At 60.7% G+C, this 56,166-nt stretch carries 56 protein-coding genes (2 of these 56 cut by a window edge); 27 read left to right on the plus strand and 29 right to left on the minus strand.

Annotation, left to right across the window (positions count from 1 at the left end):
• The 4 genes from C4J93_RS00265 to C4J93_RS00280 all read left to right on the plus strand — a co-directional run.
• Positions 1–380, plus strand: the end of a protein-coding gene (locus C4J93_RS00265) for a cytochrome c (protein ID WP_124428277.1). It extends 919 nt beyond the left edge of the window; the window shows 380 of its 1,299 coding nt (coding positions 920–1,299); its start codon lies beyond the left edge, outside the window; the stop codon is at positions 378–380.
• Positions 381–450: 70 nt separating this feature from the next.
• Positions 451–1,509, plus strand: a complete 1,059-nt coding sequence (locus C4J93_RS00270; protein WP_124428278.1) for a PA0069 family radical SAM protein — start codon at positions 451–453, stop codon at positions 1,507–1,509.
• 230 nt (positions 1,510–1,739) lie between these two features.
• A complete protein-coding gene (locus tag C4J93_RS00275; RefSeq protein ID WP_124428279.1) occupies positions 1,740–2,468 on the plus strand; it encodes a carbonic anhydrase in 729 nt (242 codons plus the stop codon).
• 85 nt (positions 2,469–2,553) lie between these two features.
• Positions 2,554–4,101 carry a SulP family inorganic anion transporter gene (locus C4J93_RS00280; protein WP_124428280.1) on the plus strand — a complete coding sequence of 516 codons (1,548 nt, stop codon included), beginning with the start codon at positions 2,554–2,556 and terminating at the stop codon, positions 4,099–4,101.
• A 128-nt stretch (positions 4,102–4,229) separates the two neighbouring features.
• Here C4J93_RS00280 and C4J93_RS00285 read toward each other — a convergent pair whose 3' ends face one another.
• Complete coding sequence (locus C4J93_RS00285; protein ID WP_124369075.1) at positions 4,230–4,877, minus strand: hypothetical protein; 648 nt, start codon at positions 4,875–4,877, stop codon at positions 4,230–4,232.
• Positions 4,878–5,242: 365 nt separating this feature from the next.
• Between C4J93_RS00285 and coxB the strand changes: the two genes are divergently transcribed.
• The 4 genes from coxB to C4J93_RS00305 all read left to right on the plus strand — a co-directional run bounded on the left by coxB (position 5,243) and on the right by C4J93_RS00305 (position 9,628).
• Positions 5,243–6,370 carry a cytochrome c oxidase subunit II gene (coxB, locus tag C4J93_RS00290; RefSeq protein WP_124428281.1) on the plus strand — a complete coding sequence of 376 codons (1,128 nt, stop codon included), beginning with the start codon at positions 5,243–5,245 and terminating at the stop codon, positions 6,368–6,370.
• A gap of 58 nt (positions 6,371–6,428) precedes the next feature.
• Positions 6,429–8,015, plus strand: a complete 1,587-nt coding sequence (ctaD, locus tag C4J93_RS00295; RefSeq protein ID WP_124360624.1) for a cytochrome c oxidase subunit I — start codon at positions 6,429–6,431, stop codon at positions 8,013–8,015.
• A 138-nt stretch (positions 8,016–8,153) separates the two neighbouring features.
• Complete coding sequence (locus tag C4J93_RS00300; RefSeq protein ID WP_124428282.1) at positions 8,154–8,705, plus strand: cytochrome c oxidase assembly protein; 552 nt, start codon at positions 8,154–8,156, stop codon at positions 8,703–8,705.
• 35 nt (positions 8,706–8,740) lie between these two features.
• A complete protein-coding gene (locus C4J93_RS00305) occupies positions 8,741–9,628 on the plus strand; it encodes a cytochrome c oxidase subunit 3 (protein ID WP_124413438.1) in 888 nt (295 codons plus the stop codon).
• 6 nt (positions 9,629–9,634) lie between these two features.
• Here C4J93_RS00305 and C4J93_RS00310 read toward each other — a convergent pair whose 3' ends face one another.
• Entirely contained in the window at positions 9,635–9,838 is a 204-nt protein-coding gene (locus tag C4J93_RS00310; RefSeq protein ID WP_124365282.1) for a twin transmembrane helix small protein, read from the minus strand.
• A 31-nt stretch (positions 9,839–9,869) separates the two neighbouring features.
• Between C4J93_RS00310 and C4J93_RS00315 the strand changes: the two genes are divergently transcribed.
• From C4J93_RS00315 to C4J93_RS00335, 5 genes are read left to right on the plus strand one after another with little or no spacing between them, the layout of a single operon-like run.
• On the plus strand, positions 9,870–10,634 hold the full coding sequence (locus tag C4J93_RS00315) for an SURF1 family protein (RefSeq protein ID WP_124428283.1): 765 nt from the start codon (positions 9,870–9,872) through the stop codon (positions 10,632–10,634).
• On the plus strand, positions 10,600–11,184 hold the full coding sequence (locus C4J93_RS00320; protein ID WP_124428284.1) for a hypothetical protein: 585 nt from the start codon (positions 10,600–10,602) through the stop codon (positions 11,182–11,184). Before C4J93_RS00315 ends, C4J93_RS00320 begins: the two co-directional genes overlap by 35 nt.
• 10 nt (positions 11,185–11,194) lie before the next feature.
• A complete protein-coding gene (locus tag C4J93_RS00325; protein ID WP_124428285.1) occupies positions 11,195–12,274 on the plus strand; it encodes a heme A synthase in 1,080 nt (359 codons plus the stop codon).
• Positions 12,262–13,161 carry a heme o synthase gene (gene cyoE / locus C4J93_RS00330; protein WP_124360631.1) on the plus strand — a complete coding sequence of 300 codons (900 nt, stop codon included), beginning with the start codon at positions 12,262–12,264 and terminating at the stop codon, positions 13,159–13,161. The genes C4J93_RS00325 and cyoE overlap by 13 nt, the downstream gene beginning before the upstream one ends.
• On the plus strand, positions 13,158–13,793 hold the full coding sequence (locus C4J93_RS00335) for an SCO family protein (protein ID WP_124428286.1): 636 nt from the start codon (positions 13,158–13,160) through the stop codon (positions 13,791–13,793). Before cyoE ends, C4J93_RS00335 begins: the two co-directional genes overlap by 4 nt.
• Positions 13,794–13,923: 130 nt before the next feature.
• On the opposite strand, the gene C4J93_RS00340 is transcribed toward C4J93_RS00335, so the two are convergent.
• Genes C4J93_RS00340 through C4J93_RS00350 form a run of 3 tightly spaced genes read right to left on the minus strand, consistent with a single transcriptional unit; the run spans position 13,924 to position 16,427 of the window.
• The gene (locus C4J93_RS00340; protein ID WP_124428287.1) at positions 13,924–14,694 is read right to left on the minus strand and encodes a MetQ/NlpA family ABC transporter substrate-binding protein; all 771 of its coding nucleotides are present in this window, start codon (positions 14,692–14,694) and stop codon (positions 13,924–13,926) included.
• Between the two features lie 51 nt (positions 14,695–14,745).
• On the minus strand, positions 14,746–15,420 hold the full coding sequence (locus C4J93_RS00345; protein WP_124402595.1) for a methionine ABC transporter permease: 675 nt from the start codon (positions 15,418–15,420) through the stop codon (positions 14,746–14,748).
• Positions 15,420–16,427, minus strand: coding sequence for a methionine ABC transporter ATP-binding protein (locus C4J93_RS00350; protein ID WP_124428288.1), 1,008 nt, complete (start codon positions 16,425–16,427; stop codon positions 15,420–15,422). The genes C4J93_RS00345 and C4J93_RS00350 overlap by 1 nt, the downstream gene beginning before the upstream one ends.
• 265 nt (positions 16,428–16,692) lie before the next feature.
• Between C4J93_RS00350 and katE the strand changes: the two genes are divergently transcribed.
• Complete coding sequence (gene katE, locus C4J93_RS00355; RefSeq protein WP_124428289.1) at positions 16,693–18,825, plus strand: catalase HPII; 2,133 nt, start codon at positions 16,693–16,695, stop codon at positions 18,823–18,825.
• Positions 18,826–18,927: 102 nt separating this feature from the next.
• On the opposite strand, the gene C4J93_RS00360 is transcribed toward katE, so the two are convergent.
• Genes C4J93_RS00360 through zur form a run of 4 tightly spaced genes read right to left on the minus strand, consistent with a single transcriptional unit; the run spans position 18,928 to position 21,733 of the window.
• Entirely contained in the window at positions 18,928–19,647 is a 720-nt protein-coding gene (locus C4J93_RS00360; protein WP_124428290.1) for a PA5502 family lipoprotein, read from the minus strand.
• Between the two features lie 37 nt (positions 19,648–19,684).
• The gene (gene znuB, locus C4J93_RS00365; protein ID WP_124360638.1) at positions 19,685–20,473 is read right to left on the minus strand and encodes a zinc ABC transporter permease subunit ZnuB; all 789 of its coding nucleotides are present in this window, start codon (positions 20,471–20,473) and stop codon (positions 19,685–19,687) included.
• Positions 20,466–21,251: a zinc ABC transporter ATP-binding protein ZnuC gene (gene znuC, locus C4J93_RS00370; protein ID WP_124360639.1), complete on the minus strand. Its 786-nt coding sequence runs from the start codon at positions 21,249–21,251 to the stop codon at positions 20,466–20,468. The genes znuB and znuC overlap by 8 nt, the downstream gene beginning before the upstream one ends.
• The gene (gene zur / locus C4J93_RS00375) at positions 21,251–21,733 is read right to left on the minus strand and encodes a zinc uptake transcriptional repressor Zur (RefSeq protein ID WP_124428291.1); all 483 of its coding nucleotides are present in this window, start codon (positions 21,731–21,733) and stop codon (positions 21,251–21,253) included. The genes znuC and zur overlap by 1 nt, the downstream gene beginning before the upstream one ends.
• A gap of 58 nt (positions 21,734–21,791) precedes the next feature.
• On the opposite strand from zur, the gene C4J93_RS00380 reads away from it, so the two are divergent.
• Positions 21,792–22,721: a zinc ABC transporter substrate-binding protein gene (locus C4J93_RS00380; RefSeq protein WP_124428292.1), complete on the plus strand. Its 930-nt coding sequence runs from the start codon at positions 21,792–21,794 to the stop codon at positions 22,719–22,721.
• A gap of 111 nt (positions 22,722–22,832) precedes the next feature.
• Here C4J93_RS00380 and C4J93_RS00385 read toward each other — a convergent pair whose 3' ends face one another.
• Together C4J93_RS00385 and C4J93_RS00390 are read right to left on the minus strand one after the other, a co-directional pair.
• The gene (locus C4J93_RS00385; protein ID WP_124428293.1) at positions 22,833–23,786 is read right to left on the minus strand and encodes a homoserine kinase; all 954 of its coding nucleotides are present in this window, start codon (positions 23,784–23,786) and stop codon (positions 22,833–22,835) included.
• Positions 23,787–23,841: 55 nt separating this feature from the next.
• Positions 23,842–24,132, minus strand: a complete 291-nt coding sequence (locus C4J93_RS00390) for a DUF2782 domain-containing protein (RefSeq protein WP_124360643.1) — start codon at positions 24,130–24,132, stop codon at positions 23,842–23,844.
• 74 nt (positions 24,133–24,206) lie between these two features.
• On the opposite strand from C4J93_RS00390, the gene polA reads away from it, so the two are divergent.
• On the plus strand, positions 24,207–27,002 hold the full coding sequence (gene polA, locus C4J93_RS00395; RefSeq protein WP_124428294.1) for a DNA polymerase I: 2,796 nt from the start codon (positions 24,207–24,209) through the stop codon (positions 27,000–27,002).
• Positions 27,003–27,268: 266 nt separating this feature from the next.
• On the opposite strand, the gene yihA is transcribed toward polA, so the two are convergent.
• On the minus strand, positions 27,269–27,910 hold the full coding sequence (gene yihA, locus C4J93_RS00400) for a ribosome biogenesis GTP-binding protein YihA/YsxC (protein ID WP_124360645.1): 642 nt from the start codon (positions 27,908–27,910) through the stop codon (positions 27,269–27,271).
• Between the two features lie 266 nt (positions 27,911–28,176).
• Between yihA and C4J93_RS27245 the strand changes: the two genes are divergently transcribed.
• From C4J93_RS27245 to C4J93_RS00430, 6 genes are all read left to right on the plus strand, one after another.
• Entirely contained in the window at positions 28,177–28,323 is a 147-nt protein-coding gene (locus C4J93_RS27245; RefSeq protein ID WP_372238188.1) for a cytochrome C, read from the plus strand.
• A gap of 33 nt (positions 28,324–28,356) precedes the next feature.
• A complete protein-coding gene (locus C4J93_RS00410; RefSeq protein ID WP_124428295.1) occupies positions 28,357–28,968 on the plus strand; it encodes a cytochrome c4 in 612 nt (203 codons plus the stop codon).
• Positions 28,969–29,136: 168 nt separating this feature from the next.
• Positions 29,137–29,772, plus strand: coding sequence for a thiol:disulfide interchange protein DsbA (dsbA, locus tag C4J93_RS00415; protein WP_124428296.1), 636 nt, complete (start codon positions 29,137–29,139; stop codon positions 29,770–29,772).
• Between the two features lie 10 nt (positions 29,773–29,782).
• Positions 29,783–30,661 (plus strand): endonuclease/exonuclease/phosphatase family protein, encoded by an 879-nt coding sequence (locus tag C4J93_RS00420; protein ID WP_124428297.1) that lies wholly within the window; start codon positions 29,783–29,785, stop codon positions 30,659–30,661.
• The gene (locus C4J93_RS00425) at positions 30,658–32,703 is read left to right on the plus strand and encodes a GGDEF domain-containing protein (protein ID WP_124428298.1); all 2,046 of its coding nucleotides are present in this window, start codon (positions 30,658–30,660) and stop codon (positions 32,701–32,703) included. The genes C4J93_RS00420 and C4J93_RS00425 overlap by 4 nt, the downstream gene beginning before the upstream one ends.
• Positions 32,704–32,789: 86 nt before the next feature.
• Entirely contained in the window at positions 32,790–33,566 is a 777-nt protein-coding gene (locus tag C4J93_RS00430) for an N-acetylmuramoyl-L-alanine amidase (protein WP_124428299.1), read from the plus strand.
• A 57-nt stretch (positions 33,567–33,623) separates the two neighbouring features.
• Here the strand turns inward: C4J93_RS00430 and C4J93_RS00435 are convergent, their stop codons facing one another.
• Complete coding sequence (locus C4J93_RS00435) at positions 33,624–35,411, minus strand: KinB sensor domain-containing domain (RefSeq protein WP_124408730.1); 1,788 nt, start codon at positions 35,409–35,411, stop codon at positions 33,624–33,626.
• A 10-nt stretch (positions 35,412–35,421) separates the two neighbouring features.
• Positions 35,422–36,768 (minus strand): sigma-54-dependent response regulator transcription factor AlgB, encoded by a 1,347-nt coding sequence (gene algB / locus C4J93_RS00440; RefSeq protein ID WP_124405922.1) that lies wholly within the window; start codon positions 36,766–36,768, stop codon positions 35,422–35,424.
• 400 nt (positions 36,769–37,168) lie between these two features.
• On the opposite strand from algB, the gene C4J93_RS00445 reads away from it, so the two are divergent.
• The 5 genes from C4J93_RS00445 to C4J93_RS00465 all read left to right on the plus strand — a co-directional run bounded on the left by C4J93_RS00445 (position 37,169) and on the right by C4J93_RS00465 (position 41,540).
• Positions 37,169–37,453 carry a hypothetical protein gene (locus tag C4J93_RS00445; protein ID WP_124360653.1) on the plus strand — a complete coding sequence of 95 codons (285 nt, stop codon included), beginning with the start codon at positions 37,169–37,171 and terminating at the stop codon, positions 37,451–37,453.
• Positions 37,454–37,530: 77 nt separating this feature from the next.
• On the plus strand, positions 37,531–37,695 hold the full coding sequence (locus tag C4J93_RS00450; protein ID WP_003170804.1) for a DUF1328 domain-containing protein: 165 nt from the start codon (positions 37,531–37,533) through the stop codon (positions 37,693–37,695).
• Between the two features lie 2 nt (positions 37,696–37,697).
• Positions 37,698–38,165, plus strand: coding sequence for an inhibitor of vertebrate lysozyme family protein (locus tag C4J93_RS00455; protein WP_124428300.1), 468 nt, complete (start codon positions 37,698–37,700; stop codon positions 38,163–38,165).
• A 715-nt stretch (positions 38,166–38,880) separates the two neighbouring features.
• The gene (gene gltP, locus C4J93_RS00460) at positions 38,881–40,212 is read left to right on the plus strand and encodes a glutamate/aspartate:proton symporter GltP (protein WP_124360655.1); all 1,332 of its coding nucleotides are present in this window, start codon (positions 38,881–38,883) and stop codon (positions 40,210–40,212) included.
• Between the two features lie 98 nt (positions 40,213–40,310).
• Positions 40,311–41,540 (plus strand): nucleoside recognition domain-containing protein, encoded by a 1,230-nt coding sequence (locus tag C4J93_RS00465; protein WP_124428301.1) that lies wholly within the window; start codon positions 40,311–40,313, stop codon positions 41,538–41,540.
• A 93-nt stretch (positions 41,541–41,633) separates the two neighbouring features.
• Here C4J93_RS00465 and lptE read toward each other — a convergent pair whose 3' ends face one another.
• The 15 genes from lptE to C4J93_RS00540 all read right to left on the minus strand — a co-directional run.
• Positions 41,634–42,245, minus strand: coding sequence for an LPS assembly lipoprotein LptE (gene lptE / locus C4J93_RS00470; RefSeq protein WP_124428302.1), 612 nt, complete (start codon positions 42,243–42,245; stop codon positions 41,634–41,636).
• On the minus strand, positions 42,242–43,180 hold the full coding sequence (locus tag C4J93_RS00475) for an MlaD family protein (protein WP_124428303.1): 939 nt from the start codon (positions 43,178–43,180) through the stop codon (positions 42,242–42,244). The genes lptE and C4J93_RS00475 overlap by 4 nt, the downstream gene beginning before the upstream one ends.
• A gap of 1 nt (position 43,181) precedes the next feature.
• Positions 43,182–43,985, minus strand: coding sequence for an ABC transporter ATP-binding protein (locus tag C4J93_RS00480; RefSeq protein WP_124428304.1), 804 nt, complete (start codon positions 43,983–43,985; stop codon positions 43,182–43,184).
• A complete protein-coding gene (locus tag C4J93_RS00485) occupies positions 43,982–45,130 on the minus strand; it encodes an ABC transporter permease (RefSeq protein WP_124428305.1) in 1,149 nt (382 codons plus the stop codon). The genes C4J93_RS00480 and C4J93_RS00485 overlap by 4 nt, the downstream gene beginning before the upstream one ends.
• A gap of 54 nt (positions 45,131–45,184) precedes the next feature.
• Positions 45,185–46,216, minus strand: coding sequence for a DUF5924 family protein (locus C4J93_RS00490; protein WP_124428306.1), 1,032 nt, complete (start codon positions 46,214–46,216; stop codon positions 45,185–45,187).
• Positions 46,217–46,286: 70 nt separating this feature from the next.
• A complete protein-coding gene (locus tag C4J93_RS00495) occupies positions 46,287–47,669 on the minus strand; it encodes a pitrilysin family protein (RefSeq protein ID WP_124428307.1) in 1,383 nt (460 codons plus the stop codon).
• A gap of 58 nt (positions 47,670–47,727) precedes the next feature.
• Positions 47,728–49,386, minus strand: a complete 1,659-nt coding sequence (locus C4J93_RS00500; RefSeq protein WP_124369101.1) for a Na/Pi cotransporter family protein — start codon at positions 49,384–49,386, stop codon at positions 47,728–47,730.
• Between the two features lie 251 nt (positions 49,387–49,637).
• Complete coding sequence (locus C4J93_RS00505) at positions 49,638–50,405, minus strand: TerC family protein (protein ID WP_124360663.1); 768 nt, start codon at positions 50,403–50,405, stop codon at positions 49,638–49,640.
• Positions 50,406–50,473: 68 nt separating this feature from the next.
• Positions 50,474–51,781, minus strand: a complete 1,308-nt coding sequence (locus tag C4J93_RS00510) for a CitMHS family transporter (protein WP_049710719.1) — start codon at positions 51,779–51,781, stop codon at positions 50,474–50,476.
• Between the two features lie 368 nt (positions 51,782–52,149).
• The gene (locus tag C4J93_RS00515) at positions 52,150–54,111 is read right to left on the minus strand and encodes a DUF4105 domain-containing protein (RefSeq protein ID WP_124428308.1); all 1,962 of its coding nucleotides are present in this window, start codon (positions 54,109–54,111) and stop codon (positions 52,150–52,152) included.
• A complete protein-coding gene (locus C4J93_RS00520; RefSeq protein ID WP_124365308.1) occupies positions 54,108–54,428 on the minus strand; it encodes a DUF2388 domain-containing protein in 321 nt (106 codons plus the stop codon). Before C4J93_RS00520 ends, C4J93_RS00515 begins: the two co-directional genes overlap by 4 nt.
• Before the next feature lie 38 nt (positions 54,429–54,466).
• A complete protein-coding gene (locus C4J93_RS00525) occupies positions 54,467–54,775 on the minus strand; it encodes a DUF2388 domain-containing protein (RefSeq protein WP_124360666.1) in 309 nt (102 codons plus the stop codon).
• An 81-nt stretch (positions 54,776–54,856) separates the two neighbouring features.
• The gene (locus C4J93_RS00530) at positions 54,857–55,177 is read right to left on the minus strand and encodes a DUF2388 domain-containing protein (protein WP_124428309.1); all 321 of its coding nucleotides are present in this window, start codon (positions 55,175–55,177) and stop codon (positions 54,857–54,859) included.
• 331 nt (positions 55,178–55,508) lie between these two features.
• Positions 55,509–55,724: a DUF1127 domain-containing protein gene (locus C4J93_RS00535; protein WP_003187413.1), complete on the minus strand. Its 216-nt coding sequence runs from the start codon at positions 55,722–55,724 to the stop codon at positions 55,509–55,511.
• Between the two features lie 318 nt (positions 55,725–56,042).
• Positions 56,043–56,166, minus strand: the 3' portion of a protein-coding gene (locus C4J93_RS00540; RefSeq protein ID WP_124428310.1) for an acetyl-CoA hydrolase/transferase family protein. The gene runs 1,370 nt beyond the window's last position; 124 of the gene's 1,494 nt are visible here — the last part of the coding sequence; its start codon lies beyond the right edge, outside the window — the gene reads right to left on this strand; the stop codon is at positions 56,043–56,045.

Raw genomic sequence — 56,166 nt, forward strand, 5'->3', positions numbered from 1 at the left:
ATGACAGCCAGCCGGGCGCCTCGGTGTACATCGACAACTGCGCGGCCTGCCACCGTACCGACGGGCATGGCTATACGCGGGTGTTCCCGGCGCTGGCGGGCAATCCGGTGCTGCAGACGGCGGATGCCACGTCGTTGATCAACATCGTGTTGAACGGCGGTACCTTGCCCGCCACCCACGCCGCACCGTCGACCTTCACCATGCCGGCATTCGCCTGGCGCCTGTCGGACCAGGAAGTGGCGGACGTGGTCAGTTTCATCCGTGGCAGTTGGGGCAATCAAGGCACGCCAGTGAGCGCCAGTGACGTGGCCGACCTGCGCAAGAACGATATGCGCACCACCTCGGGGGATGATTTAGGGCAGGTCACGCAAAAGCACTGACCGCCAAACGGCACTGGTCAGAACCCTTACGCCTCGATACTGTATATAAAAACAGTATCGAGGCGTTTTCATGACGACTGCACTGCCACCCCGTGGCCGGGGCACGGCCACCAACCTGCACAACCGTTTCGCGCCCACCGTCAGCGTGGCCGAGGACGACGGCTGGTTCCAGGAAGTGCCGCCCACCCAGGGCACCGAAGTGCGTATCGAAACGGCCAAGACCATCATCACCCGCAATAACTCGCCGGACTTGCCGTTCGATCGCTCGATCAACCCTTATCGTGGCTGCGAGCATGGCTGCATCTACTGCTATGCGCGGCCCAGCCACGCGTATTGGGACATGTCGCCGGGGTTGGATTTCGAAACCAGGCTGATTGCCAAGAGCAATGCCGCCGACGTGCTGGAGCAGCAGCTGTCGAAGCCGGGGTATGTGTGTGCGCCGATCAACCTGGGCTCCAACACCGACCCTTACCAGCCGATCGAGCGCGAATACAGGATCACCCGGCAAACCCTTGAAGTGCTGCTGCGCTATCGGCACCCGGTGACCATCATCACCAAAGGCTCCCTGATCCTGCGCGATCTGGACCTGCTCGCCGAACTGGCCAGCCAACGACTGGTAGCTGTGATGATCAGCCTTACCAGCCTGGACGATGAACTCAAGCGCATACTGGAGCCGCGCACGGCGGCGCCCAAGGCGCGGTTACGGGCGATAAGGGTGATGCGCGCGGCGGGTATTCCGGTCGGTGTGCTGTGTTCGCCGATGATTCCGATGATTAACGACAGCGAGTTGGAAAGCCTGCTCACCGAAGCCCATGCCGCCGGTGCGCAAAGTGCCGCGTATATGATGTTGCGCCTGCCGCTCGAGGTGGCGCCGCTGTTCGAAGAGTGGCTGGCGGCGCATTACCCGCAGCGCGCGGCGCACGTGATGAGCCTGGTGCGTCAGGTGCGCGGTGGCGCGGTGTACGACAGCCGCTTCGGCGTGCGCATGCGCGGCGAAGGGCCGTTTGCCGATTTGCTGGCGCAGCGTTTCAGCAAGGCGATCAAACGTCTAGGGCTCAATCGCCGTGAAGGCTTCGATCTGGATTGCACGGCGTTTTGTCCACCTGGCCGGCAAATGGCATTGTTGTAGACTCAAGAGGAGAAATGCGAAACATCTGTAGGAATAATCGCGTTTTGATATCACTGAAACCCGCGACCTAGAGCGGTTGATTCAGTTTGAGTTAAGTTTCGGTGGGTACCTTGTTCAGCGAGTGACTGATGAGTCGGCGCCGTGGGCTGTGGAGGTTTCCCAACTTTTTCACTGCCCGGACGTCGAACTGGCCTGGAACACTTACCCTGCATTGATCAAGAGGATGAATCATGAGTGATAAGGATAAACAGCCGTTGGCTGCGTCGGCTTCAGCCCCTCAGGCGGAAACCGCCGATGCAGCGCTGCAGCACATTGTTGACGGCTTTTTGCATTTCCATCACGACGTCTTCCCCCAGCAGGAAGAACTCTTCAAGAAACTTGCCACGGCTCAAAGTCCCCGTGCGATGTTCATCACCTGCGCCGATTCGCGCATCGTGCCGGAACTGATCACCCAAAGCTCCCCTGGCGATCTGTTCGTGACCCGTAACGTGGGTAACGTAGTGCCGCCTTATGGCCAGATGAACGGCGGCGTGTCCACGGCCATCGAGTACGCGGTACTGGCGCTGGGCGTACAACACATCATCGTGTGCGGGCACTCCGACTGCGGCGCCATGCGTGCGGTGCTCAATCCCGACAGCCTCGAGAAGATGCCAACGGTCAAGGCCTGGTTGCGCCATGCCGAAGTGGCCAAGACCATGGTCCACGACAACTGCGACTGCGCCAATGAAGGCGAGAGCATGAAGGTGCTGACCGAAGAAAACGTCATCGCCCAGTTGCAGCACTTGCGCACCCACCCTTCCGTGGCTTCGCGCATGGCCAATGGCCAATTGTTTATCCACGGCTGGATCTACAACATCGAAACCAGCGAGATCCGGGCCTACGACGCGGACCAGTCGACGTTCCGACCGTTGGGCGGTGAAGGTCCGATCCCATCCGCGACGCCTAAAGCGCGCTTCTAATACACTTCCCTGCCGGGTAATGCGGTGGCTGCCATGGATGCAGCCAGGCTTTACCGCGCCCGGCGAATGCCTCGGGAGAGTCATCATGCGTGCTGCTCAATTGAAAGCTGTTTTGCCTCGGGAGCTGCTCGCCTCCGTGGTGGTGTTTCTGGTCGCCCTGCCTTTGTGCATGGGCATCGCGATCGCATCCGGCATGCCGCCGGCCAAGGGCTTGATCACCGGGATCATCGGTGGTCTGGTGGTGGGCTGGTTGGCGGGTTCTCCGTTGCAAGTCAGTGGCCCGGCAGCGGGGTTGGCGGTGTTGGTGTTCGAGCTGGTGCGCCAGCACGGCATGCTGATGCTGGGGCCTATCCTGCTGCTGGCGGGCTTCCTGCAATTGGTAGCCGGGCGTCTGCGCCTGGGCTGCTGGTTCCGCGTGACGGCGCCGGCGGTGGTGTACGGCATGCTGGCGGGGATCGGCGTACTGATTGTGCTGTCGCAGGTCCATGTGATGCTCGACAGTGCGCCCAAACCTTCCGGGCTGGATAACCTGGCAGGCTTCCCGGCGGCATTGATCGAGGCGATACCCACCCTCGGCGGCGGGCTCGGCTGGCAGGCGGGCTTGCTCGGTGTATCGACGATGCTGGTGATGTACCTGTGGGACAAATTCCGTCCACACCAACTGCGCTTCGTGCCAGGGGCTCTACTGGGCGTAGGCCTGGCAACGGTGACCAGCCTGGTGCTGGCGTTGCAGGTCAAACGTGTGGAAGTGCCGGAAAACCTGGCCGACGCCATCGATTGGCTGCGCCCCAGCGACCTGCTCAACCTGGCTGACCCGCAGCTGCTGATCGCCGCATTTGCCGTCGCCTTTATCGCCAGTGCCGAAACGCTGCTGTCCGCCGCAGCGGTCGACCGCATGCACAGCGGCCAGCGTTCGGATTTCGATAAGGAATTGTCCGCTCAAGGCGTGGGCAACATGCTGTGCGGATTGGTCGGTGCCCTGCCGATGACCGGCGTGATTGTCCGTAGCTCGGCCAACGTCCAGGCGGGCGCCACCACGCGCTTGTCAGCGATGTTCCACGGCCTGTGGCTGCTGGGCTTCGTGTTGTTGCTGTCGAGTGTGCTGCAGAGCATCCCGGTGGCGAGCCTGGCGGGCGTGCTGGTGTATACCGGGATCAAGCTGGTGGACGTGAAGGCGTTCAAGGCATTGGGGCGTTATGGCCGCATGCCGATGTTCACCTACGCGGCCACGGCGCTGGCGATCATTTTCACCGATCTGCTGACCGGTGTACTGGTGGGCTTCGGGCTGACGCTGGTCAAGCTGGCCTTCAAGGCCTCACGGCTGAAAATCAGCCTGATCGACTTGCCTCAGGACGGCGAGATGGAGTTGCGACTGATCGGTGCCGCGACGTTCCTGAAAGTGCCGGCGTTGACCCAGGTGCTGTCGACGGTGCCGATGGGAACCACCGTGCATGTGCCGCTCAATAACCTGAGTTATATCGACCATTCCTGCCTAGAGCTGCTGGAGGAATGGGGCCGGGCCAATGCGGCCAAGGGCTCGAAACTGGTGATCGAGGCGCGTGGGTTGAAGCGCCGGTTGGAAGGCCGGATAAGGACCACCACGGGGATCGGCTCGGCGTCCTCAATCGGCTGACGGAACCGGATCAAAATGTGGGAGGGGGCTTGCTCCCGATTGGGGTGTGTCAGCCAAATAGATTTTGACTGGTCCACCGCTATCGGGGGCAAGCCCCCTCCCACATTTGTTTTGTGTCCAGTTTGGGATTAAGTCGGCTGATCCAGCGCCAACTCCACTCCAAGCTGGCGCGACAGGCACGGCCAGCGCTTCCATGCCGCTTCCGTGTCCGGGCTTTTCAACTGCTCGCGGTATGTCTCGACCGACTCCAGCGCAAAGCTCTCTTCGTTAAGCATCTCATCCACTGCCATGTGCACCGCTTCATCCAGCTGGTTGGCGAAGTCTTCACCGATCAATTGGTGGGCAATCAGGTTGGCGACCGTGGTGTCCGCCGGGATCAGCGGCTGGCCGAAATGCTTGATATACAGGTCGTTGACCTCCTCCACCAGGCGATGGGCCAGGTAGGCTTCGTCCAGCAAACCGTCCAGGCCTTCGTGCCCCGCCAGAATTGCTGGCGGCTGCAGGAAGAAATGCTCGGCAATTTTCAGCACAGGCTTGATCTGGCTTTCGATTCCGGCTTCGCGCGCTACGTCGTTGGCGGCTTCGAGCAAATCCGGGACGAGGTCGATGTACGCGGTGACAAAGCGGGTCATGACAATGTTGCGATCACCGTCAACCAGGGAAATGGCCGAATGCAGGTGCGGCAATTGCTTTTCCAATTGCTGGGCAAGCTGGCCCGTGGTTGCTTCGTGTTGATGGGCACGGGAAATCTGCTCGCGCAATGCGGCGGTGTTCATGAAGGCTCCGGTCAGGCGTAGGAAAAGAGAGAGGATAAGGTAGCTCGCTTATACGAGCACCTAAGACGCATTTGTCATAATTATTTCATGGTTATACGCACACGTTATATCGAATTGCCATCGCTCGTCGGATAAACGATTCCGCCGCCCGTTTTATTGGGCCCGTCTGTCTGTTTTCACTCATTTGCCCCTACACATTGCGGGGTCGCTGCGGCTGTCTATACTCGGATTTGTAGGCAATTGGCTGATGACGCCCGACTGCATGACGCAGCAAGGCTTGGCGGTGGTAAGCAGTTTGGAAGCCGCTCCCTTCGCCGCAGGTGCAAACCGGCGGGATAACAAGAAACATAAAAGGGGAACCCGCAATGACGCGACATCCACACGTTTGGATGGGCTTAGTGTTGTCGTCGGTATTCGGCCAGGCCCATGCCGCCTGGACAACGAATATGGCGCCAGGTGCTACTGAAGTCAGTCACGCTGTGTTTGACCTGCACATGACCATTTTCTGGATTTGTGTAGTGATCGGCATCGTCGTGTTTGGCGCGATGTTCTGGTCGATGATCCTGCATCGCCGCTCCACGGGCCAGGTAGCGGCCAAGTTCCACGAAAGCACCACGGTGGAAATTCTCTGGACCGTGGTGCCGTTGCTGATCCTGGTGGCCATGGCCATTCCGGCGACCAAGACGCTGATCAACATCTACGACAGCAGTGAATCGGATATCGATATCCAGGTCACCGGCTATCAGTGGAAGTGGCATTACAAATACCTGGGCCAGGACGTGGAGTTCTTCAGCAACCTGGCCACACCCGCCGAGCAAATCCATAACCAGGCCACCAAGGGCGAGCACTACCTTCTCGAAGTCGACCAGCCGCTGGTGCTGCCAGTTAGGGCGAAAGTGCGCTTTCTGGTGACCGCCGCCGACGTGATTCACTCCTGGTGGGTGCCGGCCTTTGCGGTCAAGCGTGACGCCATTCCCGGCTTCGTCAATGAAGCCTGGACCCGAGTCGAGAAACCCGGCATCTATCGCGGCCAGTGCGCCGAGCTATGCGGCAAGGACCACGGGTTCATGCCCATCGTGGTCGAGGTCAAGTCCAGGGCCGACTACGACACCTGGCTCGGCGAGCGCAAGCAAGAGGCGGCCAAGCTCAAGGAACTGACCTCCAAGGAATGGACACTCGACGAACTGGTGGCCCGCGGCGACAAGGTCTACCACACCACCTGCGTGGCCTGTCACCAGGCTGAGGGCCAGGGCCTGCCGCCCATGTTCCCGGCGCTCAAGGGCTCGAAAATCGCCACCGGGCCTGCCGCCGATCACCTGAATCTGGTGTTTCACGGCAAGCCAGGTACCGCGATGGCCGCGTTCGGCAAACAACTCTCGGAAGTCGATATCGCTGCGGTCGTGACCTACGAACGCAATGCCTGGGGCAATAACAAAGGCGACATGGTCACGCCAAAAGACGTGCTGGCCATCAAACAGGCGGAAAGTAAATGACAGCCTCCCTTGCCACCGTCCAGACCCGCCCCGCCCACTCGCTTGCAGGAGAACGGTCATGAGCACTGTGATCGATGACCATGGTCACGCCGACCACGCCCACGGCCCCGCGAAGGGGTTGATGCGCTGGGTGCTGACCACCAACCATAAAGACATCGGCACGATGTACCTGTGGTTTGCCTTCACCATGTTCCTGCTGGGCGGTTCGTTCGCCATGGTGATTCGCGCCGAACTGTTCCAGCCCGGCCTGCAGATCGTGCAGCCGGCGTTCTTCAACCAGATGACCACCATGCATGGCCTGATCATGGTGTTCGGCGCGGTGATGCCGGCCTTTGTCGGCCTGGCCAACTGGATGATCCCGTTGATGATCGGCGCACCGGACATGGCTCTGCCGCGCATGAACAACTTCAGTTTCTGGCTGCTGCCGGCGGCATTCCTGTTGCTGGTCTCGACCCTGTTCAGCCCCGGCGGCGGGCCGAATTTCGGCTGGACGTTCTACGCGCCGCTCTCCACCACCTATGCGCCGGAAAGCGTGACCTTCTTCATATTTGCCATCCACCTGATGGGCATCAGTTCGATCATGGGCGCGATCAACGTGGTCGCGACCATCCTCAACTTGCGCGCGCCGGGCATGACCCTGATGAAAATGCCGCTGTTCGTGTGGACCTGGCTGATCACCGCGTTCCTGCTGATTGCGGTGATGCCGGTGCTGGCCGGTTGCGTGACCATGATGCTGATGGATATCCACTTCGGCACCAGCTTTTTCAGTGCGGCGGGCGGTGGTGATCCGGTGCTGTTCCAGCATGTGTTCTGGTTCTTTGGCCACCCTGAGGTGTACATCATGATCCTGCCGGCGTTCGGGGCCGTCAGCTCGATCATCCCGACCTTCTCGCGCAAGCCGTTGTTTGGCTACACCTCGATGGTCTACGCCACGGCCAGCATTGCGTTCCTGTCGTTCATCGTGTGGGCGCACCATATGTTCGTGGTCGGTATACCGCTGGTGGGCGAACTGTTCTTCATGTACGCCACCCTGCTGATCGCGGTGCCCACCGGGGTCAAGGTATTCAACTGGGTCAGTACCATGTGGCAAGGCTCGCTGACCTTCGAGACGCCGATGCTGTTCGCGGTGGCCTTCGTGATCCTGTTTACCATCGGCGGTTTTTCCGGGCTGATGCTGGCGATCGCGCCGGCGGACTTCCAGTACCACGACACCTACTTCGTGGTGGCGCATTTCCATTACGTGCTGGTACCCGGCGCGATCTTCGGCATCTTCGCCTCGGCCTACTACTGGCTGCCGAAATGGACCGGCCACATGTACGACGAAACCCTGGGCAAGCTGCATTTCTGGCTGTCCTTCGTCGGCATGAACATGGCGTTCTTCCCGATGCACTTCGTGGGCCTGGCCGGCATGCCGCGTCGGGTGCCGGACTACAACCTGCAGTTCGCCGACTTCAACATGGTCTCGTCCATTGGTGCGTTCATGTTCGGCGCCACGCAGATTTTCTTCCTGTTTATCGTGATCAAGTGCATCCGCGGCGGCCCGCCCGCGCCGGCCAAGCCGTGGGACGGCGCCGAAGGCCTGGAGTGGAGCGTGCCCTCGCCTGCGCCGTACCACACCTTCACCACGCCGCCGGAGGTGAAATGAATAAGTCACCCTCGATCCCTTGTGGGAGGGGGCTTGCCCCCGATTGCTATCTCACAGCCAAAGGTAGTGTCGACTGGTACACCGCCATCGGGGGCAAGCCCCCTCCCACCTTGATTTCAATCACCTCAGGTGGGCGTCATGGCTGACTCCGTGCCCCTCAAGCGCCTGGTCACGCGCCTGCTTATCCTGGTGCTGGCGATGTTCGCCTTCGGTTTTGCCCTGGTGCCGATCTATGACGTGATGTGCAAGGCATTCGGCATCAACGGCAAGACCGGCGGGCAGTACGAAGGCGAGCAGGTCGTCGACCCGTCGCGCCAGGTGCGGGTGCAGTTCCTGTCCACCAATGCCATCGATATGGTCTGGGATTTCTATGCCAAGGCCGATGAGGTGGTGGTCAATCCGGGCGCTGTGACCGAGATGCTGTTCGTCGCTTACAACCCGACTGACAAACCGATGACCGCCCAGGCGGTGCCGAGTATTTCCCCGGCCGAAGCGGCGATGTACTTCCACAAGACCGAGTGTTTTTGCTTCACCCAGCAAGTGTTGCAGCCAGGCGAACGTATCGAGATGCCAGTGCGCTTCATCGTCGATCGCGCCATGCCCAAGGATGTGAAGCATTTGACCTTGGCCTACACGCTGTTCGATATCACTGCGCGCCAGCCGCCCGTGGCGGTCCACAGCGGCGGCTAGCTACTGTTTGCCCGCTCAATCAGGAGAGCGAATACATGTCGACTCATGATACGTACTACGTACCAGCGCAAAGCAAATGGCCGATCATTGCCACGATTGGCCTGTTGGTCACCGTGTATGGGCTGGCCGTGTGGTTCAACGACCTCAAGGCGTTACGCCCGGAATCCCACGGCCCGTGGATCTTCTTCGTTGGCGGTCTGTTGCTCGCCTACATGCTGTTCGGCTGGTTCGGCGCGGTGATCAAGGAAAGCCGCGCCGGCTTGTACAGTGCGCAAATGGACCGTTCGTTTCGCTGGGGCATGACCTGGTTCATCTTTTCCGAAGTGATGTTTTTCATTGCTTTCTTCGGCGCGCTGTTTTACGTGCGTGTCTGGGCAGGACCCTGGCTGGCAGGTGAGGGCCCCAAGGGCATCGCGCATATGTTGTGGCCGAATTTCGAATTCGCCTGGCCGTTGCTGAACAACCCGGACCCCACGTTGTACCCGGCACCCAAAGGCACGATCAGCCCGTGGGGCCTGCCGTTGGTAAACACTATCCTGCTGGTGAGTTCCAGCGTGACCATCACCATCGCCCACCATGCCTTGCGCAAAGGGCACCGCGGCGCGCTGAAGATCTGGCTGGCGCTCACCGTGCTACTGGGCCTGGCGTTTCTCGGGTTCCAGGCCGAAGAGTACATCCACGCCTATAGAGAGCTGGGCCTGACGCTGGGCTCGGGTGTATACGGCGCGACGTTCTTCATGCTCACCGGGTTTCACGGCGCCCACGTGACCATCGGCACGATCATTCTGTTTGTGATGCTGATGCGCATCCTGAAGGGGCATTTCAATGCCGAACACCAGTTCGGTTTCGAGGCGGCCAGTTGGTATTGGCACTTCGTGGATGTGGTGTGGATCGGGCTGTTTTTCTTTGTGTATGTGCTGTGAACCGTTCTACCACGGCGCATGCGAGACCAACTGGCCACTGAAAAAGCCCCAGGCGATCAGCCCGACGGTGATGGCGGCCAACACGACACGCACGGTCAGGGCAGTGACGAGGCGGTTGGAACGGCCCTCGTCCTTGACCAGGAAGAACAAGCCACTGAACAGGCTCGCGACGGTCGCGATCAGCATCAGGGCAATGGCGGCTTTGAGCATGGTCTGGCTCCGGGCTTCAGGGGGAGGGGCAATGAGATTCAGTATAGCCAGTGCCAGGCAACGCTTGCGGCCCGGCATCGCGCCGACCTTGGTGGTGCTGCTGTTGCTGCCGTTGATGGTCGGTCTGGGCTTCTGGCAACTGTCGCGCGGTCAGGAAAAACAGCGCTTGGTCGACACTTACGCAGAGCGGCGTGCGGCCGAGCCCATGGGCAGCGAGCAGCTTGAAGCCAGTGCTGACCCAGCCTTTCGCCGGGTTCACCTGCGCGGCAACTTCGATGCCGAACACAGTGTGCTGCTCGATAACCGTATGCGCGACGGCAGGGCCGGGGTTGAGCTGTTACAACCCTTCCATGATCAGGCCAGTGGCCTGTGGGTGTTGCTCAATCGCGGCTGGCTGCCCTGGCCGGACCGGCGCACGCCACCGGTGTTCACCACCCCGGATCAACCGGTGAGTCTTGTCGCCTGGGTGTACGTCGCCCCCGGCGAAACCTTCCAATTGCGCGTCGACCCCACAACCGCGCAGTGGCCGCGCCTGTTGACCGCGTTGCACCCCGTCGCGCTGTGGGCTGAATTGCGCCGCAGCGGGTTCGCCTACGAGCTGCGCGCCGAAGCCGGCCCCGGTACCTACGACACCACCTGGCCGGTGGTCGCCATGGGCCCGGAAAAACACCTGGGGTATGCGGTGCAGTGGTTCGCCATGTCACTGGCGCTGCTGGCGCTTTACCTCTACCTCGGATGGCACAACGCAAAGGAGAAGCACCATGGGAGCCGCCATGAATCCACTCAACATGTCTGAAGCGCCGGACCGGCGTAAAGGCCGCTTTCAGCTGATCCTGATCCTGCTGATGGTGGTGGGCCCGATGGTGCTGGCGACCTTTATGTACAAGCTGCAGTTCTGGGTGCCGGACAATCGCAGTTATCACGGAGAAATGATCGGTAACGGCCAGACCCGCGCCGACATCGGCGTGCAGGCCGATGAGGAGCGCTGGCAACTGTTGGTCACCGCGCCTGCCGCCTGCGCCGCCGAGTGCCAGCAACTGGTGTATCTGGCGCGCCAACTGCAGATCGGCCTAGGTCGCGATGCGTCCCGCGCCAGCCACGCGCTGGCCAGTGCGCAGCCGGTCGCTACCGACTACGACGCCAGGCTCAAGGCCGAGTACCCGCAATTGCAACGCTACTCACTGGACCTGTCGACCTTCAATCGCAATGCCGCCGCGCCTGGGGATGCGCACCTGTGGATCGTCGACCCCCACGGTAATTTGGTGCTGCGCTACGACGCCAAGGTCAACGGCAAGGATTTGCTCAACGACCTGCGTCTGCTGTTGAAACTGTCGAACATCGGATAAGGGCATCATCATGGCCAAGCCTGGATTTCGCCTCGCGTTGTTTGCCACCTTGCTGGCGCTGATCGTCGTGTTGCTGGGCGCCTATACCCGCCTGACCCATGCCGGCCTCGGTTGCCCGGACTGGCCGGGTTGCTACGGTTTTATCAGCGTGCCGCAAAGCGCAGCGCAGTTGGCCCATGCAGAGCTGCATTTTCCGGATACGCCGGTGGAGGCCGACAAAGGCTGGGCCGAGATGACTCACCGCTACTTTGCCGGCACCCTCGCCCTGCTGATCGCGCTGCTGGCGGCGCGTGCGTGGAGCCACCGCCGCGACCCCGGCCAGCCGGTGAAATTACCGCTGTTCGTGTTGATGGTGGTGATCGCGCAGGCGGCGTTCGGTATGTGGACGGTAACGCTCAAGCTGTGGCCGCAAGTCGTGACGGGGCACCTGTTGGGCGGCTTTGCCACCTTGAGCCTGCTGTTTCTGCTGACCCTGCGCTTGTCCGGTGTGTTGCCCGCGTTGATCGTGCCCAGGCGCCTGCAATATTGGGCAACGGCGGGGTTGGTGCTGGTGATCGGGCAGATTGCGTTGGGCGGATGGGTCAGCTCCAACTACGCGGCGGTGGCCTGTGTCGATTTGCCAACCTGCCACGGCCAATGGTGGCCGGCAGCGGACTTTGCCAATGGCTTTCACCTGACCCAGCATATCGGCCCTAACTACCTCGGCGGTCAGCTGGACAGCGATGCGCGCACGGCCATTCACCTCACCCATCGCGTCGGGGCGGTGCTGGTCACGCTGGTGCTGCTGGGCCTGGCCTGGCAATTGCGCGCGGTGGGCATGACGCGCCTGGCGGGCTTGCTGTTGATCGCCCTGGCGGCGCAAATCAGCCTGGGCCTGAGCAATGTGGCGTTCGGCTTGCCGCTGCCGGTGGCGGTGGCTCACAACGCCGGGGGCGCGGCGCTATTGCTGAGCCTGGTACTGGTCAATTATCACGCGCGTACCAGCCTGGTCCGGGTGCGCGTTCCACGTCCGATTGCTTGGCGATTTATTCCGCGCAAACAGGTATCGGGCCTGATAACCCTTAAAGGAGAGATGCCATGGCGTCCTTGATCGGCGCGGGTCACGGCCAGGCTATCTGGCGCGACTATCTGGAGCTGACCAAGCCGAAGGTGGTGGTGCTGATGCTGATCACCTCGCTGGTGGGCATGTTCCTCGCCACCCGCGCCGGAGTGCCGTGGACGGTGCTGGTGTTCGGCAACCTGGGCATCGCCTTGTGTGCGGGCGCGGCAGCGGCGGTCAACCATGTGGTGGACCGGCGCATCGATGCGTTGATGGCGCGTACGCACAAACGGCCATTGGCCGAGGGCCGCGTCTCGCCGGCTGCGGCACTGGCCTTTGCGCTGTTGCTGGCAGTGGCGGGCCTGGCGCTGTTGCTGGCCTTTACCAACCCACTGGCGGCATGGCTGACGTTGGCCTCGTTGCTGGGCTATGCGGTGATCTACACCGGCTTTCTCAAGCGCGCGACGCCGCAGAACATCGTCATCGGTGGCCTGGCCGGCGCCGCGCCGCCGCTGTTGGGCTGGGTCGCGGTAACCGGGCATATCAGTGCCGAACCCCTGCTGCTGGTGCTGATCATCTTTGCCTGGACGCCGCCGCACTTTTGGGCGCTGGCCATTCACCGCAAGGAGGAGTACGCCAAGGCTGACATCCCGATGCTGCCGGTCACCCACGGCGAGCATTACACCAAGGTGCATATCCTGCTCTACACCTTTGCCCTGCTGGCGGTGAGCCTGATGCCCTATGTGATCCATATGAGCGGGTTGCTGTACCTGGCTTGTGCGCTGGTATTGGGCGGGCGCTTTCTGCAATGGGCCTGGGTGCTGTACCGTGGCAGCCAGCCGCACGCGGCGATCAACACCTTCAAGTACTCCATCTGGTACCTGCTGCTACTGTTTATCGCCCTGCTCGTCGACCACTACCTACTGTTGAACCTATGACTCGAACTCAGAAAACTGTCTTCATTCTCGTGGCCCTGGTGGCGTTGATCATGGGCCTGACCGTCAATAAGGTGCTATCGGGCAAAGGCCAGGGCGATCCCACCGCGCTGATCGACGCCGGCATTATCCTGCTGCCGCAAAGTCGCCAGCTGCCTGCGGTGAGCATGACCAACCAGGACGGCCAGCCGGTGCGGGTCGATGAGCTGAAAGGCAAGTGGAGCCTGCTGTTCTTCGGCTACACCTTCTGCCCGGATATCTGCCCGACCACCCTCGCCCAGCTGCGCCAGATCAAGAGCGAACTGCCCAAGGAGGCGGTGGATAAGTTGCAAGTGATCCTGGTCAGCGTCGACCCGAACCGCGACACCCCAGCCCAGCTCAAGCAGTACCTGGGCTATTTCGATCCGCAGTTCCAGGGGCTGACCGGTGCGAATGTGCAGGAGGTGCAGACGGTCTCGAATGCGGTGAGCATTCCGTTCATCCCGGCGGACACCAGCAAGCCCAACTACACCGTCGATCACAGCGGCAACCTGGCCCTGATCGGGCCGGACGGTACCCAGCGTGGGTTCATTCGCGCGCCGTTGAATAACCAGAAGCTGGTGGCGCAGTTGCCAGTTCTGCTGCAGCGTAAATAGCTCACGACACAAAACAATGTGGGAGGGGGCTTGCCCCCGATAGCAGGGTGTCAGTCGATGAAGATGTTGACTGACCCGCCGCTATCGGGAGCAAGCCCCCTCCCACATTTTTGATCTCCAGCGTGTTGGATCAGAACGCTGGCTTGATCGCGCCTTTGTACTTCTCTTCGATAAATTGCTTCACTTCAGGTGTGTGCAGGGCGGCTACCAGCTTCTTCACCGCGTCCGAATCCTTGTTGTCTTCACGGGTCACCAGGATGTTCACGTAAGGCGAGTCGCTGCCTTCGATCACCAGGGCGTCCTTGGACGGGTCCAGCTTGGCTTCCAGCGCGTAGTTGGTGTTGATCAGGGCCAGGTCGACCTGGGTCAGCACGCGCGGCAGGGTAGCGGCTTCCAGTTCGCGGAACTTCAGGTTTTTGCTGTTACCGGTGATGTCCTTGATGGTCGACAGGATGTTGGTCGGGTCCTTCAGGGTAATCAGGCCGTTGTTGGCCAGCAGCAACAGGGCGCGGCCGCCGTTGGTGGCGTCGTTCGGGATCACCACATTGGCGCCGTCCGGCAGCTCGTCCAGCTTCTTGTATTTGCTCGAGTACGCGCCCAGCGGTTCCAGATGCACGCCGCCGACGCTCACCAGATGAGTGCCCTTGGCCTTGTTGAATTCATCCAGGTACGGCTGGTGCTGGAAGAAGTTGGCGTCCAGGCGCTTTTCAGCCACCTGTACGTTCGGCTGCACATAGTCGGTAAAGACTTTGACCTGCAGGTCCACGCCTTCTTTAGCCAGCGCGGGTTTCACGAATTCCAGGATTTCTGCATGCGGCACTGGCGAGGCGGCGACCGTGAGGGTCTCGGCATGGGCAGAAAACGCGGCGACGGCGGCGAAAGCAACCAGTAGTTTTTTCATCCAGCAAGCTCCTTGTTCGGGCATCTGCCGGCACCAGGCCGGCCATGGCCGTTATTTTCGAGAAAAGTGCACCACCAGCTTGTCGCCGACGGTCTGCAGAATTTGCACCAGGATCAACAGCATCACCACGGTGACTACCATCACGTCGGTCTGGAAACGCTGGTAACCGAAACGGATCGCCAGGTCGCCCAGGCCACCGGCACCGACCACGCCGGCCATCGCCGTGTAGGACACCAGTGTAATCGCCGTTACGGTAATTGCCGCGAAAATGCCGGGGCGTGCTTCGGGCAGTAAGGCGTTGGTGATGATCTGGCGCGTGCTGGCGCCCATCGACTGCGTGGCCTCGATGATGCCGCGGTCCACTTCACGCAGGGCGGTTTCCACCAGGCGCGCAAAGAATGGCGTGGCGCCCACCACCAGCGGCGGAATCGCACCCGCTACGCCCAGCGATGTGCCAGTGAGCAGCACGGTGAACGGAATCATCACGATCAACAGGATGATGAACGGCAGCGAACGCAGGATGTTCACGATCAACGACAGCAAGGCGTACAAGCCTTTTTGCTCGAACAGCTGACGTGGGCTGGTCAAGAACAGCAGCACACCCAACGGCAGGCCCAGCACGACCGTGAAGAACAGCGAACCGAACAACATGGTCATGGTATCGCCGGTGGCGAGCCAGATTTCGGACCAGTCGATGTTGGCAAAGAAGCTCAGGAAAACGTCCATCAGCGCAGCACCTCCATATGAACGTCAGCGGCGGTGAAGCGCGCAAACGCGGCGTCCATGTCACCGCCGGTGACGGCGAGGGTCAATTGCCCGTAGGGGATGTCTTTGATGCGGTCGATACGACCGGCAAGGATGCTGTAGTCCACCCCCGTTTCCCGGGCGACGGTACCCAGCAACGGGGCGTAGGTCGCGTCCCCTTGGAACGTCAGGCGCACGATACGGCCCGGTACGTGAGCGAAGTCATCGTGCTGCTCGCCTTCATCGACCTGTTCGGCTTCCTGGACGAAGCGCTTGGTGGTCGGATGCTTGGGATGCAGGAACACATCAGCCACCGAGCCTTGCTCGACGATCACGCCAGCGTCCATCACGGCCACCTGGTCGCACACGCGGCGAATCACGTCCATTTCATGGGTGATCAACACGATGGTCAGCTTCAGCTCGCGGTTGATTTCCGCCAGCAATTGCAGGACCGACGCGGTGGTTTGCGGGTCGAGGGCGCTGGTGGCTTCATCGCAGAGCAGAATCTTGGGTTTGGTCGCCAGGGCGCGAGCAATGCCAACGCGCTGTTTCTGGCCGCCGGACAATTGCGCCGGGTACTTGCGGGCGTGGTCCGACAGGCCGACGCGGGCGAGCAGCTCGGCCACGCGCAGGTCGATTTCCTTGCGCGACAATTCGCCGGCCAGTGTCAGCGGCAGCGCCACGTTGTCTGCAACGGTCTTGGACGCCAGCAGGTTGAAGTGCTGGAAAATCATCCCGACTTGCTGACGGAAGCGGCGCAGGCCATTGGCATCCAGTGCGGTGACTTCTTCGCCGTCGACACTGATCTGCCCGCCACTGGGCTCTTCAAGGCGATTGATCAGGCGCAGCAGGGTACTTTTTCCCGCACCCGAGTGGCCAATCAGGCCAAACACCTGGCCGTTTTCGACGCGCAGGCTGGTGGAGTGCAGGGCTGGAATATCCTTACCGGCGACGCGGTAGGTTTTATGGACGTTTTGAAACTCGATCACGTAGCGAACCTTGTGGGGCGCATGGAAAAGGGATCAGCGGTTAGCCGGGCGCGCATTTTAGCCTGTCCAACTAGCGTTTCTTAGCATTTATTTCGTATCCGTCCAGCGATTTGGCAATAACGAGACCAAAGGTCATAAAAAGGGAACGGCTCATAACGCTATCAGTCACTACTTAAGCAATGCGATGTTCCGGGTGCCGTGCCCGGGGCTTCATTCAAACGAGCCGGGGACCGCTCTGGCCACTTTGACTAAGGAGTTTTGACTGATGAGTACCAAGAAGCCAGGCACCCCGCCGAAGAGTGAACTCGCGGGTACCGATACCCTGGACCGAGGCAATACCAACACCAAATTGCAGGCGTTGGAAGAATTCCGTTCCGATGCGACCGGCCAGGCCCTGCGCACTAACCAGGGCGTGAAGATCTCCGACAACCAGAACACCTTGAAGGTCGGTGCCCGTGGCCCTTCGCTGCTGGAAGACTTCATCATGCGTGAAAAAATCACGCACTTTGACCATGAGCGCATCCCGGAGCGCATCGTGCATGCCCGCGGTACCGGCGCCCATGGCTATTTCCAAAGCTACGGCGACCATTCGGCGCTGACCAAGGCTGGTTTCCTACGTACTCCGGAGCATAAAACGCCGGTGTTCGCGCGTTTTTCCACGGTGCAGGGGCCGCGCGGTTCCGGTGACACTGTGCGTGACGTGCGCGGTTTTGCCGTGAAGTTTTTCACCGACGAAGGCAACTTCGACCTGGTGGGCAACAACATGCCGGTGTTCTTCATTCAGGATGCGATCAAGTTTCCTGATTTCGTGCACGCCGTTAAGCCTGAACCGCACAACGAGATTCCTACAGGCGGCTCGGCCCACGATACGTTCTGGGACTTTGTCTCGCTGGTACCGGAGTCGGCGCATATGGTGGTGTGGGCGATGTCTGACCGCGCCATTCCGAAAAGCCTGCGTGCAATGCAGGGTTTCGGTGTGCACACCTTCCGTTTGATCAACACCGAAGGCAAATCGAGCTTTGTGAAGTTTCACTGGCGGCCAAAAGTCGGCACCTGCTCGCTTGTGTGGGACGAAGCGCAAAAGCTGGCCGGTAAAGATACCGATTATCACCGCCGCGACCTGTGGGAATCGATCGAAAGCGGCGACTACCCCGAATGGGAACTGGGCGTTCAGATCGTTGCAGAAGAAGACGAGCATAAGTTCGAATTCGACCTGCTCGACCCGACGAAGATCATCCCAGAGGAACTGGTGCCAATCACCCCGCTGGGCAAGATGGTGCTTAACCGCAACCCGGACAATTTCTTTGCCGAGGTCGAGCAGGTCGCGTTCTGCCCAGGCCATATCGTGCCGGGTATCGATTTCACCAACGACCCGCTGCTGCAAGGTCGTCTGTTTTCCTACACGGACACCCAGGTCAGCCGTCTCGGTGGCCCGAACTTCCATGAGATCCCGATCAATCGCCCGGTCGCACCGAACCACAACAACCAGCGCGATGCGCTGCATCGCAGCGTGATCGATAAGGGCCGTGCAGCCTACGAGCCGAACTCCATCGACGGCGGCTGGCCGAAGGAAACGCCGGCAGGTCCGACCGATGGCGGTTTTGAGACCTACCACGAGCGCATTGATGCGAACAAGGTCCGCGAGCGCAGTGAGTCGTTTGGCGACCATTTCTCCCAGGCCACGCTGTTTTTCAACAGCATGAGCCACCACGAGAAAGAGCACATCATCGCCGCCTACAGCTTCGAGTTGGGCAAGGTCGAGCGCGAACATATTCGTGCCCGCCAGGTGAATGAAATCCTGGCCAACATCGACCTGGAACTGGCCAAGCGCGTGGCGCAGAACCTGGGCCTGCCAGCGCCGACCAAAGGCACGGTGCCGGTACGTGAAACATCGTTGAAGCAATCGCCGGCATTGAGCCAGGTGAATTTGCTGTCCGGCGACATCAAGACGCGCAAAGTGGCGATTCTGGCGGCTAACGGCGTGGACGGTGCAGCGATTGATGCACTCAAAGCTGCACTTGAGGCTGAAGGTGCGCACGCCAAGTTGCTGGGGCCGACTTCGGCGCCTGTGACCACCGCCGATGGCAAGTCGCTGCCGGTGGATGCGTCGATGGAAGGCATGCCTTCCATTGCGTTTGACGCAGTGTTTATCCCTGGCGGTAAAGAGTCGGTCAAAGCGCTGAGCGGCGACGGTGTGGCGCTGCACTACGTGCTGGAAGCGTACAAGCACCTGAAGGCTATCGCGGTGGCCAGTGACGTGAAGCCTTTGTTGGATCTGCTGAAGCTGGAGGCGGATGCGGGGTTGATCGTGGGCGCGGATGTCAAGGCGTTCTTCGCTGCGATTGCCCAGCATCGGGTCTGGGATCGGGAGTCTAAGGCCAAGGCGATTCCGGCTTAATTCTTTGGTTGGCTGTTAGATCGCCATCGGGGGCAAGCCCCCTCCCACATTTTGAACTGTGAATACATTCAAATTGTGGGAGGGGGCTTGCCCCCGATGCTTTTAATCTGCCTTACGCGGTATCAACACAACCTGCGCCGGAATGTGTTTCAAAATTTGCCGGTGAATCTTCAGGTCATACCCTGCATCAATGCGCTTCACCCGTTTGGTCAGCAACGTGGCCAACCACGGGTAATCCTCGGTGCGTGGTACCTGAATGCTGACGTCGCACTGGTAATTCACCACGTCGGTGGCGATGGCATCCAGCTGATGGCGCATGGCTTCGACATCCGCCAGGTTCAACGCCACGGTGGTGCTCGGCGCCGCCGGGTCGATGACCTTGGCGGCGGGCTTGGCTTCGGCGGCTTTCAAGGCGGCCTCGGCCTGATCCAGCTCGGCTTTGCGCGCATGGCTGATGGCGCTGTTGACGCCACCGGTCAGGGCTGGGGCCTTGGGCATCAGCGCGCGGGCACGGCTCAGGGCTGTGGCGGCGGCGTTGACGTCGCCCTTTTGCAGCACGATCTGGCTGCGCTGCAGGTAGGCTTCGGCCAATTGCCGCTGGTAAGCCTCGAGCGCCGGATCGTTGGGCGATTGGGCCTGCAACGTGGCGAGCTGGTCTTCGGCGGTGGCCAATTCGCTGCTGGCCAGGTTTTGCTCCAGTTGCGCGATGGCCGCAGCACGCGGATCCAGCGCTTCGGGGGCGGCGGGCGGTGTGCTTTGACAGGCGCCCAGCAGCAGGGAAAATGCGGCAAGGAGCAGATAACGGAAGGTGAACGGCTTCATTCCTGCGACTCTCTATTTGCGCAAAAAGCGAGCAAGTCTACACCCCTCGACGGGGCAGGACAAAACTCAGCAGAAACAGGGCGGCCGCCGATACTACGATCGACGGCCCGGCCGGTGTGTCCTTGAACCATGACAACGCCAGGCCTCCACACACTGCCAACATGCCCAACAGGCTTGCGCCGATTGCCATTTGCTCCGGCGAACGAGCATGGCGCTGAGCGGCGGCTGCGGGAATGATCAACAGCGACGTGATCAACAATACGCCGACAATCTTCATCGCGACAGCGATCACCACCGCGATCAACAACATCAGCGCCAGGCGCAGGGCCGGCACGGGCAAACCTTCCACCGTGGCGAGTTCCTCGTGCACGGTAATCGCCAGCAGCGGGCGCCACAGGCTCACCAGTAGCACCAGCACCGCCGCGCTGCCGCCCAGGATCCACATAAGATCGACAGGGCTGATCGCCAGCAGATCGCCAAACAGGTAGGCCATCAGGTCAATGCGCACTTCATGCATGAAGCTCAGCACCACCAGGCCCAGGGACAAGGTACTCGGCGCCAGGATGCCCAACAGCGTATCGGAAGCCAGGGGTTGGCGCTGTTGCAGCGTTACCAACAACACCGCCAGCAGCAGGCAGCCGACAGTGACGGCGATGGTCGGGCTCACATCCAGCAGGAAGCCCATGGCCACGCCGAGCAGCGCGGCATGGGACAACGTGTCGCCAAAGTACGCCATGCGCCGCCAGACCACGAACGAGCCCAACGGGCCCGCCACCAGCGCCAAAGCCAAGCCTGCCAGCAGGGCGTAGAGCAGAAAATCAGCCATGCTTGCAGCTATCTCCATGAACATGAGGGTGGGGTGCGGCGGGGTCGTCAACCACGGCGCCGTGCAGATCATGGGCGTGGTCATGGTGATGATGGTAGATCGCCAGGCTTTGCGCGTTCTTACCGAACAGCTCGACGAACGCCGGGTCGCCGCTGACCTGTTCCGGATGGCCGGAGCAGCACACGTGACGGTTGAGGCAGACCACCTGGTCGGTGGTGCTCATCACCAGGTGCAAATCGTGAGACACCATCAGCACACCGCAGCCGTGACGGTCGCGCAAGCGGGTGATCAGGCTGTACAGCTCGGCTTGCCCGGCGACGTCGACGCCTTGCACGGGCTCATCGAGCACCAGCAGCTCTGGCTCGCGCAACAGCGCGCGGGCCAGCAGCACGCGCTGCATTTCACCGCCGGAGATGCTTTGCACCGGGCTGTCGATCACCTGTTCGGCGCCGACTTCCTTGAGCGCCGCCTGCGCGCGTGCACGGTCAACCCCCGGTACCAGGCGCAGGAAGCGCAGTACGGAAAGCGGGAGTGTCGGGTCTACGTGCAGCTTCTGCGGCATATAGCCCACGCGCAGTTTGGGCCTGCGCCATACGCTGCCACGGTCGGGCTTGAGCAGGCCCAGCACGGCGCGCACCAGGGTGGTCTTGCCGGCGCCATTGGGGCCGATCAGGGTAACGATCTGCCCCGGCTCCACACTCAATGCGATGTCATCCAGCACGTTTTGCCCGGCGAACGTGACCCCAACCTGCTCCAGGCGGATTAACGCATTGCTCATCACGACCCCTGACAGCCCGAGCACAGGCCGACCACTTCGACCGTTTGCCCTTCGACGCTGAAGCCGACTTCAGCGGCGCTTTTGATGATGGCGTCACTGATGCTTTTTTGTTCAAGCTCGATGGCGGCGTGGCACTCGCGGCAAATCAGGAACTGTCCCTGATGCGCATGTTCCGGGTGGTTGCAGCCGACAAAGGCGTTGAGCGAAGCGATACGGTGCACCAGGCCGTTTTCCAGCAGGAAATCCAGCGCGCGGTAAACCGTGGGCGGCGCGGCGCGGCGGCCGTCTTGCTCGCTGAGTACGCCGAGGATGTCGTACGCGCCCAGCGGCTTGTGGCTTTGCCACACCAGCTCGAGCACGCGACGACGCAGCGCGGTCAGGCGCAAACCCTTCTGCGCGCACAGGGTGTCGGCCTCCGACAGCGCGGTGTGAACGCAGTGAGAGTGGTCGTGGGGACGGCTGGCAAGCGGTGTTATAGGCATGAGCGGCGACAGATATTTGATAGAGACGTTATTATGTTACCCGTTCCTACGCCATTGAGTGGTCATCGTGTCCCGACTTTTTCCCGTTTTTGTCGTATTTGTCACCAGTTTGCTCATGGCTGGCGCCGCTCAGGCCGAGGTCAAGGTGCTGACCAGCATCAAGCCGCTGCAGCTGATTGCCGCCGCTGTGCAGGACGGTGTAGCGGTTCCGGAGGTGTTGCTGCCACCGGGTGCGTCGCCGCATAACTTCGCATTGCGCCCATCCGACGTACGGCGCGTGCAGTCGGTAGACCTGCTGTACTGGATCGGGCCGGACATGGAAACATTTCTGCCGCGCGTGCTGAAAGGCCGTACGGCGACAACGGTGGCCGTGCAGGACCTGCCGGGTATGAAACTGCGCAGGTTCGGCGAAGATAGCCACTCCCACGCCGATGAAGCCGACGAACATGACCACGATCATCGTCCCGGCAGTGTGGATGCACATCTGTGGCTGTCGACGGTGAATGCGCGGGTGATCGCGGCGCGTATGGCGGCTGACCTCAGTGCCGCCGACCCTGCCAATGCCGCGCGTTACCAGAGCAACGCAAAGGCCTTCGAGGATCGCCTGGATGCGCTGGATGTGCGCCTGAAGCAGCGTTTGGCCGGCGTTGAGGGCAAACCTTACTTTGTATTTCACGAAGCCTTTGATTACTTCGAAGACGCCTACGGTTTGAAGCACGCCGGCGTGTTTGCCGTTGCAGCCGAAGTGCAGCCAGGCGCCCAGCATGTGGCGGCGATGCGCACGCGGTTACAGGAAGTGGGCAAGACCTGTGTGTTCAGCGAGCCACCGTTGCGACCAAGGTTGGCGGAGACGCTGGTGGCAGGTTTGCCGGTGAAGCTGGCGGAACTGGACGCGCTGGGCGGCTACACCCCGGCGACTGCTCAAGGTTATGAGCAGGTGCTGGAAAAACTGGGCAATGACCTGGCCGGCTGCCTGGAATCGCTCTGACTGCCACTGCAGATCAAATGTGGGAGGGGGCTTGCCCCCGATAGCGGTGGGTCAGCCAGCAAATGTATCAGCTGACCCAAAGCCATCGGGGGCAAGCCCCCTCCCACATTTTTAGAGCGCGAACGGCAAGTGGACGCTGACTTGCTGGCGTTGCGCCAAGCGCTGCTCGAACTCCGCCGGGTCATGAATCAGCACATCCTGCCCGGCAAACGCCTGCGCCGCGATCAAGCGTGACAGCCAGAAGCGCACACACGCCACTCGCAACAGGGTCGGCCACAGCTCGGCTTCCTTCGCGGTAAACGGCCGCAGCCCCGCGTAAGCTCCCAGCAATGCACGGGCGCGCTGCCCGTCAATCACGCCGTCGGCATCCGAACACCAGTCATTCAAGGCGATGGCGACGTCGTACAGCATCGGCCCCGAGCAGGCGTTGTAGAAGTCGATCAGGCCGGTCAGGTGCGTGCCTTCGAACATGGCGTTGTCGCGGAACAGGTCGGCGTGAACGTTCGCGCGCGGCAGGGCAAGGATCTGCGCCTTGCAGGCCTGGATCTCGCTCAAGGCGTCCTGCAGAAGCCGCTGTTGCGCGTCGTTCAGGTGCGAAATCAACTGCGCGCCTTCAGTGAGCATCCAATCCAGCCCGCGATCGGTCTTGCGTTCCAGCACCTTGTCGCCCTGGGTCGCCAGATGCAGGTGACCGAGCAAGTCGCCGACTTGGGCGCAATGCTGGGCGTTGGCGTCCTTGATGTGTTTGCCGGCCAGGCGTGGTTGCAGCAGCGCTGGCTTGCCGGCCAGCGTGCGCAGGGCGACGCCGTCGGTGGTGCGCAGGGCGTAAGGCACGGGCAGGTCGGCGTCGTGGAGCACGTCAAGCAGTTCGATGAAGAATGGCATTTCCGCAACGGGGCCACGTTCAACCAGGGTCAGGACGTACTCACCCTGTTCCAGGCTGATAAAGAAATTGGTGTTTTCGCTACCGGCGGCAATCCCCTGGAAATCAAGCAGGCGGCCGAGCCCGTAAGGGGCAAGAAAGGTTTCCAGCTCGGGCCGAGCCAGGGGGGTGAACACAGACATGGTTAAAACTGCCATTACGGGCGCCGCTCAGGGCGGCGCCGTTGAAGTTAGGGAATCATTTCCATTCGAAGATCTTCCATGACGGGATCAGCATATCCGGCTGGTCAGAACGGATGAAGTTCGCGTCGGTTCCGTCAGCGCGTACCAGAAAATATGGTGGCGCACCTTTTGGCGTGACCTTGATGGCGTACAGGAAGCCGTTTTGGCGGTACTCCTGGATAGTCTTGTCGCCTTCCGTGCGAATGGTCACTTCCGGATCGGCCGAAGGCGCATCGTCTGCCGCCATGGCAGCCATCGGAGCGAGTGCAATCAAGCCAGTGAACAGCAGGCGATTGAATGTACGCATGATAACCTTGTCCCTTTGTTTTCATTGGTCCGGCTATTCTAGCGCCTGACCCGCCGAAAAGGTTGATCCTGCTCATGAGCCAAGCGCCCCTCGTCCTGGTGGACGGTTCTTCTTATCTGTACCGCGCCTTCCACGCGCTGCCACCGCTGACCACCTCCAAAGGCCTGCCCACCGGCGCGGTCAAGGGCGTGTTGAACATGCTCAAGAGCCTGCGCAAGCAATACCCGAACAGCCCGTTCGCCGTGGTGTTCGACGCCAAGGGCGGGACCTTTCGCGATGAAATGTTCGCCGAATACAAGGCCAATCGCCCGAGCATGCCCGATGACATGCGCCTGCAGATCGAGCCCCTGCACCAGAGCGTGATCGCCCTGGGCTTCCCGTTGCTGTGCGTCGAAGGCGTCGAGGCCGATGACGTGATCGGTACCCTGGCCCGCAGCAGCGCGGCCGCTGATCGTCCCGTGGTGATCTCCACTGGTGACAAGGACATGGCGCAACTGGTGGACGGGCACATTACCTTGGTCAACACCATGACCGGTAGTTCGATGGACATCGAGGGCGTAAAGGAGAAATTCGGCGTCGCTCCAGAGCAGATCATTGATTACCTGGCGTTGATGGGCGATTCGTCCGACAACATCCCTGGCGTTCCCGGAATTGGCCCGAAGACCGCCTCCGGTTTGCTGGTGGGTGTGAATGGCGGCCTGAAAGAGCTGTATGAACAGCTGGACATTGTGCCGACCCTGCCGATTCGTGGCGCCAAGACGCTGCCGGCGAAGTTGGAAGAGCATAAGGAGATGGCGTTCCTGTCCTATCAGTTGGCGACGATCAAGATCGACGTGCCCCTGGATATCGGCCTGGACGACCTGCACCTGATCGAGCCGGATCGCGAAAAGCTGCTTGAGTTGTACACGCTGCTTGAGTTCAAGAGCTGGTACGAAGAGATCCAGCGCGATACCAAGCGTGTCGAGCTCAAGACGGCAAACGAGGTCGCGCCCGTCGCTGAAGCGTCGGTTGAGGCGGTGATAGCGGTGCCGGTGGAGTCGGTTTACACCACCATTCTGGACCAGGCCACATTCGATCTGTGGCTGAAGAAGCTCAACGACGCGCCGTTGTTTGCCTTCGACACCGAGACCACCGGGATCGACGCCCAACAGGCCCAGTTGGTTGGGCTTTCGTTCGCGGTGCAGCCCCATGAAGCGGCCTATATCCCGCTGACACATGCCTACACTGGCGTGCCGGATCAATTGGACCGTGACACCGTGCTGCTGGCCTTGAAGCCGTTGCTGGAAGATCCGACCAAGCTCAAGGTCGGCCAGCACGCCAAGTTCGACATGAATATCCTGGCCAACTGCGCTATCGGCGGTGACCCTGCGCAGGGCATCACCGTTCGGGGCATCGCCTTCGATACCATGCTCGAATCCTACGTACTGAACTCCACCGCGACCCGCCATGACATGGACAGCCTGGCGAAAAAATACCTGGACCACGACACCGTCAGCTTCCAGGACATCGCCGGCAGGGGCACCAAGCAGCTGACATTCGACCAGATCGCCCTCGAGCAAGCCGGCCCGTATGCGGCCGAAGATGCCGATGTGACGTTGCGCCTGCACCAGAAGCTGCACGCTCAGCTGGCAGCGATCCCGAGCCTGGCCAGTGTGTTGACGGACATCGAGATGCCGTTGGTGCCGGTGCTGGCGCGTATCGAGCGCCAAGGCGCCCTGGTGGACAAGGCACTGCTGGGCATCCAGAGCATCGAGCTGGGCAACAAGATGGTCGAGCTGGAGCGCCAGGCATTCGAGATCGCCGGCGAAGCGTTCAACCTGGGTTCGCCCAAGCAGCTCGGGGCGATTCTCTACGAGAAACTCGGAATGCCGGTGTTGAAAAAGACCGGCAAGGGCCAGGCATCCACGGCTGAAGAAGTGCTGGCCAAGCTGGCCGAGGATGATTTTCCGCTGCCCAAGGTGCTCATGCAGTACCGCAGCATGAGTAAGCTGAAAAGCACCTATACCGACCGCCTGCCGGAACAGATCAACCCGCGTACCGGGCGTATTCATACGTCTTACCATCAGGCGGTGGCGGCGACCGGGCGTTTGTCCTCCAGCGATCCGAACCTGCAGAACATCCCGGTGCGCACCGCCGAAGGGCGACGCATTCGCCAGGCGTTTATCGCACCCAAAGGCTACAAGCTGCTGGCAGCGGACTATTCGCAGATCGAGCTGCGGATCATGGCGCACCTGTCGAAGGACGAAGGGTTGATGAACGCCTTTCGCAACGACCTGGACGTGCACACCGCCACGGCTGCCGAGGTATTCAAGGTTGAATTGAGCGAGGTTACCTCCAACCAACGCCGCAGTGCCAAGGCGATCAACTTCGGCCTGATCTACGGCATGGGCGCCCAGAAGCTCGGCAAGGACATTGGCGTCGATACCAAGACCGCCAAGGCTTATATCGATGTGTACTTCGCCCGCTATCCCGGCGTGCGCGAATACATGGAGCGCACCCGCGCCCAGGCGGCGGACCAGGGTTTTGTGGAAACCTTCTTCGGGCGGCGCCTGTACGTGCCGGATATCAACTCCAACAAGCCTCAGGAGCGCGCGGCGGCAGAGCGCACCGCGATCAACGCGCCCATGCAGGGCACGGCGGCGGACATCATCAAGAAAGCCATGGTGAAGGTGGACAATTGGCTGACCGAGTCGGGCCTGGACGCTAAGGTCATCCTTCAGGTGCATGATGAACTGGTACTGGAGGTGCGTGAGGATCTGATCCCGGAGGTCAGCCAGAGAATCCGCGAACACATGAGCGCTGCCGCGCAGTTGGACGTGCCCCTGGTGGTGGACGTGGGCGTTGGCGATAACTGGGACGAGGCCCATTGATTCTGCGGCTGCGCCATCACCGCGTGATGGCACGGCGCTTTAGATCGGAAACTGCCGTCAGTTATTTCCAAGAGTTTTTTGAACCCGCAGGAACTTAACCTGTGAACCGTCACTCAGAGTTACTGAATGGGTGGTGAAGCCCTTCAATGCTCCTATGTTGTGTTAAGTGTTGGCAGATATCTGGACCCCGCCCTAGCGGTCCGGAACTTGGACCCCGAACTTCCCTCCCCATACGAAGTCCGGGGTTTTTTTTGCCCGCGCAAAAGTTACTCGGCGATCTCAGCGCCTTTGTCCGCCAATTCCATCCAGCCGGCCAGTACAGTGTAGGCGTCTTCGAGGCCCATGCGCTTTGGCGCGGAGAACAGTTGGATGCTGATTGCGTCGCCCCAACCCTTACGGATCTCGGTCTGCACTTTGAGCAGGGTGTTCTTGGCTGCGCCGTAGGTCAGCTTGTCGGCCTTGGTCAGCAGGATATGCATTGGCATGCCGCTGGCGACCGCCCAGTCGAGCATCAACAGGTCGAAATCGGTCATTGGATGACGGATGTCCATCATCAGGATCAACCCCTTCAAACTCTCCCGGCCACCCAGGTAAGCCTCCAGGTGACGCTGCCAGTGCAGCTTCAATGGGATAGGGACTTTTGCATAACCGTAGCCCGGCAGGTCGACCAGACGCCGATCATCGTCTAGCTTGAAGAAGTTGAGCAGCTGCGTGCGACCTGGGGTTTTCGAGGTGCGTGCCAGGCTGGCGTGGGTCAGGGTGTTCAGTGCGCTGGACTTACCAGCGTTGGAACGGCCGGCGAAGGCGACTTCAAAGCCTTCGTCATCGGGGCATTGGTCCACTTTGGCGGCACTGAGCATGAAGGTGGACTGTTGGCACAGGCCGAGGATGGGATTCTTGAGTTGCATGAGATTTCCGATGTGGGCGGTGCCGAAAAAGGGTGCGGCAAGCGGTGTCGTTTCCGTTTCAGTAGCGCCAGTATATAATGCCGCAGATTTTGTGTGTGCTTTGTCCCAGCGAAGGACGAAGTTCACGGGAGCGAAAGACCTTCATTGCGCATTAGAACGCAAAACGCTCTCAAACCCTGAACAGGTCGATGTATGACCTGATGGTGACTCGCTTCGGTGTCCTGATCGCGCGTTAAAGCGCCCAGGCTACACAGGAACCGCAAGCGCTGTACAACCGAGTTTGCGTGGTCATGCCGGTGCAACGCATGACCCGGGGTTTCAAGGCAATGCCGCCGCGTGGTTTGTGCAAGGACTGCAGTACTGAGGATTACCAGGCCATCATTGAGTTGATGGTGAGTAAACCCGGTAGATAACTCTTAAACCCTTAGCCGTAGTTGGATTAGCTGATGAACAAACTGATCGTGAGTCTGCTGTTGACCTTGGGCATCACCGGTGTTGCCCATGCTGCAGGCGACGCTACCGCGGGGCAAGCGAAAGCCGCCGTGTGTGGTGCTTGCCATGGACCGGACGGTAACAGCCCGGCACCGAACTTCCCCAAACTCGCCGGCCAGGGTGAACGTTACCTGACCAAGCAGATGCACGACATCAAGGATGGCAAGCGCGTGGTGTTGGAAATGACCGGCTTGCTGGCCAACTCCAGCGATCAGGACATGGCTGACATCGCGGCGTATTTTGCCAGTCAGAAAGGCAGTGTGGGAGCTGCCGATCCGAAACTGGTCGCCCGTGGCGAGAAGCTGTTTCGTGGCGGCGACCTGGAAAAAGGCTTGCCCGCCTGTACCGGCTGCCATTCGCCCAATGGCGCAGGCAACGCCGCAGCAGGCTTCCCGCACCTGAGCGGCCAGCACGCCACTTACATCGCCAAGCAGTTGACCGACTTCCGCAAAGAAGAAGCCGGCCGCGCCAACGATGGCGACGCAATGACCATGCGCACCATCGCCCGTAAATTGAGCGACGAAGACATTGCGGCAATCTCCAGTTACATCCAAGGCTTGCACTGACAGCCTGCAACGTTAACGCTCGATTAATCCATCGATGCAAGCATAAAAAGGGTGGCTACGGCCGCCCTTTTTTGTGGCGGCTGCCGTTACACTAACGAACTCATGTCCGCGTAGACCTGTCACACCTAAAGGTCGCGTGAGGCGACCGTATTTGTCCAGGAGTAAAGCATGCGTAATCTGATCCTCAGCGCCGCCCTCGTCACTGCCAGTCTCTTCGGCATGACCGCACAAGCTGCCGACGTGCCGCTTGAAGCCGGTAAAACCTACGTTGAATTGGCTAACCCGGTGCCGGTTTCGGTACCCGGCAAGATCGAAGTGGTGGAGCTGTTCTGGTACGGTTGCCCGCATTGCTACGCCTTTGAGCCGACCATCAACCCTTGGGCCGAGAACCTGCCGAAGGACGTGAACTTCAAGCGCATTCCGGCCATGTTCGGTGGCCCATGGGATGCCCACGGCCAACTGTTCCTGACCCTGGAAGCCATGGGTGTGGAGCATAAGGTCCATAACGCGGTATTCAACGCGATCCAGAAAGAAGGCAAGCGCCTGACCAAGCCAGACGAAATGGCTGACTTCGTTGCCACCCAAGGCGTCGACAAAGACAAGTTCCTGGCCACTTTCAACTCCTTTGCCATCCAAGGCCAGATCAAACAGGCCAAGGAACTCGCGCAAAAGTATGGCGTGCAAGGCGTACCGACCCTGATCGTCAACGGCAAGTACCGCTTTGACCTGGGCAGTACCGGTGGCCCTGAACAGACGCTCAATGTCGCTGACCAGCTGATCGCCAAAGAGCGCGCAGCCAAGTAAGGGGCTCGCCATGCGCCGCTGGGGTACCGAACGCGTTGTAGGCCTGCATGATCCGCGGGTCAACGAACATCATCTGGAATCCACAGGCCTGCCGCCAGACAGCCGCCTGCGCCTGCTCAGTTTCAATATCCAGGTGGGTAACAGCACCGAGAAATATCGGCACTACCTCACGCGTGGCTGGCAGCATTTGCTGCCGCACAAAGGGCGCACCGGCAATCTGCAAAAAATCGGCGACCTGCTCAGCGACTTCGACCTGGTCGCCCTGCAGGAAGCCGACGGCGGGAGCCTGCGCTCCGGCTACATCAACCAGGTGGAACACCTTGCCCAGCTCGGCGCCTTCCCCTACTGGTACCAGCAACTCAATCGCAACCTCGGGCGCCTGGCACAGCACAGCAATGGCGTGCTCAGCCGCTTGAAGCCGACCGTCATCGAGGATCACCCGTTGCCGGGCCCCAAAGGGCGTGGCGCGATCCTTGTGCGTTTTGGTGAGGGGCCGGAAGCGTTGGTGGTGGTGATGATGCACCTGGCCCTCGGCGGGCGTACGCGCAACCTTCAGTTGGCCTACGTGCGCGACTTGATCGGCAACTACAAGCACCAGGTGCTGATGGGTGACATGAACACCCATGCCAACGACCTGCTGCAGAATTCCCCGCTGCGCGACCTCGGCCTGCTGGCGCCGCAGGTCGAAGCCACGTTTCCCAGTTGGCGTCCGCAGCGCTGTCTGGACCATATCCTGCTCAGCCCGAGCCTCACACTGGAAAGTGTGCAGGTGCTGGCGCAGCCCATTTCCGATCACCTGCCGGTCGCGGTAGAGATTCGTCTGCCGGGTTCGCTTACGGCTGATGCATTACCCGTGTTGAGCCCAGGCCCTCGCGGACCTCTTGCATGAGCGACGACGCCCAGCGCTGGAAAGAAAAATACCTTAAAAGCATCGAGCAACAAGACAAGCTCGAACGCCGCTGGGCCGCCCGCCTCGACCTGCTACGCCGAGGGCTGGTGCGAAGCACGCTGGCGGCCGAAGGCACTGACCGCGCTGTCGATCAATGCATGAAGGAAATGCGCGATGTGGTGCGCACCGACGACATGGACGCTGCCCTGGCTGCCCTGCTGCCGCGTCTGGAAAAGGCCGTGCTGGATTCCGAGCAGCGCCGCGAAACGCGGGTTGACCAGATCAGTTCCGCCCTCACCGCCCTGGTCGCGCAGTTGCAGAAACTGCCGCTGCCCCGTGAGGTGTCGCGCCCGCTGAAGACCTTCGCGAAACAGCTCGACGCTCGGGTGGGGCAGGCGCGGGAAATTCCGCTGCTGCTCAGCGAGTTGAGCAACCTGCAAGAGCAGGCGCTGCAAAACCTGGAGCCAGAGGGTGAAACCCCACGCTCCGGGCCCGGTTTGTTGCAACGCTTGTTTGGTGCCAAAGAGGTCTCCAATGACACCTCTGCGCCTGAGCCCGAGGTGCTCCCTGCGGCAAAATCCGTTGCGCCCAAACCTGGCCCTGAGCCTGCGGAACCGGCCCAGTCCGAAGAACTGACACAAGCCTTGCGCGCGTTTGCACCGTTGCCACAAACAGTGACGGCCGCCGAGCCTGAGGCCGTTGCACCGGTCAAAGAGCCTGTGCCTGCCGGCGCAACGTTTGAGTTCGAGGCGCCTGCTCAAACGTCACCCGTGTCCACGCCTGACAAAACCCCCGAGCCTGCGGTGCCGGCTGAGGAAGCCGCTCCCGAAAGCGCACTTGCTGCCTTTATCGAAGAGCCCCAAGACTCAGTCGACACGCCTGAAGAAACCCTCATCGGCAGCCTTTCCCTCCCGCCCGTATGGGATACCGCAGAGCCTGATCCCGATGCAGTGCAATCGGAGGGGCTCTACGCGCTGCCCGATTCGCCCGAGCCGTCCTACAGCTCGGTTGCCCAGCACATTGAAAACACCTTGCTCGGCCTGCTGGAAGACCTGTCCCTGCCCGAGCGCCACCGGCCTCAGGCCGAAGCCATGCGCGAACGCCTTGCCCATGGCTTGAACTGGTACGAACTGCTGGCGATCCTCGACGACCTAGCGGTGCTGATGTTGGCTGTCACCGACAGCGGCCAGCATGAGTTCGAGGCTTACCTTAAACAGCTCAACGAACGCCTTGAGGCATTCCAGGGCCATCTGCAGGTTGCCAGCGAGGGGCACGCCGACAGCCGCTCTGCTGCGCGCCAGTTGGACACGCAGATTCGCGAGCAAGTGGACGGCCTGCAAAGCAGCGTGCAGGAAGCTGCCGATCTGGACAGCCTCAAGCACCTGCTTGAGAGCCACCTTGAAGGCTTGCTCGGCACCATGGACGAACACCGCCAGCAGCGCGACCAACGCGAACAGGAAGTGGCCGCACGCCTCCAGGGCCTGGCGGAGCGGGTGGCGAACATGGAGCAGGAAGCCCAGGGCTATCGTGAGCATTTGGAAATACAGCGCCAGAAGGCGCTGATCGATCCACTCACCGGCCTGCCCAACCGCGCAGCCTGGAGTGAGCGCCTGGATCAGGAGGTCAATGCCTGGCATCAACGTGGCAACAGTCTGTCACTGGCCATGCTGGACCTGGACCACTTCAAGCGCATCAACGACGGCTACGGCCACTTGGCCGGCGATAGAGTGCTGAAGATCATTGCCAGTGTGCTGCGCAAGCGCCTGCGGCCGACCGATTTTATTGCGCGCTTCGGCGGCGAAGAATTTGTGTTGTTGATGCCCGACTCAGCCTTGGCGGATGCCCTGGCCGTGGGTGAAGGGTTGCGGGCGGCCATCGAGGCTTGCCCATTTCACTTCAAGGGCGTGCCGGTAACCATCACGGTATCCATGGGGGTCGCGCAGTTTCAACCAGGCGAGCGCAGTGACCTGGCGCTCAAGCGCGCCGATGAGGCGCTTTACAGGGCGAAGGCGGCGGGACGTAACCAGGTGCAGGCGGCGTAAAAATGTTCCTTTTTGTGATTTGGCCGCCCGGAATCTGGCGTTACGTTACACTGTTGCATTATCGTCCTCTACGTATGCCTTCTCCCATGAAATCTCTTCTTATCGCCTCTGTCGTTCTTCTGCTCGTTGGCTGCTCCAGCGGCCCGCGCCTGAACACCAGCTATCCTTCGGTTAATCACGACAACCGTGTGCAGTTCGTTGTGGTGCATTACACCTCGGCTAACCTTGAGCGCTCCCTGGCTTTGTTGACCCATGGTCAGGTCAGCAGCCATTACCTGATCGGCGATGACGCTTCAGGCACCGTCTACAAGCTGGTTGATGAAAGCCAGCGCGCCTGGCACGCAGGGGAAAGCGAATGGATGGGGCGCACCTGGCTCAATTCCAGCTCCATCGGCATCGAGATCGTCAACCCAGGCTATAGCGACACCCCGACCGGTCGGGTGTGGTACCCGTACTCCGAAGCTCAGGTGAAATCACTGGTGGTGTTGCTCAAGGACATCAGCAAGCGTAACGGGATCGCCCCCAAGAACATCATTGGGCACAGCGACATCGCCCCGCTGCGCAAGCTGGACCCTGGCCCGTTGTTCCCTTGGAAGCGTCTGGCCAATGAAGGCCTGGGGATTTGGCCGGATGCCCAGGCGGTGGCTCGATTCCATGCGCAGTACGCCACGCAACTGCCAAGCATCAGTTGGTTCCAGCAAGAACTGGCGCGTCTGGGTTACCAGACACCGCAAACCGGCGAGTTGGATGTGGCCACGCGTCATGTAATCGCCGCGTTCCAGATGCATTTCCGTCCATCGCTGTTTGACGGAACGCCGGATGCGGAAAGTGCGGCGATCCTGCATGCCTTGAACCAGCGCTGAAATGGCTGGCAAGTTTTGTGGCAAGGCAGCAAGTACCCTCGCCACAAAAGCGCGCGCCTACAGAGGCAAGGCCATATAGAACTGTGTGCCCTGCCCCGGCCGTGAGTACACACCCATGCGGCCGCCGTGCAATTGCACGATCTCCTTGCACAGCGCCAGCCCCAGGCCGGCGCCGCCTTTTTTGCGCCCCACCTGCACGAAAGGTTCGAAGATGCGTCCTTGCTGGCCGTACGCAATGCCTTCGCCGTTGTCCTCGACGCTGATAATTACCCGCTCACCATGACGTCGAGCCTGCAAGCGAATCTGCCCTCTCTCGGCCGTGTGTCGCATGGCGTTACCCAGCAGGTTGTCGAGCACGCGCTCCAGTTGTGCCTGGTCGGCATACAGGCGAGGCAGGTCAGATTGCACCTCCACCATCAGTTCAATACCTTGCGCGCCCGCCGGCTCGGCGAATCGAGCGCGGGCATGCTCGAGCAGGTCAGTCACATCGCATGGCCCCAGCGTGAGTTTCTGCAGGCCGTTCTGATAGCGCGAGAAGTTGAGCAAATCGTTGATCAACTGCATCAGCCGCTGCATTTCTTCATTGACCGTATCCAGCAGGTCCGCTTCGCGTGACTCCGCCGGGAACTTGGCCCGCTCGCGAAACAGTCCGAAGGCCATGTGCATGCCGGTCACCGGTGTTCGCAGCTCGTGGGAGGCGCGCAATACGAACTCGCTGCGCACCCGTTCAAAGGCCCGCTGCTCGGTGACATCATGCAGCACCATCACCGCGCCCAGAATGTGCCCCTGTGTATGGCTGACCGGGGTCAGGCTGTACGTCAGCAGGCGCAGCTCGCCTTCGACCTCTACCTCCAGATCCTCCGGCGCCCGTTCCAGGTTGCCGCCGCGCAGCACCAAGTGCAGCTGTTCATCCATTTCCGGACGACCCAGCGCTTCGCCCAGGCCCTGGCCGAGGCGTTCTTCGTCCCAACCCAGCTGGCGTTGCGCCACAGGATTGAGGTGCTCGAGATGGCCCTGGCGATCAATCATCAGCAAGCCGTCGTCAATGCTGTCGAGTACTGCTTGCAAGCGCTGCTGGCCGGCGAGCAGCTCATCGACATTGGTGGCCTGATGTTGGCGCAATGCCTCGGCCATGATGCCGAAGCGACGGGTCAGCTGGTTCATTTCCGCCGCCGACGATATCGGCAATGTCACTTCGAAATCGCCTTGCCCGATTTTGTCGGCAGCCTTGGCCAGCGCTTCGATTGGCCCGCCGAATCGCCGGGCAATGCCATGCGCGGTCACAAAACCGATGATCAGCACCGCAAGGCCTACCAGCCCCAGTAAGCTGGCAATCAACAGCGCCCGTTCGCGGGATCTGTGCTCGCTCGTGCTGATATTTTCCAGCGCCTGTTTGTGGTGAACGATTAGCCCATTGCGCAGGGTATTGAAGGTTTCAGTGAGCTTTTCCTTGCTGCCCGGTACAGGTGGGTTCTGCTGGAATTCGTCAAATGCCTGCAGCAGGTGCTGGTAGTCATCGCGTGCCTGACTGAAACCGTGGGTCAGTCCGTCACGCTGTTCATGGGCGATGCCCTGGTCCAGCAGGTCGAAGTATTGCTGCTTGGAAGCTTGCAGGGCAGCCGGATCAGGGCGCTTTTCGAGCATCATCATCAGTTGATCGCCCAGGCTCTGGCGCAACTTGAGACCCAGCTCCAGGGTGACGAAGTTGCTGCGAATCAACGATTCCTGGGTCTTGGCCATCTGCATCACGCTGACCAGGCCCAGGACCAGCCCCAGCAGGGCCACGGTGATCAGCGCTGAGATGCTCAGAAATAGTCGAGTACGCAGTTTCATCGCGAGCTTCATGAGGTACAGCTCATAGGTTGTACTGTTTACGTTTGCGATACAGCGTCGACGCATCGATGCCAAGGGTGCGCGCGGCCTGGTCCAGCGTATCGCTGGTGGCCAGGACGGCGCCGATATGGGCTTTCTCCAGCTCGTCCAGACTCAGTGCCGCACCAATGCGCGGTGCGTTGTTGGTCGGTTGCTCGGCCATGCCAAGGTGGCTGATCTCGACCTTTTCCTGAGGGCAGATGATGCTGGCGCGTTCCACCACGTTGCGCAGCTCCCGGATGTTGCCGGGCCAACGGTAGTTGAGCAGTGCTTCGCGTGCCTGATCGCTGAAGCCGCGAGCCGGGCGGGCATACTCCTTGACGAAGCGCGCCAGGAACCGGTCGGCCAGGGCGAGGATGTCTTCACTGCGTTCGCGTAGCGGCGGCAGGTGGAGGGTGATGACGTTGAGGCGATACAGCAGGTCTTCACGGAAGCGGCCGTCGCGCACCATGTCTTCCAGGTTGAGGTTGGTGGCGGCGAGGATGCGCACGTCAGCGCGACGGGTAACCGGGTCGCCGACACGCTCGTATTCCTTGTCCTGAATGAAACGCAGCAGTTTTGGCTGCAAGGTGAGCGGAAAATCGCCGATCTCGTCAAGAAACAAGGTGCCGCCGTCCGCCTGGTTAACGCGGCCCAACGTGCTTTCGCTGGCACCGGTAAAGGCGCCGCGGCTGTGGCCGAACAATTCGCTTTCCATCAGTTCTGCGGTCAACGAGGGGCAGTTGATGGTTACGCAGGATTTCTTCGAGCGTTTGCTCCAGCCGTGAATGGCCCGCGCCAACTCGCCTTTACCGGTGCCCGACTCGCCGAGAATCAAAATATTGGCGTCGGTCCCTGCCACTTGGCGTGCGGTTTCCAGTACCACCATCATGGCCGGGCTGTGGGAGTCGAGACCGTCCTTGGATTGGCGTACCGCGCCTTCCAGCACTTCCAGGCGTGCCGAGAGCTGGCGCACTTCCAGTTGCTTGGCGGTGGCCAGGCGCAACTGGTCCGGGCTGCAGGGTTTGACCAGGTAATCGGCGGCGCCGGCTTGAATGGCGTCTACCGCAGTGTCCACGGCGGAGTGGGCCGTCACGATCACGACACGCATCCATGGCGCCTGGACACGCATCTGGGCCAATACATCCAGGCCATTGTCTTCGCCCAGGCGCAAATCGAGGAAGCACAGATCGAACACTTGGCGTTGCATCAAGGCATCGGCTTGGGCCGCGCTGTTGGCGGTGGCGACGGTGTAGCCTTCATCTTCCAGGCAATAACGGAAGGTACGGAGGATCGCGGACTCGTCATCCACTAAAAGAATGCGGCCTTGAAGTTCCTTGGCTGATTCCATCTGTCCCGCGCTCCTTAACTATGAATGTTGGTGTTTAGTCCCGGAATAATCGGGCAAGTTGCATGGTTTATTCTGATCGATAAAAGGCAACGTCGCGCAGCTATCTGCATACCTTCCTACGCGCCCCGCTAAAGCCCCGCGCTAGTGGCGTTTTCATATCTTCTCGCCGCTTCGGCAATCCTGCAGCTACTTTCGCTCCTTCGACCCGACCACTGGCCATCGTGCATTTCGCACGGCCCTACAGGGGGCATCGTGCAGGATGCTGTGCGGCGTGCTTTTAAATAATCCATATCTTATTGATTTTAAAAGGTTTTATTTTGTAATAAACCTGGCATGCGCTCTGCAATAGGTAATGCATAGAGCATCATGAACGAATAATCAGAATGCGGGAGAAAGCCGTATGACTCGCCAAAGCCTCAGCCAATTGCGTGTATCGCCACTGCATCTGCAGCAAGGCCTGTTCGCCAGCCTGGCGTTGATGGTCACGCTGATCGCGGGCCAGCAGATGCAGCATTGGCAGCAGAGTCAGCAGCCGACTGCGCAGTTCGAGCGTCCCGTCATGACCCAGACCCACTTCCGTTCCGTCGCCAGCACGGCTGTCGATGTAACCGCCCCGCAACTGAGAGTGGCAGACCAGGATTCCACCCTGAGCGAACTGCCGGTCCAGGAACGCTGGGTGTTCTAAGCAACAAAACGTCGCTCATGTGAGCGGCCGCATGGCATCACTGCTGTTACCCCTATAAAAGCTTAAGGAGAATCACCATGTTGAGTTGGGCAATCACATTTCTGATCATCGCCATTGTGGCTGCAGTCCTGGGCTTCGGTGGTATCGCGGGCACCGCCACGGGTATCGCCAAGATTCTGTTCGTGGTGTTCCTGGTGATGTTCATCGCTTCGTTCTTCTTTGGTCGTCGCGGCCGAGGCTGAATATGACCACTTTGTCCCTTAAAGCCATTGCCGCTGCCGTACTGTTGGGCGGCAGTGGCCTGGTGGTGGCCGCCAACGACGGCCAATCCCGGGCCAACGAATTGCTCAGCACGGATGCGCAGTACCGTGAAACCTGGCAAGGCGTAGTGAAGAAAGAAGAGCGCCTGCCGGAATGGGTGATGAACCTGTCGGGTACCGCTGAGCAGATGAACGCTGTCGAAGAGGATGGCGACAAGTATCTGGTAGGGCCGCTGTGTGAAACGGCAGATACCTGCTTGAACAAGCGCCTGATCGTCGCCTTCAGCCTCGATAAGGAAGATGCCTACGCGATGTTGGTGGAAGTCCCGGCCGGCCTGCCGGCGGACAAGTCCCCAACACGCCACGCCGATTACCGTTTTCTCGGTAAGCCGGACGAAGGCATGAAAAAGCTGCTGATGGAGCAGCTGAAGAAAGATCCGAATTGGTACTAGGTTCCGTCTCACGGAGCCGGCGTCCATAGAAAGAAGCCCGTTCGCTTCTTTCTGTTTGCATCGCTCGCCAAGGGCGATGCATGACCAGGGGGCCGGGTTGCTCTGATCGATCAGGATCGGCGCGACCTACGGGTACAGGGAGTGCCTGCGCAAGGGCCGGGTCAGGCGAAAAGCTGCGACGCAAGTTCACAAGTCCTCAAGCTTGCTGAACTTGCGGCGAGCTTATGCTCTTCATCGCTCGCGCTTCATGCCGCCCATAGCCGACATTCATCGTTTTTCCTCCCGCCAACCATTACCTTGTGTGTCGGCGCGACCATCTATCGAGAAAACTTTCCTGACGCTATAGGTTGTTTCTTACGCCAGGCTGCGGATTTTCCAAGCATTTTCAGCAAACGCCTCTAGCCATTCGGTATCTCTGTGCATACCGGAATTGGCAGCTTCACGGCAGGTTCACCCGCTTGGATGGCGGATTCGAACTGACCGTTCAGACAATTATTTTCAATAATGTCCATGCCGATTCGGCATAGGGTAGGCGTTTACGGCATTAGACGTCGCTCCCTTGCATGGGAATAGTTGCGGCTTTTTTCGCCTGCCAGTAAGCCATTTCGGCCACGCTGCGGTGACCTTCCATGGAGGCAGATGCACACACTTTTTCGCTTTCGAGCGGTCCAGCTGGCGCATTTGCCTTAAGTTCACTTGAAGTAAGGGTAATGACATGAAGAAGGCAAAGCTAAGCCTCGCCTGGCAGATCCTCATCGGTTTGGTACTGGGGATCGCGATCGGCGCAGTGCTCAACCATTTCAGTGCTGAAAAGGCCTGGTGGATCAGCAACGTGCTGCAGCCGGCGGGCGATATCTTTATCCGCCTGATCAAGATGATCGTCATCCCCATCGTGATTTCCTCGCTGATCGTGGGCATTGCTGGCGTTGGTGACGCGAAAAAGCTCGGTCGCATCGGCGTCAAAACCATCCTCTACTTTGAAGTCGTCACCACCATCGCCATTGTGGTCGGCCTGTTGCTGGCCAACCTGTTCCATCCGGGCGCGGGCATCGACATGAGTACCTTGGGTACCGTCGACATCTCCAAGTACCAGGCGACCGCCGCCGAGGTGCAGCATGAGCATGCGTTCATCGAGACCATTCTCAACCTGATCCCGTCGAACATCTTCGCTGCCGTTGCGCGCGGCGAGATGCTGCCGATCATTTTCTTCTCCGTGCTGTTCGGCCTGGGCTTGTCGAGCCTCAAGCCGGAGCTGCGCGAGCCCTTGGTGACCATGTTCCAGGGCGTGTCCGAGAGCATGTTCAAAGTCACTCACATGATCATGAAGTACGCCCCTATCGGTGTATTTGCCCTGATCGCGGTAACGGTCGCCAACTTCGGCTTCGCCTCGCTGCTGCCGTTGGCCAAGCTGGTCATTCTGGTGTACGTCGCGATTCTGTTCTTCGCGTTTGCGGTGCTGGGCATGATCGCCCGCCTGTTTGGTTTCTCGATCCTCAAGCTGATGCGCATCTTCAAGGATGAGCTGGTGCTGGCCTACTCCACCGCCAGCTCTGAAACCGTGCTGCCGCGCGTGATCGAGAAGATGGAAGCCTACGGCGCGCCGAAGGCGATCTGCAGCTTCGTGGTGCCGACGGGTTACTCGTTCAACCTCGACGGTTCGACCCTGTACCAGAGCATCGCTGCAATCTTCATTGCCCAGCTGTACGGCATCGACCTGTCGATCGGCCAGCAACTGATGCTGGTCCTGACCCTGATGGTCACCTCCAAAGGTATTGCCGGTGTGCCGGGTGTGTCCTTCGTTGTGTTGCTGGCGACCCTGGGCAGTGTGGGCATCCCATTGGAAGGCCTGGCGTTTATCGCGGGCGTCGACCGTGTGATGGACATGGCGCGTACCGCGCTGAACGTGATCGGCAACGCCTTGGCCGTACTGGTTATCTCCCGCTGGGAAGGCATGTACGACGATGCCAAGGGCGAGCGCTACTGGAATTCGCTGCCGCACTGGCGCAGCAAAGAAGCGCTGCCGGCCGGCGAGATCACGCGCGGCTGATCGCGCGATTGCGCTGACACAAACCCCGGATAATTCCGGGGTTTGTCGTTTCTGCCAGCCCCGCTATCATTCGCCCCAACTTTCGGGGGATTTAACTGATGCTCAATGGCCTGTGGCTTGGCTTCTTTGTCGTGGCAATGGTGTCAGCACTGGCGCAATGGCTGGTGGGCGGTAACGCCGGGATTTTCGCGGCGATGGTGGAAAGCATTTTCGCCATGGCCAAATTGTCGGTAGAGGTCATGGTGCTGCTGTTCGGCACCCTGACGCTGTGGCTGGGCTTTCTGCGTATCGCCGAAAAAGCCGGGATCGTCGATTGGCTGGCCAAGGCCCTGGGCCCGCTGTTTCGCCGCCTGATGCCGGAAGTGCCCGCCGGCCACCCAGCCATCGGCCTGATCACCCTCAACTTCGCCGCCAACGGCCTGGGCCTGGACAACGCCGCCACGCCTATCGGCCTGAAAGCCATGAAGGCGCTGCAGGAACTCAACCCTATCCCCAACACGGCAAGCAACGCACAGATCCTGTTTCTGGTGCTTAATGCGTCCTCGCTGACCCTGTTGCCGGTGACCATCTTCATGTACCGCGCCCAGCAAGGCGCTGCCGACCCGACGCTGGTGTTCCTGCCGATCCTGCTGGCCACCAGCGCGTCGACCCTGGTCGGCCTGCTGTCGGTAGCGGTGATGCAGCGCCTGCGCTTGTGGGACCCGGTCGTGCTGGCCTATCTGATTCCCGGCGCGTTGGTCTTGGGTGGCTTCATGGCGCTGCTGGCGACCTTGTCCGCTACCGCCCTGGCCGGCTTGTCGTCGATCCTTGGCAACCTCACGCTGTTTGGCTTGATCATGCTGTTCCTGGTGATCGGCGCGTTACGCAAGGTCAAGGTGTATGAGGCCTTCGTCGAAGGCGCCAAGGAAGGCTTCGACGTCGCCAAGAACCTGTTGCCCTATCTGGTGGCGATGCTCTGTGCGGTGGGCGTATTGCGCGCCTCCGGCGCGCTGGACTTCGGCCTGGAAGGGATTCGCCACCTGGTGGCCTGGACCGGCATGGACACCCGCTTTGTCGACGCGCTGCCGACCGCGATGGTAAAGCCGTTCTCCGGCAGCGCGGCGCGGGCGATGCTGATCGAGACCATGCAGACCCAGGGTGTAGACAGCTTCCCGGCGTTGGTGGCCGCGACGATCCAGGGCAGTACCGAGACCACTTTTTATGTGTTGGCGGTGTACTTCGGGTCGGTGGGTATCCAGCGCGCGCGGCATGCGGTGGGGTGTGCGTTGTTGGCGGAGTTTGCCGGGGTGGCGGCGGCTATTGCGGTGTGTTACTGGTTCTTTGGTTGAGGCTTAGATAGCTATCGGGGGCAAGCCCCCTCCCACATTTAGATCTGTGAATACATTCAAACTGTGGGAGGGGGCTTGCCCCCGATGTGGCCCTCAGCGTTTCAAAACGCTATTGCCTTGTGCGACCACCCAATCCACCACCTGTCTGTTCAACCTATCCCCCGCCTGCCCAAACCCAGCCACCACCGCTGGCACCTGGGTATCGCTCACTGGCTGGCGCACTTCAAACCGGCGACTGGCAATGATCCGCTGATCACTGCCGCGCACCAGTCGCGCATCCAGCCGAATCACCACCTCCACTGCCGCGCCATGATATTCACTCTGAAACGCCTGTAACTGCCCGCCCAGCTCATAGTCGGCTTGCAGGTTGGTCTCGTCGGTACTCAACAGCGTCACCCGGCCGTCACGCTGGAAGCCGTCCAGCAGGCGATTACGCAACAGCACCGGCGCCGGATCGCTCCAGCGCGAGTTCGCATAGCTGCTGATCAAATCGCCATTGGGCACCACCGCAATGCGCGGGCTGTCGAGAAATTCGCTGGTCTGTGGCTTGGTCACGCGCAGTGACCAGCTTACTGGCGCGCCTTGGCTGACGGGCTGGGCCGAAGCCAGGCGGTACACATCGGACGGGTCCGGCTTGGGCAGGATCGAGCACGCGCTCATCAGCGCGAAGGCTGCCGGGGCGATCATTCGGTAAGCACGCTTCATGGCGTGAACTCCTTGTTCTTGTCACTGCCCAGCAGGTAACCGCTGGGGTTGGCTTCCAGGCGGCGCGAGATGGCGCGCAGCGAGCCGAGGGTTTCGCGCAGCTCGCGCACGGCGGGCGCCAGTTCATTGAGGCCCTGCATGCCGCTGTTCACTGAGTCCTGGTTGTTGGTCAGCAAGCTGTTGATGGTGGCGGTGCTTTGCTCAAGGGATTTCATCGCCTGCTCCGCACTGCCGAACGCCTGCTTGCCCTGATCGTTGAGCAAGCCGTTGGCGTTGCGCATCAGCACGGTGGTCTGTTCCAACGCGCCGCCGGCCTGTTTGCTCACTTGCATCAGTTGCTGCATCACCACTTTAATTTCGCTGCGCTGTTCTGCGATGGCGCCGGTAGTTTGCTGCAGGTTTTCCAGAGTGGTGCTCAAGCGTTCGACGTTTTCCCGGGAGAACAGCTGGTTGGCGTTATGCAGCAGCAGGTTGATGCTGGTCATCAGGTCGTTGCTGTTATTGAGCAGGCGTGCGATGGGCGATGGCGACGCGATGATTTCCGGCAGGTTGCCATCCTTGCCCTTGAGTTCCGGGCTTTGCGGGGTGCCGCCGCTGAGCTGGATGATCGAGGTGCCGGTGATGCCGGTCAGAGCCAGCTTGGCCTGGGTGTCTTCCTTGATCGGCGTTTGCCCGGCCAGGCGGATGCGCGCCAGCACGCGGCGCGGGTCCTTGGGGTCCAGGCGCAGGCTGGTGACATCGCCCACCTTGATCCCGCTGTACTGCACCGAACTGCCCTGGGACAGGCCGCTGACCGCTTCGTTGAACACCACCTCGTAATCGCGAAAGGCACTGTCGACGCTGGATTTGGCCAGCCACAGGCCGAACAGCATCGCGCCGACCACCACAATTACGCTGAACAATCCGATCATCACATGATGGGCTCGGGTTTCCATGTCATACCTCGTTGAGCGATTGAGCGGCATCCAATGCCGCGCGGCCTCGGGGGCCGTGGAAATATTCGTGAATCCAGGCGTCGTCGGTTTCCGAGACAACATCGATGGCATCGGCCACCAGCACTTTCTTCTGCGCCAGCACCGCCACGCGGTCGGTGATGGTGTACAGCGTGTCGAGGTCGTGGGTCACCAGGAACACACTCAAGCCCAGCGCATCGCGCAGGGTCAGGATCAGTTGGTCGAATTGCGCCGCGCCAATCGGGTCGAGGCCGGCGGTGGGTTCGTCGAGAAACAGGATGTCCGGGTCCAGGGCCAGCGCGCGCGCCAGGGCGGCGCGCTTGATCATGCCGCCGGACAGCGACGCCGGGTATTTGTCGGCCGCCGACAACGGCAGCCCGGCCAGGGCCAGCTTGACCGCCGCCAAATGCTCGGCATCGGCGCGGCTGAGCCCGGCGTGCTCGATCAACGGCAAGGCGACGTTCTCGGTGACGGTCAGCGAGGAAAACAACGCGCCCTTCTGGAACAGCACGCCGAAGCACCGTTCCACCAATGAGCGTTCATGCTCGGGCAAACTCGGCAGGTTCTTGCCGAACACCCGCACTTGCCCCTCGCTGGGCCGGCGCAGGCCGACGATGCTGCGCAGCAACACCGACTTGCCGCTGCCGGAGCCGCCGACCACCGCCAGGATTTCACCCTTGTACAAATCCAGGTCGAGGTTTTCGTGCACGCTCTGGCGGCCAAAGCGGTTGCACAGGCCACGCACCTCGATCACCGCCTCAGTGGGCGCTCGATGCAGACGACTCACCAGCCCATCTCCATGAAAAACATGGCGGCGACCGCGTCCAGCACGATCACCACGAAGATCGATTGCACCACGCTTGAGGTGGTATGCGCGCCGACGGACTCGGCACTGCCGCTGACCTTGAAGCCTTCCAGGCAACCAATTGCGGCGATCAGGAACGCGAAGATCGGCGCTTTCACCATGCCCACCAGGAAATGCTGCACGCCGATGTCCGACTGCAGCAGCGACAGAAACATCGCTGGCGAAATATCCAGGGCCACCGCACACACCACGCCGCCGCCGACGATCCCTGAAAGCATCGCCAGGAAGGTCAGCATCGGCAGCGCCACCAGCAGCGCCAACACCCGTGGCAGCACCAGCAGCTCCATGGGGTCCAGGCCCAGGGTGCGGATCGCGTCGATTTCTTCGTTGGCTTTCATCGAGCCGATCTGTGCAGTAAAGGCACTGGCCGTGCGGCCGGCGATCAGGATGGCGGTGAGCAATACACCGAATTCGCGTAGGAAAGAGAACGCCACCAGGTCTACGGTGAATACCGTCGCGCCAAAGCTCTTGAGCACGGTGGCGCCGAGGAAGGCCACGACGGCACCGACCAAGAAGGTCAGCAGCGCGACGATCGGCGCGGCGTCGAGACCGGTCTGTTCGATATGCGCCACCATCGGCGTCAGGCGCCAGCGCTTGGGCCGCAAGATGCCGCGCACGAAGGTTTCGAGGATCAGGCCGATAAAGCCCAGCAGTTTCATCCCGTCTTGCCAGACGGTGTCCACGGCGCGGCCGATACGCGCCAGCAGCTGGATGCCGACGCCTACTTCCGGCTCTTTGAGCGGTACGCAAAAATCATTCAGCGAGCGGTAGACCGTCTTGAGCAGCGCCCGGTCGGCGGCGGACAGGCTGCAATCAGTCTGCTCGGCGGAGTGTTCGATGCGGTCGGGGCCCAGCAGCTCCACCAGCAGCGAAGCACCGGCGGTATCCAGGGCGCCGAGGCCGTTAAGGTCGATGCGTGCGCCGGCGTCGTATCGGCCGTCGAGGGTGGCCGACAACTTCTTCAGGTTTGCGTAGTGAGCAAGCGTCCAGTCACCGGTAATCCGCAGCAGCGGCGGTGTGCTGGACGTATCGAGTTGGGCCGCGCCGGCTGTCGTACGAGTGGTCATAAGCTCCGAGCTTGTTTGGCTATCCACAATTCCTACGTAATAGCATGATCGGGCCTACTCTGGGTTGTCCGTTTGTGCTGAGTCGGTGACGTTGAAGCGCAGCACGCCAATGACTTGGCCGTCTTCGGTCAGCACCCGTACCTGCCAGCGGCCTACCGAATCCGGCGGGAAGTTCTGCTTGTGGGTCCAGGCGCGGTAGCCCTCCTTGCGGCCGCCATGGATATCCAGGGCAATGCGGTCGACTTCCTTGCCGTTGAATTTCCACACATGGTAGATCCGCTCATCCAGGCCGCGCGGGGCGTTGATGGCGGTGTAGGCGTACAGCCCGCCGCTGCGCAGTTGGGCGGCGCTGACCTGCTTAAGGTCGTCTCCCGGTGTGCGGTCTTGGAGCTGGGTGCTGATGGCCACTTCGGTCATCCACAGGGTGGCAGGTGGCACCCAGCTTCGCAGCAGCCAGCCGGCGCAGCCGATCGCGGCCGTGACCCCCAGCAGCATCGCCCAGCCTTTGACGCTGCGCAGCGGCAAGCTGACGGCCAAGCTCGGAATCGACAGGGCCATGGCGACGCCCAGGGCCAGCTTGTAACTCTCGGCGGTGGTCAGGTGCAGAATGATCGGCAGTGCGGTCAGCAGTGCGGCGAATAACGTCAGCGTATGCAAGGCGAGGAACAGGGAGCGCTTGGGCGCCAGCCACTTGTAGTACAGCGGGTCGATGATCGACACCAGCGCCGCCGCACCGAGCAGGCCGGTGAACACCGACTGGCCACTGTTCCAGGCCGTTGTGACGAAAAAGAACGGCAGCACGAAAAACAGACTTTCCTGGTGGATCATCTGGGTGGCATAGCGCAGCAGCGGTTCGGGTATTTCGCGGTTGAACAGCTTGGTAAACAGTTGCGTGAAGCTGTTTTCCAGCATCAGCCACAGCCAGCTCACCAGCATGATCACGGCAATCCAGCTGGCCATGCCTTGCTGGCGGTCCACCAGGATGAAGCTGCCCACACCCGATATGAAACCGCCGAGTGCGATCACCCCAGGGTAGCGTTTGATCAGTTCTATAACGCGCTGGATAAGGGGCGGTAAGTTCGGCATGGACGATTCACAATGTGTGTGGGAAAAATCCGAGACAGAATAACGTCTTAGTCCGTTGTTCGGTGCTTCATTACAGGGTCCGTTTGCGAGAAAACCGTAGCGCCGCCCCAGCCAGGATGATCAGTCCCAGCACACCCGCGCCGATCCAGCTCAGGGCGTTATAGCTCAACAGCGGCTTTTCGACGCGCCAGTAGCCCGGCTGCTCCAACACCTGGCGCATGGCCTGATTGGTCTGCGCCAGGGTCACGGCCTTGATGCGTTTGGCCGGGTCGCCGAAGCGGCCATCGGCATATTCGCCGGCCGCGCTCCAATAATAGTCGGCCAACGCGCTGTTGCCCTGCACTGCCCAGGCCTGGCGGGCGATGGCGGCTTGCTGCAAGCGAGCGAACACCACCGGGTCGAGACCATCCTTGAGCAGCTGCGCCTTGAGGTCTTGCAATACCTGTTCGGCTTGCTCGAGGTTTTCTCGTTCGAGGTCGGCGTTCAGGCTGAGGAAACCGACGCCGCCGAGCACTTCGCGTTCGGTCCACGGGCCGTAGGACAAGCCGTGCCTGAGCCGCAGTTGGCGGTACAACGCCCAGTCGAGATAGTCCTTGAGCAGGTCGTAGGTTTCATCATGCTGGTCGTCCAGCACCGGTTCCGGGAACAGCCAGTGCAGCTTGGCGTTGTCGCCGACCCAGCCGTGGATCAGGTCACGCTGGCTGGCAGCGGCATGCTGGATTTGCGGCAATGGCCGGTGTTCGCTCGGCTCTACCGGGTCGAGTTGGCCATAGGTGCGTTCCAGGTAGGCCGGCAGCAGTTTGTCCAGATCGCCGACGACGATCAGGGTCATATTGTTCGGCGCGTACCAATTTTTGCGCAGCGCCTCCAACTGATCGCGCGTGAGGTGGCTGACCTCGGCGCGTTCGGCGCACTTGAGGCCCAGCTCGACGGCTAACTGATTGCTGGCGTTGTGGCCGAGGTCCTGGCGGTCGAGCAGGCGTTGCAAGTGTGAGTAATGGCCGCCGTCCTCGCGCTCGACCACCTGCTTGGCAGCGTTGATATGGGCGTCGGTCAGTTGGGTGCGGGTGATGATTGCCAGCAGCAGGTCCAGCACCTTGCGCTGGTTCTGCGCGGGCGCCTCGATGACGAACGTGGTGTTGGCGTTGCTGGTGTAGGCGTTCCATTCGCCGCCCAGGGCTTGCATGCGATCTTCGAGGTCGCCTTCGCCACCGCCATCGATGCCGCTGAACAGCAGGTGTTCGAACAGATGCGGCAGTTCCTTCTGGTCGCAGCTGAAATCGTCCAGGCCCACGCCAACCACCAGGCGGATGGCCACATGCCCGCGCTCGGTGCCCGGTTTGAGCAACAGTTGCAGGCCGTTGGGCAAGGTGTAGCCCTCGACTTGCAGGCGGTCAAAGGCAAAGGTGTGTGCCGAGCCCAGCAGCAGGCAGGCGAGTAACAGGCGACGCATAACAAGCTTCCTGGCGAACGAGGTCCATTGTTAACTGACTTCGCTGGCTGGCGTACGTTCAGGGCGAATGGGTGATGTCGGCAATATCTTCAGCAGAGAGTGCGCCGGTGTCGGACGTTTCCAACACAACATAGGCGCTGCTGCAGAACAACGAGTTCAAACGCTTCATGTCGGCAATCAGCTCCAGGTGCAAGGAACTGGTTTCCAGGCTCTGCACGATTTTACGTTGCAGGCGGCTGACGTGGGCGTGGGCCAGGCGACGTTCCTGGGCGCGAAAGCGGCGCTTCTCACGCAGTAATTGGCGGGCACTTTCCGGATCGCCGCTGAGGAAGACCGACAGGCCCAGGCGCAGGTTGGCGATCAACTGGCTGTGCAGGCCGCTGAGCTCTTCCAGGCCGACCTCGGAAAATTGCCGACGTTGCGAAGTCTTCTGCTGCTGGACTTTGCGCAGCATGCGCTCGATCAAGTCGCCCGCCAGCTTCAGGTTGATGGACAGCTCAATGATTTCTGCCCAGCGTCGATTGTCCTGTTCACTCAGGTCTTCACGGGGCATTTGCGCCAGGTAAAGCTTGATCGCGCTGTAAAGCGCCTCGACGTCATCGCTGAGGCTGCGCATTTCCTGGGTAATGGCGGTTTGTTTGCCGCGCAGCACTTCCTGCATCGAGGTGAGCATGTTGTCGATCAGGTCGCCGAGCCGCAGGGTTTCGCGGGCGGCGTTGGCCAGCGCCAGGCTCGGCGTATTCAGTGAGGCCAGGTCCAGGTGGCGCGGCTTGGCTTTGCCATCGGTTTCGGGACGCTCCGGCAGCAGCCATTCGCACAGCCGTGCCATCGGGCCAATGGTAGGCAACAGAATCAGGCAGCGGCTGACGTTGTAGAGCAGGTGGAACGTGATAACCATGGCCTGAGTGCTGTAGTCCAGGCCGTCCATCCAGCGTACGAGTGGGTCGAGTACCGGAATGATCAACAGCAGGCCGATCAACTTGTACAACAGGCTGCCCAGGGCGACTTGCCGCCCGGCGGTGTTCTGCATGCTGGTGCTGAGAAAGGCCAGGATGCCGCTGCCGATGTTGGCGCCGATCACCAGGCCGATGGCGACGTGCAAACCGATCACGCCGGCCCCGGCCAGGGTTGCCGTCAGCAGCACGGCGGCGAGGCTGGAGTAGGAAATCATCGCGAACAGCGCGCCCACCAGGGCATCGAGCAGGATGTCGCCGGTCAGCGACGCGAAGATGACTTTGACACCTTGGGCATGGGTAATCGGCCCGGCGGCTTCGACGATCAATTGCAAGGCGAGAATGATCAGCCCGAGGCCGATCCCGACCCGGCCGAGTTGCCCGGCCCGCGTCTGTTTACGTGACAGGAAAAAAATCACCCCGAGGAAGATCAACAGCGGCGATAACCAGGACAGGTCCAGGGTGAGTACCCGCGCCATCAACGCGGTGCCTACGTCGGCGCCGAGCATGGTGGCCAAGGCGGGCGTCAGGCTCATCAAGCCTTGGCCGACAAAGGACGTCACCAGCATCGCCGTGGCATTGCTGCTCTGCACCATGGCCGTTACCAGGATGCCGGCGACAAACGCCAGCCAGCGCTTGGACATATTCTGCCCGATGACTTGGCGCAAGTTGGAGCCGTAGACCCGCAGGATGCCGGTACGGACGATGTGCGTGCCCCAGATAAGCAGGGTCACGGCGGAAAGCAGATTGAGCAAGGTCAGCATGCTCGGCCCCCCGTGTGGGTGCGCTCCAGCAGGAGCGAAGGAAAGTTGCCGCGTGCCGTTCTACGTCTTGTACTTAAGCTGTAGTTGGCGAATGGGCTCTGCGCCAGCATCGCATAGCTAAACTCGGGATTGAAACAAAACTGTCACATGTAGGAGCGAGCTTGCTCGCGAAGAACCCAAGGACAACGCGTTAAATCAGGCAGTACGCGTAGTCGTTGACGTTCTTCGCGAGCAAGCTCGCTCCTACAGGTTTATTGACCCGGAACGTCCTTGCGCAGTTTCACCGGGTCCTGCTGTTTCTTCTTTTTCGCGATGGCAGTGCGCATCTTGATGTTCACCGCTTCCACTGCCAGCGAGAACGCCATGGCGAAGTAGACGTAGCCTTTTGGCACGTGCACGTCGAAAGATTCAGCGATCAGCACGGTACCCACTACCAGCAGGAACGACAGCGCCAGCATCTTCAGCGACGGGTGCTTGTCGATAAATTCGCTGATGGTGCCAGCGGCCAGCATCATCACCAGTACGGCAACCACGATAGCGGCAATCATTACCGGCACATGGGAAACCATGCCGACGGCGGTGATGACCGAATCCAGGGAGAACACAATGTCGATGATCGCAATCTGGATGATGGTGTAGATGAACTTGCCGCCGGCGCCTTTAGGCTCGTCGTTGGTTTCATCTTCACCTTCCAGGGCGTGGTACATCTCCTGGGAGCTTTTCCACAACAGGAACAGGCCACCGAAGAACAGGATCAGGTCGCGACCGGAAATGCCCTCGCCGAACACTACGAACAGGTCGGCGGTCAGTTGCATGACCCAGGTGATCGATAGCAGCAACAGGATACGCGTGACCATCGCCAGCGCGAGGCCGAAGATCCGGGTGCGTGCCTGCATGTGCTTGGGCATGCGGCTGACCAGGATCGAAATCATGATGATGTTATCGATGCCCAGGACGATCTCGAGGGCCGTCAGGGTGAAGAAGGCAATCCAGATTTCCGGATTGGTCAGCCATTCCATGTGTATTCCTTTGAGCAAGTGTTAGACCGCGCAAGCTGTAGCGCCGCGCGGTAGGTGAGTCGGTACGATTATAGAGTGCTGAACAGCGGAAAAATCCCCATCAGCAACGCGGCGAACATTATGCACAGGCATACCAGTACTGCCCACTTGAGGGTGAAGCGCTGGTGATCGCCAAACTCGATACCCGCCAGCGCGACCAGCAGGTAGGTCGAGGGTACCAGTGGGCTCAGCAAATGCACCGGTTGCCCGACGATCGACGCACGGGCCATTTCCACAGCGGTGATGCCGTAGTGGCTGGCGGCTTCGGCCAGTACCGGCAGCACGCCATAATAGAACGCATCGTTGGACATGAAGAAGGTAAACGGCATGCTTACCAGCGCCGTGATCACCGCCAGGTACGGGCCCATGGCTTCAGGGATGACCGCCAGCAGGCTCTTGGACATGGCATCGACCATGCCAGTGCCCGACAGGATGCCAGTGAAGATACCGGCGGCGAAGATCAACCCGACCACCGCCAATACGCTGCCGGCGTGGGCCGCGACGCGGTCTTTCTGTTGTTGCAGGCACGGGTAGTTGACGATCATCGCGATACTGAACGCCACCATGAACAGCACCGGCAGCGGCAACAGGCCGGCGATGAGCGTGCACATCAGCGCAAGGGTGAGCGCGCCGTTGAACCAGATCAGCTTCGGACGGCGGGCGTCGGGGAATTGCGACACGCTGATGTCGCTGTGGTCGATCTCGTCGCCCTGCAGGTGCAGTTCACCCAGGCGGGCGCGCTCGCGCTTGCCGTACATATAGGCAATCACCAGGATCGCCACCACGCCGGCGGCCATGGCCGGGATCATCGGCACGAAGATGTCCGATGGGTCCACATGCAGCGCACTGGCCGCGCGGGCCGTCGGGCCACCCCAGGGGGTCATGTTCATCACGCCACCGGCAAGAATGATCAGGCCGGCCATGATCCGCGGGCTCATGCCGATGCGCTGGTACAGCGGCAACATGGCGGCGACGCAAATCATGTAAGTGGTGGCGCCGTCACCGTCGAGGGACACCACCAGGGCCAGCACGGCGGTGCCGACCGAGACTTTCAGTGGGTCGCCCTTGACCATCTTGAGGATCTTGCGCACGGCCGGGTCGAACAGGCCGGAGTCGATCATCAGGGCAAAGTAGAGGATGGCGAACATCAGCATCACGCCGGTCGGCGCGAGCTTGGTGATGCCTTCGAGCATCATCGGGCCGATCTTCGGCGCGAAACCGCCGAACAGCGCGAACAGGATAGGCACGATGATCAAGGCGATCAGCGCAGACAGGCGCTTGGTCATGATCAGGAACATGAACGTGATGACCATGGCAAAGCCAAGGAAAGTCAGCATAGGAATACTCCAGGCGTAGCGCGGCTAGGGAATGGCGAACCGGGTGGGGTCAGCGCAGAACGAAAGGCACGTGGCGTACGGGGGGAGTTGGGGCAAACAGGCGGGTACGGACGGACATCGGGAATCACCATTGTTGTTGTTAACAGTCGGTCTGTTGCCGACAGTGGGGGTGATCCTAGACGGGTAAGCTTTCAGCCAGCTTTCGCTGAGAAAACAGGTGATACACGGTCGTGAGGCTTATTCAGATACAAATGTGGGAGGGGGCTTGCTCCCGATAGCGGTGGGTCAGCCAGCACATATATCAGCTGACCCAATGCCATCGGGAGCAAGCCCCCTCCCACAATTGGGTTTTGCGTACCGCTGAATCTTCAGGGCAGTTCGAGACCACCGGCCGCCTTGTGCAACGCCCGCAGATGTTCGCCCATCTGCTTGAGATTGGCTTCGCAAGCGGCAATCTCGGCAGCACGGGCAGGCTCGAGCAGCGCCCTTACCTCTTTATCCAGTTCGCCGGTCAGCGACTGCAGTTGCTTCTGGCGCTCGGCACTTTCCGATTCCAGCCGTTTGGCCTCCGACGGTTGCGGCAGGCCGTAGCCGCCACTGTCGAGCAGTTCGGCCGGACGGCTGAGGAAGCCGCTGTTGGCGAGAATTTGCTGCAGCGTGTTATTGGCTTTCTCCATGCCGCCGTTTTTCAGCTCCCGGGCATTGAGGTAGCGTTGTTTGACTTCGTCCTGGGCGAGCATCAGTTGTTTGCGATAGCTGGCTTGTTCCAGCAACAGCAACGCGGCGCTGGTGCGCAAATCGGCCTGGCTGAACCATTGGCGGCGCTCTTGCGCATTCAGCGACAGCCACTCTTCGACTTGGCTCTGCTTGATCGGCAGACGCTTGCGCAGTACATCGAACATCGCCTGGTAGCGCTCGCGGAACGAGTCGAAGTGATAACCCAGGCGCAACGCCTCGCGCTTGTCGTTCAGCACGCTGGTGTCGGCCAACCCACGTGCGCTGAGCACTTCCAGCAAGCCGTTGGGGGTGATGTTGTCCAGGCCGGTCAATTGTGGGTTGGCGCTGCCGCTGCGCAACAGCTTCAGGCTTTCTACCGCGCAGTTGTTGGAAATAAAGAAGTAGTTGCCGTCGTAGCTCCAGTGCATCTCGGCGGCATGTTCGACCGTGTCGTTGATTTCCTGGCGGTTGAGCTTCAGCGGCACCGATGCCAAGCCGCGCAGCTCGGTCTTGGTGTATTCGTCGATGACCTGGGCCAGCGGCAGCACAAACAGGCGCGACGGGTATTTGCCCACCAGGCCGTCCCAGCTCGACAGCTGGACGTCACCGACGAAGGCGCGGTAGGACAACACCAGATGCTGATCCAGGTCCAGCCGGCAATCCGGCCCGCGCGGACGGCCCGGCGCGCAGATCACCAGACGCAGCATGCTATGGCCCCAGCGGCTTACCAGATTCTGGTTGGCTTCGGCGAGCAGGTAGTCGATTTCGTACACGCGCTCCGGGTCGATCTGGCCCAGCGGGGTTTTGGCGAAGTCATTGCCGGCGTTCAAAAACGCGTAGGTATTGCCGCAGGCGTCCTGCCCGGGCGGCGCCCAGCCAAAATGTTCCTGGTAATAGCGCGTCAGCGCGGGACGGCGGCAGGCGTAGCTGGGGTCGAGGAGGAAATATTCCATGTTGACCGCGACGAATTCCAGCGGGCTGGTGGTTTCGTAGATATCCGGGCTGCGCACCACTTGATTATTGTGCTGTTCGCGTTCGCCGCGACGGCCGACGTATTGCGGCCAACCGGCGAGGTCCAGCAAGCGTGGGTCGTCACTGAGCGTGAAGCGCCGGTCATTCTGGCCACGACATTGATCGGGCAGGCCAATTAAACCGGTGATGCTGTTCTGGCGGCTGCAGCGTTGGATCAGGGCTCGCTCGTCTTTGGACCACAGGCGCGCACGGTCGTAGATATGGGTCAGTTCATGCAGCACGGTGGCGAGCATTTCCTTGCGCACGGTGCCGTGTGGGCGGTTGGTTTTCTGCGTGGCGGCGCTGCCGTCGGTGAGGCTGGCAAGCAGGTTCTGATTGAGGTCCAGTTCGGACACCAGGGAGGCCTGGCCATAAGCGTTTTTAGGCATCTTGTCGGTCCAGCCGACTTCGATACGGCGGTCCAACTGCTCGACGAAACGCGGCGGCAAGGCGCCCATCGCTTCATCGAGCAGCGCCTGGCTGGCCTGCTGTTCAGCCGGGCTCAAGCCATCGGTCTTGAGCCGCAGCTGCAGGCTGGCCTGGGCTGTACCGGCACACAGCAGCACGGCCCCGGCCAGGAGCCAGGCATTGATTCGCCTCACAGAGCGAGAATAGCTTCGGCGAGCGTCTGGTCACTGGCATCACGGGCTTCCGGCACGCGGGTGCGCAAGGTGTCGAACGCCGCCTCGAGTTGCGCGCCACGAATCTCGCCGTTGGTGGCGACGAAGCTGGCGGCATCATCGTGGGCTTCGCGCACGATCTTGGAGTCGCGGATGGAGGTGGTGGTGTCCGAGGTGAAATCAATGGTGCGTGCCGAAGCACGGACGATGATGTTACTGGTGGCCTTCAGGGTTTGCGCCTGGGCGACATCGGCCAAAAACAGCAGGCCGAGGGCGGCGATGATCAACGGGCTACGCATGGGGTGACTCCAATACAAAGATGGACATACAAAGATGATTATTGGACGAGAATTGCCTGCGCCAGTTCAAGGTCGCTCGCATGAAGTTTTGGCTGGGTACGGCGCAGGTAATCCAGCGCGGACTCCAAGCGTGCGCCCCGCCATTGGCCGTCAGTGGCAATGAAAGCAGCAGCATCATCCTTGGCAACCCGTACCAATTTGTTGTCGAACGGCGCAGAGGTCACCTTGCTGGTGGCGTACGCGCTGACAACGGTGCTCTGGATGGACACGTCAAAGGCCGAAGCCGGCGGTGCCCAGCAGGCGCAGAACATCACAGGAACAATCAACAGGCGGTATGAAAAAGCCATGGGACTCGACAACTGAAAACGAGCGCCAAGGCTAGCGCAATGACCGGATGAGGGCCAGTGCGACTGGCCCTTCCCCTGGTTTTAGATCGCCAGGATGGCCTGGGCCAATTGAGCGTCAGTGGCGGTGTCCAACTGCGGCGCCTGTTGGCGGATCTGGGCCAGGGCGCTTTCGAGTTTCACACCTCGGATGGCGCCTTCGCTGGCGACAAAACTGGCGGCGTCGTCACGGGCGGCTCGCACCACTTTGTTGTCGCGCAGGGAGGATGTGGCATCAGAGGTGGCGTCGGAGGTGGCTTTTAATGCGCCAACGATCGAATCGGTGGTCACGATAAAGCTGCTCGCGTTGGCATTGGCAGCAACGGCCAACAGGGCGGCAGTGCACAGCAGGCGAAGACGGGACATGGGGTAACTCCTGTAGATGAGCAAATAAAGTGGCACAGAGTAGCCACAATGAAACGGACGTTGGAAATTGGGCATCTGACGCCCGTTCTACAAGGTTCGCCACGTAGTGATTGGATATTAGGCCACCGCTTGTCCATTCGGAAGTCGTCGTTTAACTGTTATGGTTATATTTTAGAATATAAAAACTGTATTGGTTCGGCAGATTATCGCTGTTTCAATTGCATCGCATCAGAAACAGCAAAGCCCGCCTCCGGTTACCCGGGGCGGGCCTTGCTTTGACAAATCAGAGTGCTGGCAGTGGACCCGGCAGGTCAGGGCCAGCGAGCGCCAATCAGCGCCAGAACGGCTTGCTCAGCTCTTCGTAGCGTTGAGCTTCGCTGATACCAGCGTCGGCCAGCAGACGCGAATCCAGGCGAGCCAGTTGGTGGCGGCTGGAGATGCGGCGCTGCCACAACATCAGGTTGGCGAGAACGCGCAGAGGCAGGGAAGCCTGGGTGTTAACAGCTTTTTCTTCGAAGAACAGTTCGGAACTGAGTGTACGTTCCATGATGACATCCTTCCGCTTGTGGCGGGATTAGGTAGTGGTTTAACTGATGCCAATCATCCTCCTCCCGCGCAAGACTCTCTAGATACAGTTCACCTGTATTGTGAGGGGCCAGTTAACTGTTTATAGAGGCTGTACGGTACGAAATGAGGGCAACTGTACCTGTTCGCACTGAAACAGTGCGAAATAGGCATTTTAGAGGAAGGTCGTAGGACATTTCGGTAGGAAATGACCGGTACAGCAGTACAGTTTTTGACGTAACCATCGCTTAAACGACCGGGTCGATGAAACTGTTCAGGCATCAACTCGGTTGTGTACCCCTCAAGCCTTGAGCATGTGTCCGGTTTCTTCCAGATTAATGTGCCAGCTCAGTGCATCACGCAGGATGTGCGGGGTATGCCCGCCGAGCGCGCAGGCGGCCTCGAAGTAACTGTTCAGCGCATCG

Source organism: Pseudomonas sp. R2-37-08W (assembly GCF_003851705.1).
GTDB lineage: Bacteria > Pseudomonadota > Gammaproteobacteria > Pseudomonadales > Pseudomonadaceae > Aquipseudomonas.

Bases quoted from the DNA above. Each gene is read 5' to 3' on its own strand.
- C4J93_RS00270 (WP_124428278.1), top strand. From the start codon at position 451: ATGACGACTGCACTGCCACCCCGTGGCCGGGGCACGGCCACCAACCTG.
- C4J93_RS00275 (WP_124428279.1), top strand. From the start codon at position 1,740: ATGAGTGATAAGGATAAACAGCCGTTGGCTGCGTCGGCTTCAGCCCCT.
- C4J93_RS00280 (WP_124428280.1), top strand. From the start codon at position 2,554: ATGCGTGCTGCTCAATTGAAAGCTGTTTTGCCTCGGGAGCTGCTCGCC.
- C4J93_RS00285 (WP_124369075.1), bottom strand. From the start codon at position 4,877: ATGAACACCGCCGCATTGCGCGAGCAGATTTCCCGTGCCCATCAACAC.
- coxB (WP_124428281.1), top strand. From the start codon at position 5,243: ATGACGCGACATCCACACGTTTGGATGGGCTTAGTGTTGTCGTCGGTA.
- ctaD (WP_124360624.1), top strand. From the start codon at position 6,429: ATGAGCACTGTGATCGATGACCATGGTCACGCCGACCACGCCCACGGC.
- C4J93_RS00300 (WP_124428282.1), top strand. From the start codon at position 8,154: ATGGCTGACTCCGTGCCCCTCAAGCGCCTGGTCACGCGCCTGCTTATC.
- C4J93_RS00305 (WP_124413438.1), top strand. From the start codon at position 8,741: ATGTCGACTCATGATACGTACTACGTACCAGCGCAAAGCAAATGGCCG.
- C4J93_RS00310 (WP_124365282.1), bottom strand. From the start codon at position 9,838: ATGCTCAAAGCCGCCATTGCCCTGATGCTGATCGCGACCGTCGCGAGC.
- C4J93_RS00315 (WP_124428283.1), top strand. From the start codon at position 9,870: ATGAGATTCAGTATAGCCAGTGCCAGGCAACGCTTGCGGCCCGGCATC.
- C4J93_RS00320 (WP_124428284.1), top strand. From the start codon at position 10,600: ATGGGAGCCGCCATGAATCCACTCAACATGTCTGAAGCGCCGGACCGG.
- C4J93_RS00325 (WP_124428285.1), top strand. From the start codon at position 11,195: ATGGCCAAGCCTGGATTTCGCCTCGCGTTGTTTGCCACCTTGCTGGCG.
- cyoE (WP_124360631.1), top strand. From the start codon at position 12,262: ATGGCGTCCTTGATCGGCGCGGGTCACGGCCAGGCTATCTGGCGCGAC.
- C4J93_RS00335 (WP_124428286.1), top strand. From the start codon at position 13,158: ATGACTCGAACTCAGAAAACTGTCTTCATTCTCGTGGCCCTGGTGGCG.
- C4J93_RS00340 (WP_124428287.1), bottom strand. From the start codon at position 14,694: ATGAAAAAACTACTGGTTGCTTTCGCCGCCGTCGCCGCGTTTTCTGCC.
- C4J93_RS00345 (WP_124402595.1), bottom strand. From the start codon at position 15,420: ATGGACGTTTTCCTGAGCTTCTTTGCCAACATCGACTGGTCCGAAATC.
- katE (WP_124428289.1), top strand. From the start codon at position 16,693: ATGAGTACCAAGAAGCCAGGCACCCCGCCGAAGAGTGAACTCGCGGGT.
- C4J93_RS00360 (WP_124428290.1), bottom strand. From the start codon at position 19,647: ATGAAGCCGTTCACCTTCCGTTATCTGCTCCTTGCCGCATTTTCCCTG.
- znuB (WP_124360638.1), bottom strand. From the start codon at position 20,473: ATGGCTGATTTTCTGCTCTACGCCCTGCTGGCAGGCTTGGCTTTGGCG.
- znuC (WP_124360639.1), bottom strand. From the start codon at position 21,251: ATGAGCAATGCGTTAATCCGCCTGGAGCAGGTTGGGGTCACGTTCGCC.
- zur (WP_124428291.1), bottom strand. From the start codon at position 21,733: ATGCCTATAACACCGCTTGCCAGCCGTCCCCACGACCACTCTCACTGC.
- C4J93_RS00385 (WP_124428293.1), bottom strand. From the start codon at position 23,786: ATGTCTGTGTTCACCCCCCTGGCTCGGCCCGAGCTGGAAACCTTTCTT.
- C4J93_RS00390 (WP_124360643.1), bottom strand. From the start codon at position 24,132: ATGCGTACATTCAATCGCCTGCTGTTCACTGGCTTGATTGCACTCGCT.
- polA (WP_124428294.1), top strand. From the start codon at position 24,207: ATGAGCCAAGCGCCCCTCGTCCTGGTGGACGGTTCTTCTTATCTGTAC.
- yihA (WP_124360645.1), bottom strand. From the start codon at position 27,910: ATGCAACTCAAGAATCCCATCCTCGGCCTGTGCCAACAGTCCACCTTC.
- C4J93_RS00410 (WP_124428295.1), top strand. From the start codon at position 28,357: ATGAACAAACTGATCGTGAGTCTGCTGTTGACCTTGGGCATCACCGGT.
- dsbA (WP_124428296.1), top strand. From the start codon at position 29,137: ATGCGTAATCTGATCCTCAGCGCCGCCCTCGTCACTGCCAGTCTCTTC.
- C4J93_RS00420 (WP_124428297.1), top strand. From the start codon at position 29,783: ATGCGCCGCTGGGGTACCGAACGCGTTGTAGGCCTGCATGATCCGCGG.
- C4J93_RS00425 (WP_124428298.1), top strand. From the start codon at position 30,658: ATGAGCGACGACGCCCAGCGCTGGAAAGAAAAATACCTTAAAAGCATC.
- C4J93_RS00430 (WP_124428299.1), top strand. From the start codon at position 32,790: ATGAAATCTCTTCTTATCGCCTCTGTCGTTCTTCTGCTCGTTGGCTGC.
- C4J93_RS00435 (WP_124408730.1), bottom strand. From the start codon at position 35,411: ATGAAGCTCGCGATGAAACTGCGTACTCGACTATTTCTGAGCATCTCA.
- algB (WP_124405922.1), bottom strand. From the start codon at position 36,768: ATGGAATCAGCCAAGGAACTTCAAGGCCGCATTCTTTTAGTGGATGAC.
- C4J93_RS00445 (WP_124360653.1), top strand. From the start codon at position 37,169: ATGACTCGCCAAAGCCTCAGCCAATTGCGTGTATCGCCACTGCATCTG.
- C4J93_RS00450 (WP_003170804.1), top strand. From the start codon at position 37,531: ATGTTGAGTTGGGCAATCACATTTCTGATCATCGCCATTGTGGCTGCA.
- C4J93_RS00455 (WP_124428300.1), top strand. From the start codon at position 37,698: ATGACCACTTTGTCCCTTAAAGCCATTGCCGCTGCCGTACTGTTGGGC.
- gltP (WP_124360655.1), top strand. From the start codon at position 38,881: ATGAAGAAGGCAAAGCTAAGCCTCGCCTGGCAGATCCTCATCGGTTTG.
- C4J93_RS00465 (WP_124428301.1), top strand. From the start codon at position 40,311: ATGCTCAATGGCCTGTGGCTTGGCTTCTTTGTCGTGGCAATGGTGTCA.
- lptE (WP_124428302.1), bottom strand. From the start codon at position 42,245: ATGAAGCGTGCTTACCGAATGATCGCCCCGGCAGCCTTCGCGCTGATG.
- C4J93_RS00475 (WP_124428303.1), bottom strand. From the start codon at position 43,180: ATGGAAACCCGAGCCCATCATGTGATGATCGGATTGTTCAGCGTAATT.
- C4J93_RS00485 (WP_124428305.1), bottom strand. From the start codon at position 45,130: ATGACCACTCGTACGACAGCCGGCGCGGCCCAACTCGATACGTCCAGC.
- C4J93_RS00490 (WP_124428306.1), bottom strand. From the start codon at position 46,216: ATGCCGAACTTACCGCCCCTTATCCAGCGCGTTATAGAACTGATCAAA.
- C4J93_RS00495 (WP_124428307.1), bottom strand. From the start codon at position 47,669: ATGCGTCGCCTGTTACTCGCCTGCCTGCTGCTGGGCTCGGCACACACC.
- C4J93_RS00500 (WP_124369101.1), bottom strand. From the start codon at position 49,386: ATGCTGACCTTGCTCAATCTGCTTTCCGCCGTGACCCTGCTTATCTGG.
- C4J93_RS00505 (WP_124360663.1), bottom strand. From the start codon at position 50,405: ATGGAATGGCTGACCAATCCGGAAATCTGGATTGCCTTCTTCACCCTG.
- C4J93_RS00510 (WP_049710719.1), bottom strand. From the start codon at position 51,781: ATGCTGACTTTCCTTGGCTTTGCCATGGTCATCACGTTCATGTTCCTG.
- C4J93_RS00520 (WP_124365308.1), bottom strand. From the start codon at position 54,428: ATGCGTAGCCCGTTGATCATCGCCGCCCTCGGCCTGCTGTTTTTGGCC.
- C4J93_RS00525 (WP_124360666.1), bottom strand. From the start codon at position 54,775: ATGGCTTTTTCATACCGCCTGTTGATTGTTCCTGTGATGTTCTGCGCC.
- C4J93_RS00530 (WP_124428309.1), bottom strand. From the start codon at position 55,177: ATGTCCCGTCTTCGCCTGCTGTGCACTGCCGCCCTGTTGGCCGTTGCT.
- C4J93_RS00535 (WP_003187413.1), bottom strand. From the start codon at position 55,724: ATGGAACGTACACTCAGTTCCGAACTGTTCTTCGAAGAAAAAGCTGTT.